Below are 57,365 nucleotides of genomic sequence, written 5' to 3' on the forward strand. Positions count from 1 at the left end.
TTTTTGTTGCTGTTGTGTTTATATTAAGTGGGAAGGTGAGCAAGCGTTACGATCTTTTGGATAAAAAAGTGAAGATGCACGTCTGGCTTCCGAGCCTGATCGGTGCGTTATGTGTAGCGATCTTTTTATACGAAATCGGCATATTGCCAGGAAAGTAAACAGGTGCTTTTATGCGCCTGTTTTTTCTTTTTTGGGAAGAAGTTTTGTGAATTTGTTAGGCTTATTTCTAGTAACAGCTCTGGGGTGAAATTAATCCTATTTTTATTTTTAAATTTCTAATATTGACAAAAAAAAGAATCGATAGTAACATATATTACGTAATTACGTAATTACGTAATAATGTAATTATGTAATTGTGAGGAGGATAATCAGTGATTGACTTGCGAAGCGATACGTTGACGTTACCGACTCAAGAAATGAGAAATGTTATTGCTCATGTGATAGTTGGTGACGATTGTTATGGAGAAGATGGAAGTGTTGTTGAATTAGAGGAATATTGTAAACAATTATTTTGTGTGGAAGATGCCCTATTTGTTGCAACGGGCACAATGGCTAATCAATTAGCTATTAAATCACAAGTAACTGAAGGAAATGAGGTGATTACAGAAACAAATTATCATATAAACTTTTACGAAAGTTCTTCAATTGCTATGTTAAGTAGAGCTGTTTTGCATACATGTAGAACAGAAGATGGCATTTTAAGAGTCGAACATGTTGACGAGTTAATTCATTCTAAGCCTAGAGGTTCTTTTTATGCTTATCCTCAATTAGTTTCTATCGAGAATACGATTAACTATTATCAGGGAAAATATTTCCTCTTAAAGAAATCGAACAATTGTATGAGTTCACGAGAGAGAAGAACATATCTTTACATATGGATGGAGCAAGGTTGTTTCATGCACACGTAGCAACGGATATTCCATTAAGTAACTATGCAAAATTTGTGGATTCACTTAGTATATGTTTTGCAAAAGGACTTGGTGCTCCATTTGGGTCAATGCTTATGGGAAAAAAGGAAGTGATCAGCAAAGCTAGGATTTATAGAAAACAATTTGGAGCAGGATTTCATCAAATAGGTATGTATGCAGCTGCGGCGTCGTATGCTTTAAAACATCATATATCCTATTTGCATACAGATCATCTGCTTGCAAAAAAATTAGCAATGATGCTATCTAAAATAGATGGACTGTATGTTGATCCTCATGCCGTTGAAACAAATATGATCTTTTTCCATGTGAATAACTTTCATATCAATTCATTTGAGTTTGCCGATAGGTGCAAGAAAAAAGGATTACTTTTATTTCCTTGGTTACCTTATGAAGTAAGGATTGTGGTTAGTAGAAATGTTAATGAAGAAGATATATGTGAAGCAGCTAATATTATTGAAGCAGTATGCAAAGAGCTGACGAGAGGGATTATGTATGCTTTCTAAAGTTAATAAAGGAGTTTTAACGTTTAGTATCAGAATTTTCAATTCCATCGGTTTTTTTGTGTATGTTCCGTTATTTTCTTTATGGTTAGTGAAAATGAAAAATCTCGATATTACGGAAATGAGTGTGGTGGTGGCAGCGTTTACGTTTGTATCGAAAGCAGGGAATTTATTGGTTGGGGGAGTTGTTAATAAGCTTGGAATTAAAAATAGCCTTATTGTTGGTTTATGGGGATCGGCTTTGTTGCTCACAATTTTAACGTTCATTCAATCTTATACATTCATATTTGTAATCGTGTTACTATTGGGAATATCGATCTCGCTTTACAATGTGAGTTTGAAAACACATATTTCGTTATTAAAGGAAGACGAGAGGTTGCAGGCGTTTGCATTATTAAACGTCGCTGTCAACGTTGGTGCTTCTGTTGGCCCTTTATTAGGTGGATGGTTATTGGATTGGAATTCTTTTGGTATCATCATTGCTGCGATTGTTTGTTATGTTTTGGCCGGATGTGTTTCGTTACTATTACCTCGCATCATCATTGGAGATGCAGAGAAGGGGATTAATATCGTACAGTTCGTTAAAAGCAGCAAATCGAACCCGCATTTTTTTGTCTTTGTAAGATTTATTGCTTTTTCAGGGTTATTTTGGTTTTTGTACACACAACTATTTACGACTTTTCCTGTCGTAGTTTCTCAATATTTTTCTGGAAAAACGATTGGATTGTTTTTTACGGTAAATGCGATGACGATTATTGCTCTTCAAGGCTTCTATCCAAAAATACAGCCGAAATGGAGGTTGGAGTATTGGTATGCGCTAGCCTTAGTTCTCAACACCATATCTTATTTCTTACTATGGATTTCACATCATTTTTGGATCATCTTTGTCGGTGTGATCTTGTTCAGCATTGCGGAAATTATTTGGGTTCCTACCGTTGATCATCAAATTGTAGAAAAAAAGGGGATGTTAAGCTCTTCATGGGCCTTCGGAATATCAGGGGTGCTTTGGGGAATGTGGGAGTCTATCGGTGGATTCGTTGGTCTGAATCTGTATGAGTATGTTGGACAGAAAACCTTTTTCTATCTAGCTATGATAAGTACCATGATTTTTATTGGCTATATGCTTCATCTATCATATAGAAAAATGTCTTTTTTCACGAATAAAAATCAAGTAGAGAGAAAGGACTGGCGATGATGCACTTGTTATTTGTCGAGACGAATACAACAGGTACTGGTACAAAGGCGATGAAAATCGCTAAACAACTAGGTTATAAAATCCATTTTTGGACGATGGATTTAGAACAATATAAGTCCATGACAGATGACCATCCGCTGAATTTTGCTGATCAAGTCGTTATTATCGATACGTATGATACGGAGCGGATGAAAGAAGAAATGGTACGCTCTGAGGTGAATTTTTCCGGAATCCTTGCTTTCGATGACTACCATTTGATCCCAGTTGCTGAATTAGCGAGTTATTTGGGAGTGAGGGGTCACGATATCGAAGCATTGAAAAGAGCTCGTTATAAACATATAACGAGAACTTATCTAGAAAGCCAATGTTTTAGCGAGTTTTTGCAACCTGCTTTCCATATCATTCATCATCCTGACGAAGTCATAAATTTGGAAATCTCGTTTCCGTGTGTCATTAAACCTGTGGATGATAGCGGGAGTAATGGGGTAACGATTTGTCAAAATCGTTGTGATTTAGAATTGTCCCTGCGCGAAGAATGGCAAAGACAGCGTAATGAACGTGGATATGTACTGGAAAGGAAATGGCTGATTGAGGAATGGATCGAAGGTCAAGAATTTTCAGCTGAAATGTTATATACGATTGATGGATGGAAATTAATATCCGTTACGAAAAAAGAAACGTATGGTTCTCACGCTGTTGAATGTGGACATATAACGGGTCCGAAATTAAATCCTTTTTATGATTTAGAAGAAAGATGCAAAAGGCTACTGAACTTATTGGGATTGAACTATGGAGCAGCACATATAGAATTTTTTGTTCGCGGAAACAACTTATATTTGGTTGAAGTCAACCCTAGACTAGCAGGTGACTGTATCCCTGAATTAGTAGAATTAGCTACAGGGGTGGATATGATTAGGCATGTTGTTTTACAATCCATAGGAAAATATGAAGAAACAGTGAACACTAGACGACGCTATGCCGCTATTAAGTTTATCCTGCCTGTTGAGCAGGGGATATATCAAACGGTTAGGGGGATGGAGGAAGCGCAAAAAGTAGCGGGAGTAAAAAGGATAAGCATAGGGAAGTTGCCTTTTAAGGCGAATGAAATTAAAAGCAGCTACCAAAGATTAGGGTTTGTCATAGCTGAAGGAGATAGTATGGAAAACGCCATCGCTTCGATACAAGAAGCGATGGATTTATTAGAATGGGGGATTGTACATGAATAAATACATCATCATTTTAGGGGCAAGTCGCTACGGAGCGGAAGCAGCGTCTAAATGTGGATTGCATCCGATTATTGTGGCGGATCAGCATTCAAGCATTGACAAGGAAATAGCACAGTGGGCTAAAGCTGTATTTTATGTTCGCGATATTGCGGAGAGGACAGAGGTATTTTGTGTTGTTGAGAAAATCATGAATTTATATCAAACAGTAGAGCTCGTGGTAAGTTTTACAGAATTAGGGCTAGAAACAGCTGCTTATATTAGTGAAAGGCTACAATTGCCGACGAATTCACTCGAAACAGTCGTGAATACGAGGAATAAGGGATTGATGCGCCAGATTTTGTGGAGGGATCCAGAATTACGATTAGACGTTGTGAGTGGAAAAGTATCTGATCTTCCTAAGCAGTTCCCATATTCAAGATCGGCCATCATCAAACCACTTGACGGATTTGGAAGTAAAGAGGTTGATTATATTTCCGATCAACAGGAGTGGGAAAAATGGTTAAAGAGAAATCAAGATCATCCTCACGAGTGGATCTTGGAGCCGTATGTTAAAGGTCCGGAATATAGTGTGGAGACGGTTTCTTGTAGAGGAAAACATTTCATTTTGGGAATAACTGAAAAACAAACAACTGGAAAACCTCACTTTATTGAGACTGGGCATATTGTGCCTGCGAGAATGGAACAACAAAAAGTTAAACAAATTGAACAAGTGGTGACGAAAGCGTTGCATTTGTTAAATGTCCAATATGGACCGGGGCATATCGAGATCAAATGGGATGTAGAAGAAGATAGACCAGTGGTGATTGAAATGCATACGAGACCCGGGGGAGATTTTATTCCTTATTTACATCAATTAGCGTCTGGGTTCAATCAGTATGAGTTAGGAATTTTATCTTATATAGATCAAATGCCATCCGATGTAAAACCGATTTATAAAAAAGCAAGTCTTGTGAAGTTTTTTATGTTTCCAGAAGGTATTTTACAACAAATTTCTCTTGAGAATGTAGTCAATCAACAATCTATTCAAAATTGGGCTATGTATTATCGAGTAGGGGATTATATAAAGAAAGCGGTCGATTCTTATACACGATCCGGACATGTGATTGTTTGTTCCGAGACGGTTGAACAAAGTCAGCGACTATGCGAAAATTTTATTGAACAGTTGAAGTATGAAATTGTTTGTGATTAAAAACAGAAAGTATGGGATGTGCATGCAATGGCTGTATACACAGTAGAAGAAGTGAGTCATCATTGTAAAGTAGAAATTTCTATTTCTCCTTTATTCGAAATGATGGCGTGTTTAAGGAAGTGTTACGTTTCATCGGGAAAAATGGAAGGTGTAACTCATTTACCTGTTGCTTGTTTTGAGGAGTTTTTTCAACAACATGAATCATTATTGAAAAAGTTTTACGGTCGGTATGAATACGGAGCGCAGCTGGCGGAATTTTTAGTTGATTTGCCTGCTCCACATACTTTTTCCAAACTCATGGAATATATCAGTCGTGTGTCCCCACATGAATTTTTGTATTATTTATTCGGTCGTTACTTGTCTGAAAAGGAGATCGAGATTTGTCTAACGAACACCGCTTCTCCCCTTGATGAGATTCGCTCGAAAATCACATCTTTGGGCGGATTTGTGAATGACGAACAGTTGGAATTTGCACAGAACTATGAGCAGTATTTACGGGAGCTGACCTATCTTTGGGAACAATTTTATCGGCAATGTTACGTTCATATTGAGCCAATCTTATCCCCTCTCTGGGGTCAAGCAAATGAGCGATTGAGAGTGGAACTCAACGAGTCGGGAATAGAGAAAATGGTTCGAAAATTGTTGTACGATTACCCAATTCCAGAACAGTTTCCAACGAAAGAGACAAAATTGATCAAATTGTATCCCTCGTATTTTGTGTCGCCGAAATTCATCTTGGTTTGGGGGCTCGGTGAACTTCATATTATTTATGATTTGAGACATTGTATGAATGAAAAGAAGCTCTCTCTCATCGAATATCCGATGGAAATGAAGTATGATGAAAGTCAGCTTCAGTATGTCGTTGATATTTCCAAGGCATTGTCTGAAATCGTTCGTATGAAAATGCTGTCGTTTATTGCAAATAAAGAAAAAATGAAGTCACAAGAGATGGCAAATCAATTAAATATTACGGCTGCTACCGTTTCACGGCATTTAAATCTTTTGAAACAAGCGAATCTCATTACGGAGCAGAAAGAAAATGGCTATCATGTTTACGAGGTTAACGAAAATGAGATACAAAGATATTGTTCTATGCTAAAAGAAACGCTATGTGTAAAAAAAGGGGGGAAAAGATAACTAAGTGTCGTTTGTCATTTGTTCATCCCCTTTATTTAACAAAATTCTTTTGCTGATTAATCACAGGTGCTTTTATGCGCCTGTTTTCTTTTTCTTTAAAAATGATAAAATTTTTCGCACGATTCGTAATTTATGGTAAAATGAATGTAGCTTCGTTGTTGAAAAAGGGGTGTGTCGTTTGTGAAAATTATTTCTTGTCATGGGTATGAATTACAAAAAGCACAGCCGAATACGTCGGAAGATTTTTTTAACCGTTCGGAAGTGACGTTTGTTGACGATGATGGAACGGAGCGGACGTTGCGTGTGTTATATGTTCGATATTTCGATGAGCGTTTTTCACAATGGACGCCGTATGAACAAGATCCGGTATTTCAAGCAGGTGGGAAAGACGTATATTTTAAAGATGTTGTCGCGCTCGTCTGTTTGCTCGTCGATCCATCGCTTCGGATGAGAAAACGTGTATATATAAGTGAGGAAGAAGAGCTTCGTCGCTATTTTTCATCGATCGATTTTGCGAAATTGCCAGAAGTATTTGAGTCGCTTGCGAAACAAAAAGCGTACGATGTGAAATCACCGCTTTTATTTATTGCGCAACCGTAAAGGAGGATGTGTATGGGCAACACGATGGTTTTTAACCAAACGAAGCAAGTTGAGCAGTTGCTAAGTGGCATTGTAGCACAAATTACTCGTTATTTGAACGAAACGACGATTGAACAAATGCAAGCGGAATGTGCGGGCGACCGCCATTATTACGAAGGGGTGCTTGCAGATTTGCGCCGTTTAGCCGTATATGGCGAAGAAGGGATTGACGCATGTCGTATCGTCCTTCAAGAAGAACCGTTTCGGAAAGCTGCTGCAGAACAGGCACTATATAAAATTTATCACTCATGTGTCGCGGAGTTTTTTACACCAAAGCGCGATTTATGGTACGAAGATAGCCGATCGGCGTACACGGGAAGACATTCGATTAAATTGCGGCAACCTGCGCCTCCATCGTTACAACAATTGCTTCATCAGATTGAAGCTGATTTTCAAACGATGCGGGAAGACCTCGAGTTTTACGAAACAGACTACCGAACAAAAATGATTCAATCGCAATAAAGAAGCTGCGTGTGTCAGCTTCTTTTTTTGCTGCATATGATGCCGAAGGAGGTGTGAAGATGAACGAATATATTCATAACGTGCAAATGTGGCTTGAGCGCATAAAGCCGTTTGTCGACGAAGAGGCGGTTGAGCAATTAATGTTAGAGCTAGAACGTGGAGATGTCGCGCGTATTCATGAGCGAGTGACAAACATATATGAACAGTTACAGCAGAAGCGCGTACCGATTGGAGGGCATACGTTACCGAAGCTACCGTATGCGTATAATGCCTTAGAGCCGTATATTGCTGAAGAGATTATGCGTTTGCATCATGAAAAACATCATCAAAGTTATGTAGACGGACTGAACCGCGCGGAGAACATGATGAAACAAGCGCGTGAAAAAAATGATTATGCGTTATTAAAACATTGGGAGCGGGAAGCTGCGTTTCATGGTTCGGGTCATTATTTGCATACAATTTTTTGGAACAATATGAAGCCTCGTGGCGGTGGGCGTCCAACGGGGATGCTACTTCAACAAATCGAGCGCGATTTTGGCAATTTCGAATCATTTCAACGGCATTTTACTGAAGCGGCAAAACAAGTGGAAGGAAGCGGATGGGCGCTTCTCGTTTGGTCACCATTTGCAGGGCGGTTAGAAATTTTACAGACGGAAAAACATCAAAACGGCACACAATGGACGACCGTTCCGCTTCTTGTATTAGATGTATGGGAGCATGCGTATTATTTGCAATATAAAAACGATCGGGCGACGTACGTTCAACAATGGTGGAACGTCGTGAATTGGGATGACGTCGAGCGACGATTTGTAAAAGCGAAAGACCGCGCCATGTAGCGGTCTTTTTTGTCATACATCGTTTACTAGCGCATACACTTGTACAAAACGGACAAAGGGATGAGTGTATTATGCGACGGCAATGGTTCATATGGATGATCGTGCTTTGTTTTTTTTGTTCGCTTTTTCCGAATGAAGCGAAGGCGATGTCGGTGAGTGCCAAAAGCGCGATTTTAATGGAACAAACGACAGGACGGGTGCTGTTTGAAAAAGATGCGCATACGAAGCGACGCATTGCGAGCATTACAAAAATTATGACCGCCATTTTAGCGATTGAATCAGGAAAATGGGAAGAACTTGTGACGGTAAGTGAACGGGCAGTTCGTACAGAAGGATCTTCAGTTTATTTAAAGCCTGGTGAAAAAATTGCGCTCAAACATTTAGTATATGGGCTTATGCTTCGTTCTGGAAACGATGCGGCGGTAGCGATCGCTGAGCACGTTGGTGGTAGCGTTGAAGGCTTCGTTTTTTTAATGAATGAAAAAGCGGCAGAAATCGGTATGACAAATACGGAGTTTGCAAATCCGCACGGGTTAGATGACGCGGAAAATCATTATTCGACTGCGTATGATATGGCGCTATTGATGCGATATGCGATGCAAAACGAGCAATTTCGCGAAGTATCGGGAACGAAATTGTATCGTGCACCAAATCCGACAGAAGATTGGGATCGTGTTTGGCGTAATAAAAATAAGCTGTTGACGCATTTGTATGAATATTGTACAGGTGGAAAAACAGGGTATACGAAGCGGGCGAAGCGTACATTAGTGACAACGGCTTCAAAAGACGGGCTTGACCTCATTGCAGTGACGATTGACGCAGGCGATGATTGGAACGATCATATTGCGATGTATGAACACGGATTTGCGCATTATGAACTTGTAAAAATTAACGCAAATACGATTGTGAAAGATGTGAACGACCCTTTTTATAATCATCATCTGTTTGTTGCACGTGATTTTATATACCCGGTCACAAAAAAAGAAGAGGCGCTGCTTCGTTTAGAACGAAAATTGCTTCGACCACAAAAACGATGGAAAGAGACAGGCGTCCCCTCTGTTGTTGGCAAGGCTGAACTATATATCGGAAACGAAAAAGTCGATGAAACACCGATTTTTTATAAGCAACAAAAGAAAACACGTTCTTTTTTTGACTGGTTGTTAGGGGTGAGTCGAGATGGTTAATCTCATTTGGGTTGCGCTTTTGCTTATCGGGCTTATGTTTGCGGGAATAAACGGGACGATAAAAGACGTCAACGAGGCGATGTTTCAAGGAGCAAAAGAAGCGGTAACGATTAGCATTGGTTTAATTAGCGTACTCGTTTTTTGGCTCGGTTTAATGAAAATTGCTGAACGGTCTGGGCTACTTTCATTTTTTGCTCATTTGTTTCGCCCGATTGCGAAAAAAATTTTTCCGGAAGTGCCGTCCGACCATCCGGCTCTTGGGTATATATTATCAAATATGATCGCAAACATGTTCGGTCTTGGAAATGCGGCGACACCCCTTGGCATTAAAGCGATGGAACAATTAAAGCAGTTAAACGGTCAAAAAGACGAACCGAGCCGTTCGATGATTACGTTTGTCGCTCTCAATACTGCAAGCATTACACTTATTCCTGCGACTGTCATTTCTATTCGCATGACATACCACTCTGCTTCGCCAGGAGAAATTATTGGCACAACGTTTGTTGCCTCGCTCATTGCCACGATATCAGCGATCATGATCGACCGCGCGTTTTACATACGGAGGCGAAAAAAAGGAGGGATGTAATGTACGTCATTCAATTTTTGTCGCTTTGGCTTATTCCGATGGTCATCGCTTGCATTTTGTTGCACGGAACGTACAAGCGTGTGCCGACGTATGAAGCATTTGTCGAAGGAGGAAAAGAGGGAATTCAAATCGCATTTTCCCTTATTCCGTATTTAGTTGGCATGCTTGTAGCTGTCTCCGTTTTTCGCGCTTCCGGTGCTCTTGATTTTTTTATTTCATATATAAAGCCATTGATTATCCCGTTCGGTCTGCCGCCAGAAGTTGTCCCGCTTGCGATTATTCGTCCGATTTCAGGTACCGCATCGCTCGGTATGGTTACCGACTTAATCGCAACGTACGGACCCGATTCATTTATCGGGCGGTTAGCTTCTACCATTCAAGGAAGTACAGAAACGACGTTATATGTACTCACCGTTTACTTCGGTGCGGTCGGCATTCGCAAAATGGGCGATGCTCTAAAAGTCGGCTTGCTTGCCGATCTCGTTAGCTTTATCGTATCATTTATTATTGTATTATGGATGTTTGGGAAATGAAGCGGTCGATGATGATCGCTTTTTCTTATTTTTGAACTCCTGTACCGAATGTGGTAAAACTATATAGTGAGGTGAATGAAATGGAACGATTACAAAAAGTGATTGCTCATGCAGGTGTTGCATCGCGAAGAAAAGCAGAGCAATTGATCGTCGAAGGAAAAGTAAAAGTGAATGGAAAAGTAGTGACCGAACTTGGGGTGAAAGTAAGCCCACAAGATCGCATTGAAGTAGACGGTATTCCGCTTGAGCGTGAAGAGCCCGTATATTATTTGTTGTACAAGCCACGGGGCGTCATTTCGAGCGTAAAAGATGAAAAAGGAAGAAAAGTAGTGACTGACTTTTTTAAACATGTAAACAAACGCATTTATCCAATTGGAAGGCTAGATTACGATACGTCAGGATTGTTGTTGTTAACAAATGATGGAGAGTTTGCAAATTTATTGATGCATCCGCGTTATGAAATTGAAAAAGTGTATATCGCAAAAGTAAAAGGCATTCCAACGCGTGAAAAAATAAAACAGCTAGAAAAAGGTATAGTGTTAGAAGACGGCATGACGGCGCCAGCGAAAGCGAAAGTGTTATCCATTGATAAACGAAAACAAACAGCCATTGTTGAACTTCGTATTCACGAAGGACGAAATCGCCAAGTGCGTCGCATGTTTGAGGCGATCGGTCACCCTGTGTTAAAGCTAAAACGAGAACGTTACGCTTTTTTAGATTTAAAGGGGCTCAATCCTGGAGACTACCGCGAGCTGTCGCCACATGAAGTGAAGCAATTGCGTGCGCTTGCATTAGCTGGTTCGCCGTACGTATCATAATTTTGTCACATTTTGTTCAAATAATTTTCATTATTTATATAGTAATAACTTGTATAATGAGGTTGATGAAAACGGTTTATAGGAGAGTTGGCGATGAAAGAAAAGCGATTTTGGCTTCGAACAGTCATTTTAGCCATCATGCTCGCGGCTATTGGTTATACGATTTATTCGAACGTTTTTGTCGAGAAAAGAGCAATTCAAGTAGGCGATTCGGCGCCAGACTTCGTACTTACCGACTTAAACGGCAACAAAATTCAACTATCCGATTATCGTGGAAAAGGTGTATTTTTAAACTTTTGGGGAACGTGGTGCAAACCGTGTGAAAAAGAAATGCCGTATATCAATAGCCAATACAATGTATACAAAAATGAAGGAGTAGAAGTGATTGCGGTTAACGTAGGGGAAGCGAAAGTAACAGTACAAACGTTCGTTGATCGCTTTCAGCTGACGTTTCCAGTCGTCATCGATCAGCAAGATCAAGTCATGAATGCATACAACATCGGTCCGTTGCCAGCGACATTTTTAATTGACAAAGAAGGCAAAATTGTAGATATCATTACAGGGACGATGACGGAAGAGGATGTAAAAAAATATATGGAACGAATTAAGCCGTAAGGGGTTTTCGACATGGAACAAGTAAAATGTGAATGCGGGCACGTGAATCCGATTGGTACAGTTCTTTGCGAAGCATGTGGTAAGCCGTTAGAAGAAGTGCCAATGTTATTGGACATGCGTTATGAAGGAAGCGCCCGCCGTTCGCAAACGTACAACCAAACGATTGTTGATAAAATATGGAACTTCTTTTCGTCTGTTAAAGTTGGCATTTGGCTTATCGTCATTACGCTAGTTGCTTCGGCCATCGGCACAATTTATCCGCAACAAATGTACATTCCGCCAACAGTATCGCCAGCCGAATATTATGAGCAGCAGTACGGTTGGCTCGGGAAATGGTATTATGCGCTAGGATTTCACGATTTATATAGTTCATGGTGGTATATGTTGCTTATAGCGCTCATTGGTGTATCGCTCGTTATTTGTAGTTTAGACCGTGTCGTGCCGCTATATCGGGCGTTAAACAATCAGCGGGTGACGCGCAATGAACAATTTTTACAGCGGCAACGGCTATTTAGCCGTGCGCAAGCAACAGATTATGAAACGGCGTTGCGACATGTCGTGGACAAGTTAACGAAGCGCGGCTATCGCATTCGTGAAGAAAATGGGAACATTTTAGCGGAAAAAGGACGTTTTTCGCGTTGGGGACCGTATGTCAATCACATTGGTCTCATCATTTTTTTAATCGGTGCGATGCTTCGATTCGTTCCCGGAATGTATGTGGATGAAAACATGTGGATTCGCGAAGGGGAAATAAAAGAAATTCCAGGAACAAAAGGAAAATATTTTTTAGAAAATAAAAAGTTTATTTTTGAAGTATATGAGAAAGAAAAAGAGAAGGAAGCTTTTCAACCAGCGATTGACCGTGTCGGTAGCGGGATGATGGCGAAAAACTATCAAACGGACGTTGTATTATACGAACGTGTTGGTCCCGTCGTTGCTGGCGAAGAGCCGAAGCTCAAAAGAATAAAAAGTTTTTCGATTCGTGTCAACGAACCGTTAAAACACGATCATTATGCATTATATCAAGTAGACTTTAAGTTAGATGAATTAAAAAATATGTCATTTCATTTGACAGATAAACAAACGAACAAATCATTTGGCACGATTACCATTGACTTAATTCAACCTGAAAAAGAGTATGACCTCGGTAACGGCTATAAAGTACAACTATTAAGCTATTTTCCAGATTTTTATTTTGATGAAAATGGAAATCCGAATACGCGCTCGAAAGTGCCAAACAATCCAGCGTTTGTATTTAAAATGTTTGCCCCAGATCGTCCAAAAGGGGAAGTGAGTTTCACCGCCATTCGTCAAACGATTGAGCCACTCGGTGACAATAAATATAAGATGTCGTTTGCCGGTATTGAAACACGAAACGTATCGGCATTAACGGTGCGACGCGATTTTACACTTTGGATTTTAGGGGTTGGTGGCGCGATTTTTATGATCGGTCTTATTCAAGGAATGTATTGGAATCATCGTCGCGTATGGATTCAACGGATCAACGACGAAGTGCTCGTTGCGGCACATACGAATAAAAACTGGTTTGGATTGAAAAAAGAGCTTGAAGGAATATTTAACGATACGCCGTTTGTCATGCCGATCGATCAAGCGGACAAGCGGTCATAGGGGGGAACATTGTGGTTCAACTAAGCAGTACATTACTATATATAGCATTTGTTCTTTATTTAATTGCGACACTTTTCTTTGGTGGCGCGATTCGCATCAAAAAGAAAGAGGGACTTGATCGTTGGGCAACGCTTGGTATTGTGGTTACGATCATCGGATTTATTGCACAACTCGGTTATTTTATTACACGATGGATTGCCGCTGGGCATGCACCTGTCAGTAATTTATTTGAGTTTACGACATTTTTCGGCATGATGCTTGTCGGAGCGTTTATCGTCATTTATTTTATTTACAAAACAAGTTTACTGGGCTTATTTACTTTGCCGATTGCTATTTTAGTGATTGCTTATGCGAGCATGTTTCCACGGGAAATTTCTCCGCTCATTCCAGCGTTACAAAGCGATTGGTTGCATATTCATGTGACGACAGCGGCAGCTGGAGAAGCGATTTTAGCGATTAGTTTTGCCGCGGGACTCATTTATTTAATTCGCGTTGTCGATCAATCGAAATCGAGTAAGCGCACGTTTTGGCTCGAGTTCGTGCTGTTTTTCTTAATTAGTACGCTTGGTTTCGTTATCGTGACAACGTCGTTTCGTGTCGCTGGCTACGAAGCAACGTTTGAATGGATCGATAAAAACGGTAAGCAAGATGAAATGGTATACCATATGCCAGCACTCGTCGGGCCGCACGAAGGTGTGTTAAAAACAGAAGGACGCATGACACCGCTTATTGACATGCCAGCGATCATTAACGCGCGCAAATTAAATACGGTTATTTGGTCTTTACTTTCTGGTTTTGCGTTATACGGTTTGCTGCGCCTCGTTTTACGGAAGCGCATCGCAGCCGCGCTACAGCCACTTGTGAGAAACGTTAATTTAGATTTAGTTGATGAAATCGGCTATCGTTCTGTAGCTATTGGATTTCCAGTATTTACGCTTGGTGCTCTTATTTTTGCGATGATTTGGGCACAAATTGCATGGACACGTTTTTGGGGCTGGGACCCGAAAGAAGTATGGGCGCTTATTACATGGTTGTTTTATGCTGCGTTTTTGCACTTGCGTTTATCGAAAGGATGGCATGGTGAGCGTTCCGCATGGCTTGCGGTCATCGGATTTGCAATCATTATGTTTAACCTAGTAGCTGTTAACTTAGTTATTGCTGGCTTACACTCATATGCTGGATCTTAAAAAACGCCTTCATTGCGAAGGCGCTTTTCTTATGAGAAGTAGAAAAAAGTTTACCGGTTTTGTACAATAGTGAATGAGGAGGTATGACATCATGGAGAAGGAAATTAAAATTTTAGTTGTTGATGATGAAGAACGGATTCGTCGCTTGCTTCGCATGTATTTAGAACGTGAGCAATATGTCATTGATGAGGCGGAAAACGGCGAAGATGCGCTAGCGTTAGCGCTTGAAAATGATTATGATTTAATTTTACTTGACCTCATGTTACCTGGAAAAGATGGCATTGAAGTATGTAAACAGCTACGGGAGAAAAAAGCAACGCCAGTCATTATGTTAACAGCAAAAGGAGAAGAAGCAAACCGCGTGCAAGGATTTGAGGCAGGAACGGACGATTATATTGTGAAACCGTTCAGCCCGCGTGAAGTGGTGCTCCGTGTTAAAGCATTGCTTCGTCGTACCGCCAACTCTCCATATGTACCGACGGATACGACTGCACGAGATGTGCTTGTTTTCCCACATTTAACAATTGATCATGATGCCCATCGTGTCACAGCGGACGGACATGAAGTAAGCTTAACTCCGAAAGAGTATGAGTTGCTTCATTTTTTAGCGAAATCGCCAGATAAAGTATTTGATCGTGAACAGTTGTTAAAAGAAGTATGGCATTACGAATTTTTTGGTGACCTACGCACAGTTGATACGCATGTCAAACGATTGCGCGAAAAACTAAATAAAGTGTCGCCTGCTGCGGCTAAAATGATCGTCACCGTTTGGGGTGTCGGGTATAAATTTGAGGTCGTGAATGAATGATGGCATTATGGCGTAGTGTAGTCGGCAAACTATGGCTGACCATTTTGTTGCTTGTTGCTTTCGTCCTTTTTATTTTAACGGTTTTGTTACTTGGTTTTTTTGAAAAATATTATTTGGAAAAGACAGGGGATCAGCTCACCCAGCAAGCAATGAAAGTGGCGCGTGTTGTGGCGGAACATGATGAACAATTTGCACGGTCGATTGCGTGGACGATGGTTGATGACGTATCGAAGCTTATGATTATCATCGATGATCGTCATTATTGGTACTCACCGAATGAAAAGCTTGCTGATTTGCCACTTTCGTTCATTCAGCAAGATAAGCAGTTATCGCGCGTTTTTAATGGGAAAAAAGTGGTGAAACGAACACTTATGCCAAATCAAACGATGCGAAACAACGAATATAACGAGCTATTTATTGTCGGTGTCCCGCTTCACACATCTAATGGAAACGGTGCTGTTTTCGTGTATCAATCGTTAAAAGCAGTGGAAGAAACGACAAAACAAACGACGAAATTTATTTTTCTTGCCGCATTTATTGCGATTGTACTAACGACGGTGTTCGCTTTTTTCTTGTCTACACGCATTACAGCACCGCTTCGAAAAATGAGGCAAGTGGCATTCGAAATCGCACGTGGAAAATTTGATTCTAAAGTGCCGATCGTCACCCATGACGAAATCGGGGAACTTGCGATGGCATTTAATCAAATGGGTCGGCAACTGCAATTTCACATTAACGCGTTAAACCAAGAAAAAGAGCAATTGGCAAGCATTTTAAGCAGTATGGCGGATGGCGTCATCACGCTCAATCGAAATGGCGAAGTGCTCATTACCAATCCGCCTGCTGATAGATTTTTACAATCATGGTATTACGAACAAGGACAACGCGACGATTTATCACCACTACCTCCACAAGTGAATGAGTTGTTTAAGACGGCGGTAACGGAAGAGAAGGAACAAGCGATAGAAATGGCGTTACAAGGTCGCAATTGGGTCATTGTCATAACGCCGTTATACAACGGCAAGGTCATTCGGGGAGCTGTTGCTGTGCTTCGGGATATGACAGAGGAACGACGGCTTGATAAGTTGCGCAAAGATTTTATTGCAAACGTCTCGCATGAGTTGCGCACACCGATTGCGATGTTACAAGGATATAGCGAAGCAATTGTCGATGATATTGCAGCAACAGATGAAGAAAAAAAAGAATTAGCAAAAGTCATTTATGATGAATCGTTGCGCATGGGACGCCTTGTCAATGATTTGCTTGATTTAGCGCGCATGGAAGCGGGTCATTTAACGCTTCATTATGAACAAGTACCGCTTCGCCCCTATATCGAGCGCATTATTCATAAGTTTCAAGCGTTAGCGAAAGAAAAAGGCGTTCGTTTGCTTGTTGATATGAACGATGAACTCGTTGTTTCGTTTGATCCCGATCGCATTGAACAAGTGATGACGAATTTAATTGATAACGCTCTTCGCCATACAGATGACGGTGGGGAAGTACGTGTCATTGTCGCTGCGGATGAAGAAGTAGTACGCATTTCTGTACAAGATTCTGGTTCAGGCATTCCAGAAGAAGATTTGCCGTTTGTGTTTGAACGTTTTTATAAAGCAGATAAAGCACGTACGCGCGGTCGATCTGGTACGGGATTAGGTCTTGCGATTGCGAAAAACATCGTCGAAGCGCATAAAGGAACAATTACTGTTCATAGCAAACTCGGAGAAGGAACGACATTTACATTTACATTGCCATTAAAATAGAAAAAATTTGTTGCTATTCATCATATTTTTCGTTATGATAGAAACGTAAAAATTGTTCGACAATTACATACATCCGTTGCAAAAAGGTGTCGAACGGGCGACCTAGTAGACTTAATAGGGAATCTGGTGTAAGTCCAGAACTGTCCCCGCAACTGTAAGTGCTGACGAAATGAAATATGCCACTGTACGATTCGTATGGGAAGGCTTCAAAGTAGGATGACGCATAAGTCAGTAGACCTGCCTTTTTGCATCGTCATTCGCGTCTTCGGGGAGTGAGATAGCGAAACGACAAGAGGAGTTATTGTCTTTTGTTGTTTCCAGCTCATTCCGTTTGGGGTGAGCTTTTTTTATTTGATATACATAAAAGGGGGAAAACAGTGAAGGCTAAACTTTCTGTGGGAGTTATTTGTGTGATCCTTTTTGCAACAATTTTTCTAAACGTAAACGTTGGTTATGTTGCAGCACACATGGATTATACAGATTTAACTTCTGTTGATTTTGTGGAGAACACAGATAATTTAATAGTTTATCGGATTGAAGAGAACGAGGAGCTCTATGAGTATGTAGAGGAATCAGAAATTGTAGATGGGGTCATAGAGGTCAATATAAAAAAATACGAAATCAAGGGCAATGAGAAGATTTTGATAGAGGAATCTATACAACAAATAAAAGAGTTAAATGATAGTAGTCTAGTTGTTCGTTCTCTAGTAAATGGAAGTGATGAAGAGATAATTATACATTTAGGCAATGAGGAGTCTGTGGAAATTATAGACTCAGAATATGTTAAATCCGAACGATTCATGCATTTTATTAATGCATTTCATACAAATTCCTACTGGTATATATCGGAAAAAGGAGGATCGTATATCACTGATACGAGATACGAAGTATTTTCGAATGGGCATGCTCGAGCCATAATGGCGGGAAATGATCCTTACTATAAAAACACTAGAAGTAGTAATGGTGATTTCAAGGTCTTCAAAGTGTATGCTGATTCCCTTAGGCAAAAAGAAATTGAACTGACCTTAATTGGAGGAGCCATAGGTATAGCAGATGCAGTAATTGATGCTGTACGATCAGGACAAGTTTTAAACTTTACTTTAATTAAGACAATAGCCAAAAAGATGGGAAAGGGCATACCTATAATTGGTACATTATATGCAATCTATGACTATGCTCAAACGTATATAGATGCGAGAAGTGCGTATAAAAGGATCTAGTTTTCTTTAAAAGGATGGTTCTCCCTATGAAAGCTATAGAAAGTGTTATTTTAGCAATAACATATGTTTTTTTTGCATCAATAGTTGCAAAACTTATTATCTACTATTTTAAGAATAAATATACATCTTATGAACTTGGGCTTTTCTTCTCAGCTATTTACTTAGGAGTATTTTCATTTACTATTCTAAGATGGGATTTTGATTATTTTATGCTCAATAATTTTCTTAAAGCAGGAATTACAATTAGCGCTATTCAGTTAACCTTAATACCAATACTTATTTTTATAAAGAAACGATACAATAGTTTGTACGACAAAATCGTTATGAAAATGAATAAAATGTTGTAGCGGGTGAGACTCGTCACAACATGTTTGAAAAGGTCAAAAAATAATTATTCTCATTTATAGGGGGAAAAACAATGAAAAAATGGAAACAATATGTGTGGCTTCTTGCGTTTTTGTTGACGCTCGGATTAGCAGCGTGCAGCAATAACGCGGAGCCAGCGAAGGAAACGAAGCAAGAGGCGAAAACAGAAGAGGCTGCATTTCCGGTTACGGTAAAAGATGCGGTTGGCGATGTCACGATTGAAAAAGAACCGACAAAAATCGTTTCACTTATTCCGAGCAATACAGAAATTGCATACGCGTTAGGGCTTGGTGACAAAATTGTCGGTGTAAGCGATTTTGATAACTATCCAGAAGATGTGAAAAACAAAGAAAAAATTGGTGGCATGGAGTTTAATGTTGAAAAAATTATTTCACTTCAACCAGACGTTGTGCTTGCGCATGCATCAAGCGCTCACAATTCTGAGGAAGGATTAAAGCAATTAAAAGATGCAGGTATTACAGTCATTGTTGTGCCAAACGCCACATCGTTCAACGATGTATATGCGTCGATTGAACTGATCGGGAAAGCGACAGGAAAAGAGAAAGAGGCAGCCGATGTTGTGCAACAAATGAAGCAAAAAATTGATGCCATTGCGGAAAAAGCAAAAGCAGTAAAAGAAGAAGCAACAGTTTGGGTGGAAGTTTCTCCTGCACCAGAAATTTATACAGCTGGAAAAGGAACATTTATGGATGAAATGTTAACGATCATTCATGCGAAAAATGCAGCAGGTGATCAAGAAGGATGGCCGATGTTTACTGAAGAAGATGCGGTGGCATTAAATCCAGACGTCATTATTACGACGTACGGTTATTATACGCCAAACGCTGTCGAGCAAGTGCTCGCTCGCCCAGCATGGAAGGAAGTTCCTGCGATTAAAAATAAACGAGTATACGATGTCAATTCTGATTTAGTTTCTCGTCCAGGGCCACGTTTAGTTGAAGGGGTCGAAGAAATTGCCAAAGTCGTTTATCCAAACGTTTTTAAATAATTACATTACTGCATCAATTATTGCGATCGTTGCATTATTATTAGGGATATCGATTGGATCACAATCGATTCCCTTTTCTTCTATATGGGAAACGTTGTTGCATCATACGTTTCATACACCTACAAATGTTCCCACGGCCATTTCGCAAATTATTGTTTCTATTCGCTTACCACGAGTTGTGCTCGCTTTTTTAGTTGGCGCCGCACTAGCACTTGCAGGGGTAGCGTTTCAAGGTCTTTTGAAAAACGTTTTAGCTGATCCGTATACGATTGGTGTATCATCTGGTGCAGCTGTCGGAGCGGTCATCGTTTTCTTTTTTCAGCTTCATTTGTCGTTTCTCGGTCGTTTTACGTTACCGATTGTGAGCATTATGTTTGCGCTCGTGACGTTATTGTTTGTTTTATTATTTGCTCGGCTTGCTGAGCGCAATATGGGGATTGAAACGATTGTTTTAATCGGTATTATCATGAATGCGTTTTTCGGTTCGGTTATTTCACTTATGGTTGCTTTTAGCGGTGAGGAATTACGTCAAGTCATTAGCTGGCTCATGGGAAGCGTCGCGATGCGCGGTTGGTCATATGTTTCTTTATTTGTACCGTTTTTTATCGTCGGTTCTCTCGGTTTATTTACACATATTCGCGAGTTAAACGCTTTTTCATTTGGCGAGCGAACAGCAGCAAACATCGGGGTACATGTGTTGCGAAAAAAGTTATGGATTTTACTTAGCGCTTCATTGCTTACAGGCGCAGCAGTAGCTGTATCGGGAACGATCGGCTTTGTTGGGCTTGTCATTCCGCATATGACGCGTTTGATTTGTGGGGCGAATCATCGAAAATTGTTGCCGCTTTCTTTTCTATATGGGGGCGCGTTTTTAGTATTAGCAGATGTCGTGGCGCGAACGATTGTTGCACCGCGGGAATTGCCGATCGGAGTCATTACATCGCTGATCGGTGCACCGTTATTTGCGATGTTGTTATTTAAAAGTTTAAAACGGAAGACGGGATGAACATGATTGATGTGAAGGACGTTTCGTATCAATATGGAGAAAAGCAAGTATTACACCATATTTCATTTACCGTTCACGAAGGGGAGTTTTTTGGTATTTTAGGACCGAACGGAAGCGGAAAAACAACGTTAATGAAACTGTTAAGTCGAGAACTGCCATTACAACAAGGAAATATTGTTGTTTGCGGACAACATATTGAAACGTATAAACCGAAACAATATGCTAAACTCATTGCTACGTTGCCGCAACATATAGACGTTTCATTTGGATATACAGTCAAAGAAATGGTTGAGCTTGGACGCTATCCCTATCAATCTACTTTTTTTCCTAAATGGACGGAGGAAGATGATCAAGTCGTTGATGAAGCACTTCGTTGTGTGACATTAGCGCATAAACAACATGTTTTACTAGAGCAATTAAGTGGCGGAGAACGTCAACGAGCGGCGCTTGCACGCGCGTTAGCACAACAACCGCGCGTATTATTACTAGATGAACCAACAAACCATATGGATGTGGCGCAACAGTTTAAGTTGTTAAATTTATTAAAGCAGTCGAAGCTTACGGTTGTTGCTATTTTTCATGATATAAACATCGCATCGCTATATTGTGACCGTCTTCTTTTTTTACGAGATGGAAAGGTAGTGGCGTGTGGCACACCGAGACAGTTGCTGAACGAGTCGATGATTGAGAGCGTGTTTGATACATGTATGAAACGACATGAACATCCTGTATTACCGAAACCGCTTGTGACGTTTGTTCCGTTTTTGGAACAGCCGATTAAAGATGTGCTATGGCACGTCACACAACATGAAAACATGGTCGTCATTGAAACGATGAAGCCGTTTAAAGTGCTTTCATCTGCGCTTGTTGGGGGCGGTATGCGTTGGGCAACGACTTTTGTGAATCGCCATGTTTCACTTGATTACCGTTGTGACGATGCCGAGCAAGAGATGATTGAATTTTTGCGACAACAAGGTTTTGATGAGCAATGGACCGTTGGGATGATGACAGCGGTGGATATAAGGGATGTTGTGTTTACGTCCGCTTATGAACCTGTTCGCTTTTTTGTTGCGGTAACTGCTGGGGTGGGAAATGCCGTTGATAGTGCGAACGCGTGGCGTCGTGCAGATGCGGTCGCTTCTCCTGGAACGATTAATACGTTTGTTTTCATTGATGGACATTTGTCAGAAGCTGCATTTGTGCAGGCGCTCATGACTGTAACAGAAGCAAAAACAAAGGCGCTGTATGATAAACAAGTCGTCGATACACAAACACATACAATCGCAACAGGAACATCAACAGATTGTACTGTCATTGCTGCATCACAACAAGGTACATATTATGAATATGCAGGAACGATTACAGCGATTGGCAAACAGCTTGCTCGTTTCGTCTATGAAGCTACACAAATGGCAATCGATCGCTATAATGAGCGAAAGGGTGAAAATCGATGACGCACGTATGGGCTATTGTGTTTGCGCTCTTGCTTGATCGCATATTCGCTGATCCTCATCGCTTTCATCCTGTTAGTTGGATCGGACAAGTGATTGCCTATATGGATCGTCGCTTGAATAAAGGAAAAGGGCGAAAAGGAAAAGGGCTACTCACGCTTTTTGTCGTTTGTACACTTACGTTTGTCGTTAGCTATGGTGTCATTACTGTTGCGTATCGGCTTTCTTTTTTAGTGGGCATGTTTATCGAAGCGATAATTATTTTTGTTTCTATTGCTCCAACAAGCTTAGCAAAAGCCGCATATGGTGTGCTTGAGCCACTAAAAAGAGGTGACATTGAGGAAGCAAGAAAAAACGTGGCGATGATTGTCGGGCGTGATACAGAGATGTTACAAGAAGATGGAATCGTGCGTGCATGTGTGGAAACGGTAGCGGAAAATACGAGCGATGGAGTGACGGCGCCCCTTTTTTATGCTTTTCTTGGCGGGGGAGCTTTGGCGATGTTGTATCGCGCCGTGAATACATGTGATTCCATGCTCGGCTATAAAAACGACCGATATGCCCAATTTGGCTGGGCTTCCGCTCGCTTAGATGATGTACTCAATTACCTTCCTGCTAGGCTAACAGCATTTGTTATGCTCTTTGTCCATCGTGCCAACAAGCAAGCATGGAAACTATTATTTCGCGATGCGCGAAATCATCCGAGTCCAAACAGCGGATGGTGCGAGGCGGCGATGGCTGCGTTATTAGGCGTTCAACTTGGGGGAGTGAATACATACAAAGGGGTTGTATCTGTTCGTCCGACAATTGGTGATGCGTCTGTTCCACTTGCGTCCGCGCATATTGAACAAGCTGTGGCGATAATGAAACGAACGACAGTTGCTTTTACGATTGGGGGGAGTTTGTTTGTATTTGCCTGCACATGGAGCTAATCCGCATCGTTTATATGAAGCGATGAAAATGAATATGCCAAGCGAATATATCGATTTTAGTGTAAATGTAAATCCGCTTTCGCTCCCAGACGAATATATGCTAAATGAAAAACAATGGTTTCGATGGATGAGTGAGTATCCAGAAGAGCGAAGTGAGACGCTTCGTACGATCATTGCTGAACGAGAACGTGTTATGCCGTCAAACGTCTTTGTTGGAAATGGTGCTGCCGAGTGCATTTATTTGCTTGCTGAACAATTTGCAGGAAAACATATCGGCATCATCGAGCCAACGTTTTCAGAATATCGTCAGGCATGTGAAGCATACGGCTGTACTGTTCAGTCATTTATGTTGGATGAACATTGGCACCCACCAATTGACCAAGTGATAGAGCGTTTGCCGTCTTTACACGCTCTATTCGTTTGCCATCCGAACAATCCAACAGGCACGATATGGCCGAAAGAAACGATGTATGCTTTATTAAAAGCAGCAAATGATGAGGGGGTACATGTCATTGTCGATGAAGCGTTTTACGATTTTTGGCTCGATGGTTATTCCGTTTCTTCTTTTTTGCACACATTTGATCGTTTAATTGTGCTACGGTCATTAACGAAAATGTACCGATTGGCAGGGGTACGGCTCGGTTATGTGCTCGCACACGAACATGTTGTAAACAAGTTAATGAAGAAACAGCCGCCGTGGAGCGTCAATACGATTGCTCAACAAATAGCGAAACAGCTATTAAAGGACGATGCATTTGTGGAGCGAACGAAAGTGTATATTGCATCGGAACGGAAGCGATTATTTGCGCAATTTACAGAACTCGGCTATATATATACACCGTCTGTCGTCAATTTTTATATGTTGCATAATGAGACGATAACGCTATTCCCGTTTCTTTTACAACATGGCATTGTCGCTCGTCATACGTTTAATTTTCAAGGGCTTGACGGCAAATATGTTCGTTTAGCTATCCGAACGAAAGAAGAAAACGATCGCCTTCTTTCTTGCTTAAGAAGGTGGAAGACATGATCGTGTTTATTAGCGGTGGTGTACGTAGCGGAAAATCTTCATTGGCGGAACAATGTGCGAAAAAGATAGCAGAAGTGGGTGATTCGCTTCATTATATCGCCACAGCGATGCGGACAGATAGAGAAATGGAAGCGCGCATCATTCATCATCAACAACAACGAAAATATGATCATTGGCGAACGTGGGAACAGCCGTATAATCTCGATCAGATCATTCCTATTTTTTCTAACCGCCATATCGTATTGCTTGATTGTTTAACAAATTTGTGGGCTAATGAGCTGTTTCGTGATGATCGATGGAACATAGAGGAAAAAGCACCACGCATCGTGCAACAAATCAAAAAATTAGGCGATCAAGCGAAAGCATGTATAGTTGTAAGTAACGAAATATTTTATGATGGTATACCTCATGAACAAGGAACGTATGCGTATATGCACGGACTCGGTTTATTGCACCAACACATTGTTGCATTTAGTGATGTAGCTATTTTGATGCGTTACGGTTTGCCGATTGTAAAGAAAGGAAGATGGCCATGTGGCGCGGAGTGATCTTAGCGATACAGTTTTTAACTGTGTTTCCCATTCGTATGCAAGTCGAATGGAATGAACGAACAGCGCGCGGAGCTGTCTTTTCATTTCCGTTCGTCGGTGCAATCATTGGCACGTTTCTTGTTGCCCAACATCAGTTATTGTTCGATCATGTTTCTTTGCTCTTTTTATCGTTTTTATTATTATTTTCTTCTATCTTTCTTTCAGGGGGGCTGCATGCAGACGGGTGGATGGATTGTAGCGATGCGTATTTTTCATATCGTGATCGAAAACGCCGCCTTGACATTATGAGCGACTCGCGCGTTGGGGCGTTTGCAGTGTTATCAGTTTTATTTTTGCTTGGCTTTCGCTTCGTTTTCATATTTGAAACGGTCGCACATATGTCATTGTTTTCTCTTTTTTGTATTCCGTTATTTTCCCGCCTTGGAATGACAGTGCTTTTATTGACAACACCGCTTGCGAAACAAACAGGCATGGCGGCTGCATTTCGTCAATATGTCGATCACCAATATGTGCCGATTATTGTCATGTACGGGCTTATTGCTTTATTATCGCGTGAAACGATCGTGTTATTTATAGCATTGGTGTTATTTTATGTTGCCGCACGCGCGTTTGCAGTAAAGCAGTTTGGTGGGATGACAGGCGACGTGCTTGGTGCGTTTATTGAAGGGAGCGAAACCTTTTTATGGCTCATCATTTGGCTATTACATACATTCGTCATTTTGTAACGAAAGAAAATGAAAAGAAGCAATATATCGGTTGGACGAATGTGCCTATTGTAAAGCAACCGAATGTGTCGCATCAGCTTGAGGCAGACATCGTTATAGCAAGCGATTTGCTTCGTTGTCGACAAACGGCACAGCTTTTATTCCGAAACGTTGTTATTGAATGTTCGTATCGTTGGCGTGAACTTCATTTTGGCGATTTTGAAGGAAAAACGTATGAACAATTACAAACGGTTGAAGCGTATCGCCATTGGCTCGGCGATCCGTTTCGCTATCCGCCTCCAAACGGAGAGCCGTTTACCGATTTTGAAGCACGAGTGGAACGAGCAATTGACGATGTTGTTCGTCGGTCGGTGTCGCATGTCGTTGTTGTGACGCATGGCGGAGTGATTCGTTATGTGTTATCACAGTACGCACCAGACGTACGTCCGTTTTGGGCATGGCACGTCCCTTTTGGTGAAGGAGTAACGCTTTATAATACGAGAGAACGATGGAGGGAGAGAAAGCGATGCATTTCGTTAGCGGAGGTGCGTTTCAAGGAAAACGAAAATGGGTAAATGCATATTATTCATTAACGCATACGCCACACGTTTGGCATTGCGCGTATGAAAAAGCACTCCCGCTCCCAAGCGACCAGAAAAACGCATCTGTTGTCGTGCTTGAAGGAATTGAGCAATGGATTCGCGAATATTTCGTTCCTTATACAACACGTGAAAAAGAAGCAATCATGTCGCATGTGTATGCGTGGGAAAGATGGGAAAAAGAGGAGGGGAGAACGGTCGTTTGGATTGGTTGTGATATTAGTCAAGGGATTGTGCCCATTGATGCGCATGAACGAGCGTGGCGAGATGCGGTAGGCTGGACATATCAACAGCTTGCGCGCATATGTAACCGTGTGGATTACGTATGGTGTGGTATGCATGAACAAATAAAATAGGGGGGATTGACTATGAAATTGTACACGAAAACAGGAGATCAAGGGCAAACGAGTTTAGTCGGTGGACGAGTTGATAAAAACCATGTGCGTGTGGAAGCATACGGAACAATTGATGAAGCAAATTCAGTAATCGGTTGGGCGATGACATTATTGCAAGATGAGAAATTTCGCGATATTTATCAAGAACTACAGCGCATTCAACATGAGCTTTTTGATTGTGGTGGCGACTTAGCGATCGTTAGTGAGAAAATGCCGTACAAAGTGAAAGAAGATATGGTGACGTTTTTAGAGGAACGGATTGATGCGTATATTCAACAAGCACCACCGTTAGAACGTTTTATTTTGCCGGGAGGGTCACCGCAAGCAGCTGCGTTACATATGGCACGTACGGTAACGCGGAGGGCGGAACGTTGTGTTGTGGCGTTGATGAAACAAGAACAAATGAACAAAGTCGTTTTGCAATATATTAACCGTTTATCAGACTATTTATTTGCAGTTGCGCGCGTTGTTAACGCTCGCTTGCAAGTGAAAGACGTAGAATATGAACGAAGTGCGATCGTGTTTCGTGATAAAAATGAAAAAAAGGGTGAATCGGAATGAGGCGTTTCACGTTGCTTGTTATGTTTATTAGTCTATCCGTCATTGGTTCACTTATAAAAATCCCGTTTACGATTGGAAGCATTGCATTAGATAGTGCACCGGCAGTTGTTGCTGCGTTTTTGCTCGGTCCAGCAGCTGCTGCGGTCGTTGCAAGTGTTGGGCATATTGTATCTGCGCTGTTTGGTGGATTTCCACTTGGGCCTTTTCATATACTTGTGGCGGTGGAAATGGCAGTTCTTTTATATGTTGTCGGCTTGTTAATGAGAAGAGGATGGTTCACTTCTAGCTATGTATGTTTTTTTATCGGTAATGCCCTGATTGCACCGTTACCTTTTGTATGGATCATGAGCCCAGCATTTGTACTTTCCATCATCCCATCTCTTGCACTAGCTACGGGAGTCAATGTAGTGATTGCGATTGTCGTGTCAAAAGCGTTGCAACGCGTGTGGGGGAAGCAGCATGCGTGATGTATTATGTGTGCCGCTTGATGAAGAAAACGAACTCGTTTTGGCGACAGATTGTTCAGGTGGCATAGGCTTAAAACAAGATGATGTTGTAAATGTACCATACGATGTTGTTGCGTACTACGGTGCACGAGTAGCATGGATGGAATTGATGAGTATAGGAGCCACACCAAAAGCTTTTGTTTTACAAAATTTTGTGAACGATCATGCATGGCATGCACTTGTCGCAGGCGTTCAACAAACGATGGAAGAATTGCAGTTGTCGCTCCCTATAACAGGAAGTAGCGAATCAAATATGCCGCTCATGCAATCAGCTGTCGGTTTTGTAGCTGTCGGCACGGTGCGTAAAACAGAAAAAAGGATAAATTTTACGCCAACGGATGCGTGCTGGGCAGTGATCGGTGAGCCGCTCGTTGGCGAAGCGGTTATACATAAAAAGGACCGCATGCTTCCGCTTTCTTTATTTCGCATGTTGTTGCACGTAGATGGGGTGTATGAAATGATCCCAATCGGTTCAAAAGGAATATGGCATGAGTGGAAACTCATTCATGGGGATAAACCGATTCATTGCGCCCTTCCGCTACATGCTTCTGCTGGTCCAGCGACATGTGTGTTGGTAAGTTATCATCGAAAGCAAGCACCGTTATTACAATCACTGGCGCAAACACTTTTTTATCCGATTGTAAATGAATTGTAAAATGTCATGTTCTATCGTTCTAACCGTTCATTTTTTCGCATACAACATATATGGTCATTAGTGAACGGGAGGGAATAAACGATGGAAGATATGATGAAACGGGTGCTTGTTGTTGTTGGCATGGCAGCATGCATTCATTTATTGTTTTTTGTTGGCTTAAACAACTAGAAAAAGAGAGACATGTGCTATATAATGAAAAACAATATGAAAGGGGGAGAAAAAGATGTTAACAGATTACCATAATCATTTAGAGCGCGGGACGTTAACGCTCGACTATTTGAAGCAATTTACGGACGAAGCCGCGCGAAAAGGCATTGAACATTTTGGTATTTCCGAACATGCGTATCATTTTTATCAAACGAAAAATATTTTATCGAATCCATGGATTGAAGAACGTCGTTATTATGACATGGCTGACTACGTTCGTTTATTTCACGAAGCGTGGGATGCTGGAATTGATGTAAAGATGTCGATCGAAATGGACTATACGCCAGGCAAACATGAAGAAATGGCGCAATTTATTCGCGCCTACGATTTTGATTATGTCATCGGTTCGATTCATTGGGTTGATGATTTTGGCATTGATTTAGCCGAGTTTCGGAAAGAGTGGGATCGTCGTGATCTATACGATACATACCGAAAATATTTCGATCAAGTCGTGACGTTAGCTGAATCGAACTTATTCGATATCATCGGTCATTTAGATTTAGTAAAAATTTTTAAATACGTGCCAGAAGACGAAGAGTTTTTGCTTGAACAGTACGATCGTGCAACAACAGCGTTAGCGAATTCTAAAACGTGCGTTGAAATTAGTACCGCAGGTTTGCGTAAACCGGTCGGTGAACTATATCCCGATCCTCGTCTATTACAAATGTGCTACAACAAAGGTATTCCGATCGTGCTATCGTCCGATGCACACGTACCGCAAGATGTCGGTGCCGATTATGACAAAGCGATCGCTCTTGCGAAAACAGTCGGTTACGAAGAAATTATGACGTTTTGTAAAGGGGAACGAAAAGCCGTTCCGCTTGGATAAAAAAGGTTCAGCCATGCGGCTGAACCTTTTATACTTCTAATCTTTTTACAACATCAATATCGCTAATTTGTTCGAGCGTTTCAACGAGCGTATCATCAAGCGGTTTATCGAGCGAAAGCATCATAATCGCTTTTCCGCCAGCTTCTTGGCGACCGACTTGCATCGTTGCGATATTTACTTGATGGTCACCTAAAATATTTCCGACTTTTCCGATCATTCCTGGTTTATCATGATGTTGAATGTATAGCAAATGTCCTTCTGGAGCAAAGTCGATCGCAAAACCGTTAAAATGAACGATACGATCACCATAGTGAGCGATATGCGTTCCTTTCATCGTAAACGTTTTGTTTTCACCATATACTGTTAATGTAATGCTGTTATTGTAGTCGTTTCCGTTTGCTGAAAATTTTTCGCTAAAGGCGATGCCGCGTTCTTTGGCGATCATCGCTGCGTTCACTTCGTTGACGGTTGAAGCGACGCGAGGTTTTAAAAATCCAGCGAGCAAACTACGTGTAATAAATGTTGTTTCTAAATCAGCAACAGAACCTGAATACGTAATCGCAATTTCTTGAACAGGTTCGCTCATATATTGCGAAGCGAGAATACCCATTTTTCGAGCTAATGTATAAAACGCTTGAATTTTCTCGTATACATCTTTTGAAAGTGTCGGCAAGTTAATGGACGATGTGACAGGTTTTCCTTGTAAAAATGTTAATACTTCTTGAGCTACTTGTGTCGCTACATTCACTTGCGCTTCGACTGTTGATGCCCCGAGATGTGGAGTGACGATGACGTTATCAAACGAAAGAAGCGGATGATCTCCTGGAGGCTCTTGTTCAAATACATCGAGTGCGACACCTGCCACGTGCCCGTTCTCTAAAAACGAAATGAGCGCTTGTTCGTCGATAATTCCACCGCGGGCGCAGTTAATTAAATACACACCTTTTTTCGTTTTTGCTAAATTTTTTGGACCGAGAAGTCCTTTCGTCTCTTTTGTTAACGGTGTATGTACGGTAATGATATCCGCTTGTGCAAGCAACTCATCAAGCGTGCAAACGTCGACACCAATTTTTTCTGCTCGTGCTTTCGTTAAAAATGGATCGTACACATGAACATGCATACCGAATGCTCGCGCTCGTTTTGCTACTTCAGAACCGATGCGACCAAAGCCGATAATACCTAAATGTTTTCCAAATAACTCGACACCGACGAAAGCGGAACGATTCCATTCACGTGATTTGACGGAGATGTGCGCTTGTGGAATACGACGCACTAATGAAGCCATCATCGCAAATGTATGTTCCGCTGTCGAAATCGTATTGCCGTTTGGGGCGTTAATGACGACGACACCGTATCGTGTAGCTGCATCAACATCAATATTGTCCACACCAACCCCAGCTCGCCCAACAATTTTTAAATTTTTCATTTTTTGTAGTAACTGTTCTGTTACTTTTGTTGCGCTACGAACGAGTAACGCATCAAATTGATCAAGCTCATCTTCTACATCACCTACTTTTTTTTGTACGACTTCAATCGTTGGATCAGCAAGAAGTGGGGCAAGACCTTCTTCACTCATCGCATCAGCTACTAAAATGCGAACCACAAATATCCGCTCCTTTCAAGCTATTAGTTTTTAAATTTCTGATAATTTAACATAATCGTATATGCGTGTCAATAACTTTCGGAAAGGTCATACAAATGAAAGCGTTTTTATATATAAATGTTCGGAAAAAAGACGAAAAGCTGGCTCAAAGCCAGCTTAAAACATGGAATGTATTTATTTTTGCTCATTGTAACGCGCGATGCATTCGTCAATAAGTTTCGCAGCTGCTTCTGGGCCTTCCCACGTACCGATTTCTGTTTTCTTTCCTTCTAAGTCTTTATAACGCTCAAAGAAATGAGCAATCTCTTTTAGTTTATGTTGTGGAAGATCTTCAAGCGTACGCACATCAGCAAAGCGAGGATCATCGACAGGAACACCGATTAACTTCGCATCTTCTTCGCCACCGTCTACCATGTTTAAGTAGCCGAGTACACGTGTTTCGATGACGCAACCAGGGAATGTTGGATTTGTCACGATAACTAAAATATCAAGTGGGTCGCCATCTAATGCGAGTGTATTTTCTAAATAGCCATATTCTGCAGGATAAAACATTGGTGAATATAAGACGCGATCGAGTTTAAATACGCCACGCTCTTTGTCATATTCATATTTGTTTTGGCTACCTGTTGGAATTTCAATAAACGCTTCAACAACTTTGTTTTCAAACGCCATGCCAAATTCCTCCTTTTTGTTATGTATACTTTTTTATTATAGTCGATTGGACAAGTGGTGACAATGACTGAACGAAAGAAAAGGGCAAGCTTCATATGAAGTTTGCCCTTAGATGTTTCTTATTCGAATTTGTTTGGATCGCCGTCAAATGGCTCGTCCGCTACTTTGATCGAGTCTGTTGGACAGCCTTCAAATGCATCCATCATATCATCAATGAGTACGTCTGGCACTTCGACAATGCCTTGGTTGTCGTCTAGTGTAACGTAAGCGATACCTTCATCATCGTAATCGTAAATGTCTGGTGCAGCCGCTCCGCATGCACCGCAAGCAATACATGTTTCTTTGTCAACAATCGTGTACTTTGGCATACAATGACCCTCCTTAATTATATGCAACCAATCGCTTCGTATGAAACGTTGGAAACGTATTCCTCACACTTTTATAATAAAGGTGTTGCGGTAACTTTTCAATAAAAAACTCCAATGAAAATGCTTATCAGTACGTAGTTTTCCCTCACATCCCCTTGCTTAATCTGATAAAATGAAAGGGAAAATGGAGTGAATGTCGCATGTTACAACATATCGTTTTATTTTGTATCGATCGGTTTCGTGGAGAACGCTCACTAGCTGCGATCGATCATTTGCTCAATGGAAAAAAAACAGCCCAAACGTTACAAGATAGTAAATGGTATGACGTTAGCCGTTTATTTGGAATGGTACCGATTGATCGTTCTCGTTTATTTGATGTTGCACGAGCATTAGAGGCGGATGGATTCATTTCTCAAGTCGATGAACATATATATTGCACAACTGCAAGTGGAAAAGAGAAACTTCGACGCTTTATACTTCCTCCTTACATTGATGGATGGAAATATATGAATGAATCTTCTTTGTTTTGGAAAAGGCTCTCTTTACTCATTCAAACGATCGCAAACATCATTCATCGTACGTCATTTGAGCCTATACATCGCGATGAACACATTCAATCGTTCGTGAAACGGTGGCTGTTTCAACATACACATATAAAAACGCTCGCTCGTTCATTATATGAAGAAATGTATGAGCTACTTAGTTATGTAGAAGAAAAAGATGCTAACATTTTCGTTTGGCGGCTAACAAGCCATGAGCGCATCGGATGGACGAACGAACAGATTGCTTATGCCATAAATGAGGAAGATGTGGCGGTTTTGTTATCGTTTCAAAACGTCCTTCATTTTATGCTTGAAATGACAGAGAAAGAAGCGGAAAAATTTCCGCTTTTATATTCGTTACGTGAACGAAAACGTTCACAATTGACAAGTTCAGCTCAAAAAACATGGGAATTGCTAAAGGAAGGTTATTCACTTGAACAAATTGCACAGCTGCGCGGGTTGAGAAAAGGAACAATTGAAGATCATATTGTAGAAATCGCGACGTATATTCCAACGTTTGTGCTGACACCATTTTTGGAGGAAAGTAAACGCAAGCGCATTATTCAACAAGCACGTCAATTAAAGACGAAAAAATTGCGGGCGATAAAAGAATTGTTACCAGACGTTTCTTATTTCGAAATTCGGCTCGCGCTGGCAAGGTGGGAGAGAGAAGATGTTTGACATATTAAAGGAACGATTTGGTTACGATTCGTTTCGCATAGGACAAAGGGAAATTATTGAAGATGTGCTGAATGGACAAAATTGTGTTGCTATGCTTCCGACCGGTGGAGGAAAGTCACTTTGTTATCAGCTCCCGGGTTATATATTAAACGGCAGTGTGTTAATTATTTCCCCACTCGTTTCGCTTATGGAAGATCAAGTACAGCAGCTTAGAAATCGTGGTGAAAAACGTGTTGTAGCGCTCAATCGTTTTCTGTCTTATCGCGAAAAACGAGATGTGTTGCGTGAGTTAGCATCGTATCGTTTTATTTATGCTTCGCCTGAAATTTTACAATCCCCTTTACTTATCGAAGCGTTAACACGCATAAACATTTCGTTGTTTGTCGTAGATGAAGCACATTGTATTTCACAATGGGGACATGATTTTCGCCCTGACTTTTTAAAGCTCGGTCTTCTTCGCCAAACGCTTGGCAATCCGCCATGTTTAGCGTTAACGGCTACAGCTACACGTCAAGTTATCGCTGATATTGTAACGACGCTTAAACTCGACGACGTTAAACAACATATATACCCGCTCGATCGCCCAAATATTTGTTTATACGTGCAATATGTTCAAACGGTAGAAGAAAAAATCACGACGTTAAAACATCTCGTTGCGATATTGCCGAAACCTGGAATTGTGTACGTCGCTAGTCGGCAATGGGCAGAAACATTATCCGAGGTGCTTCGTGAGGATCATCGTGTAAGCTACTATCATGGAGGCATGGATGGTGAACAGCGGCTACTTATTCAACAACAGTTCGTTTATGATCAGTTAGACGTCATTTGTTGTACAAATGCGTTTGGAATGGGGATCGATAAACCGAACGTTCGCTTTGTCATCCATTTTCATTTGCCGACACAACCAGAAGCATATTGGCAAGAAGTTGGGCGGGTCGGACGTGATGGAAACGAAAGCATCGCGATATTATTGTATGCACCAGGAGATGAACAAGTGGGACAAACGATAATCGACATGGAATTTCCGACAATGGAACAAATCGTTTATGCGCTAAACGCTTTACGTCATGGGCAGAAAGAAACAGGGCTGACAGATGTACAACAACGTCTACTTTTATATTGGCTTGAACAAATGGACAAACAGGAGCATATCCACACATTAGCGAAGCAACTATATGCCCGCATGGAACAAAGAAAAAAAGAAAAACTGACAAAATGGATATTTATGCAACGATGGGTAACCGGGCACACATGTCGTCGACGTTCGCTTCTTTCGTATTTTGAACAACAACCGCTTAAAAATGAACGTTGTTGCGACCAATGTGGCGCTCATATACATGCAAATGCCACTATCGAACGTATTCAACAAATACAGCTTCGGCCTTGGCATGAAGAGCTTCGTTCAATGTTTGCCATAAAGGTGGGGAACAAATGATTAAAAAACAAATGGAAATAGCAAGTCAAATGAACGATCGAGAAATTGTATATCATCTGTATATAACACAAGCGCTTATTTTTCTTGTTGCTGTCATATTCAGTCTATTTTTATTTACGCCTGTGACATTTTTTTCGATGTGGCAGTGGGATATAAGGGAAATACTATTGTACGGTAGCGGTTGTGCGGCGCTTGTTCTTTTTGTCGATTTTTTACTTATTCAGTATGCACCTGAACAATGGTATGATGATGGTGGAATCAATGAAAAATTATTTCGTTCACGTTCGGTACCGCACATTTTTATCATGACTATGGTCATTGCATTTTGTGAAGAGCTATTGTTTCGTGGTGTCATTCAGACGCATGTCGGCCTATTTTTCGCAAGCATCATTTTCGCTTTATTGCATATTCGTTATTGGCGAAAATGGCTCCTTCTTTTGGCTGTCGTTAGTTTAAGCTTTTGGATTGGACTTATCTATGAATGGACAAGCAATTTATGGGTCACGATTTTTGCCCACTTTCTCATTGATTTTATTTTAGCGTTACACATCCGGTATCGTACAAAAGAGGTGACAAACGATGCGTAAAGACCAAGCGGAAAATTTGCGTGAAAAAATGGAGAATATTAGTAAGCAACAAGAAGACGATGAACTTCAGTTGCCACCCCGTAGCGAAGTGCATAAAAAGAAAAAAACGAAATGGAAAATCAAACATCCGCTCATTCGCATTCTTGCGCTCTTTTTTGCTTTATTACCTATTTCCATTTATAGCATATACCACTTGGTTGAAAAACGACCGATCCAAGTCGTGACGATTGATAATGAAAGCTATGAGACTGTTGATGTCGATCAACAAAAAGAACATAAGCCACAACAGCCGCTTGAAAACGAAGCAAAAGAAGTGGAACAGGAGTCGAATGAGACAGAGTCATCCTTTACGTATCATACGGTACAAGAAAATGAAACATTATATAGTATTGCGATGAAATATTATGGAAATGAAAAAGGAATGGATCTCATTAAAGAATGGAATCATTTAACGAGCATGAAGCTACAAAAAGGCCAAGTATTAAAAATCCCGAATATGAATGGAAAATAAGGTATACTGCCTCACCGATGGACATACAATCGTAGTAAAACATGATCGGTAGGGGTGGTTATGATTTTTCCGATTGAATTAGACGAAGTAACAGAAGTGATTTTAAAGCGAGTCATGATGCATAAAAAAGAATGGAATGACATGAAAAAAAGAATGCAACTATCATTCATTTTGTTTTTGCTTTCACTTGCTTTATTTGGATTATATATGTATCAGACGATCGTTATTCCGCATCGTCCATCCATAGAACGAATGATGATGGCACTCATTGATGATGAACATACCTTTTGGTTCGCTGTATTCGTTGGATCGCTCGCCTGGCTCGTCTTTTTTTATAAAAAGAAAAGCGAAAAAGCGGAGCAAGACTTCCATGCACTCCGCTGTGAATTCATTCAGAAAAGTAACGAATTGCTTCAAGAGCGGGCGTGGGAGAAAAGGCACGTTCTTTATGAATGGATGAAAAAAACGTACGATATTTCGCTTTACCATGAAAATAAGTGACCACAAACTCTCTCGCTTCATATGTTGAAAAAGGGAGGGAGCAACATGTGGTTTCTTTTTATTGTTGGATTGTTATGTGGATATTTTATGATCGCTTGGACGCCAACGGTAGAGCCGTTCGTATTGGAAGTGTTTTTGACGGATATCATTTTCGATCCACTGAAAACATTTTTTGCGCTTGTTAGTTTTTTTATTGGTTTTATTTCCAATGCTATCTTAATTCGCTCAGCGACTTGGCATACGTTACAAGCGTGGCGAAAGGAAACAACGAACCGAAAAGAGCAATTTCTTTCGTATAGCGTATTGCTCACATTTTTTATATTGTCGATGATTGATGTCAAAAAAACGATAATTTTTTTTCTCTTTTCTTTTGCATATGGTATGATGTCAATGAACGTATACAAAGAGAGGGAAAGTTAATATGGTGTATATTATCGTAGCTTTTGTTGCATTTATGATATACATGTGGATCGAAGCGCATCGTCATCGAGTAGTTTTTCATTCATTATCATTTCCAACGTTTCCAGAAAGCTTTTCTCGCTTTCGTCTTTTTTTTATTTCAGATATTCATCGTCGACGTATATCTGAAACGTTTATTGATTCATTAAAAGGAAAAGTCGATCTTGTCATCATCGGCGGCGATTTAACTGAAAAAGGGGTCCCATTTTCACGTGTCAAACGAAATATTGAATTGTTAAAACAGCTCGGTCCTGTTTATTTTGTTTGGGGAAATAATGACTATGAAGTAGATTACCATGAGTTAGACGCACTACTACTTGAAAGCGGTGTGAAAATATTAGATAATACAGCGGTTACATTTGAAAGTGAGCGAGGTGATTGCATCGCTTTGCTCGGTGTTGATGATATGAATAAAAGGCGAGATCGGCTCGATCTTGCGTTAAGCGATGCAGAGCATACAACGTTTCGCATTCTCGTTAGTCATGATCCACGCATTATTGAAAAGATCATGCCACAACATCAAATTGCTCTCGTCTTAAGTGGACATACGCATGGTGGACAAATTCGTCTCGGACCGTTTGGCTTATATGAGAAAGGATGTTTGCAAAATATAAATGGAACGATGTTGCTTGTTAGCAACGGATATGGGACGACGACGCTCCCACTTCGTTTAGGTGCACGCGCAGAGACGCATCTCATTGAATTAAAACATGAAAAAAGTTAAGCAAAACCTATACAAATTTTACACACTTCCTTCACATCCGCTATAATGTTGACAGAATGACGCGAGATATGGAGGATTTTGTATGTCAACACAAGAAGGAAAATATAATGTGAAGGCGGTCTCAAACATGCTAGGGATTCAACCCGGGACGTTGCGAGCGTGGGAGCGCCGTTATCAAATTATTGCCCCACCGCGCAATGAAGCGGGACATCGCCTATATACAGAGGAACAAGTACAAATATTAAAATGGCTCATTGATAAGGTGAATCAAGGGTTTACAATTAGTCAAGCTATTTCGCTGTTAGAACAGCAACCGTCAGAAGTGCATACACAAGCAGAAGATCATGTCACTACACTACGCGAACGGTTATTGCAAGCCCTTTTATCATTTGAAGAGTGGACAGCACATGAATTGCTAAATGAGGCGTTCAGTTTATATACGGTTGAGAAGGTTGCGCTTGACATATTAAGTCCGCTTCTTGTAAAGATCGGGGACTTATGGGAAAATGAAAAAATTACGAGCGCGCATGAACATTTCGCTTCCGCCTTTTTACGCTCACGACTCGGTATGGCATTCTCTATGATTCCAGTGAATCGCTTGCTTCCAAAAACGATTTCCGTTTGTGGACCAAATGAATGGCATGAACTTGGATTACTTATTTTTACTTTATATTTGCGCAGAAGAGGTTATGAAACCATTTATTTAGGGGCAAGCATTCAACAACAAGATTTACCGATTGTTATTCATGAAGTGAAACCCTCATACCTCTTTTTATCTTGCACGTTACAACAAAATGTACGAGCGACACTACAACTTGTCGATCAATTGAAACAAACATATCCACATATTCGTATTGGAATTGGGGGACGGGCGTTTGATGAGATGGACGAACCAATGAAAAATAAGTATCGCGATCATCTTCTCGGACAGTCAAAAGAGCAATGGGATGAATGGTTAAAATCGAATGAAAAATACTTGTCTAAAAGGGAGAAAACGATGTAAACTCATTAGTAATATGACGAACATTTTTACACGTTCGTCATATGCTAACAGTAAAGTCTGTGTAGGTAAGGAGGGATGTTTATGCGGCTTGAACGCTTAAACTACAATAAAATTAAAATATTCCTCACATTTGATGATCTAGTCGAGCGCGGTTTGACGAAAGAAGATTTATGGAAAGACACGTTTAAAGTGCATGAACTATTTCGTGATATGATTGAGGAAGCAAGTGAGGAGCTCGGCTTTGAAATTAACGGGTCGGTCGCTGTTGAAGTGTACTCTTTACCGGCACAGGGCATGGTCGTGATCGTAACGAGCGAAGGTGAGATGACAGATGAGGAAGACGAGTTTAGCGATGATTATATTGAAATGCAAGTAACGCTAGATGAAAGCGATGATATATTTTTCGAATTTCAAACGTTTGAAGATGTCATTCAATTAGCAACGCGTCTTTATTCGCTCGGTTGTCATGGCGGCTCGCTTTACAGTTATGAAGGACGCTTTTATTTACATTTTGCTGAATCCGTTATCCCGACAGATGACTTTGTTGCTATTTTGGCTGAATATGGAAGTCCGTCCACATTGACGATTTATCGTGTCGAAGAGTACGGCAAAAAATTGATCGCCAACGAAGCGATCGCCCAACTATATAAATACTTTGTACAAAAATAACCTTCGCTCATGCGCGAAGGTTATTTTTTAAAATGGATAAGGTGGCTCACTTTCTTTGGACCATGCACGTATAAAGTATTCACGGTTTTGAAACTTATGAAACGAGTCATGATGAACAGTTGGGAACACGCGCTCGACAGATAAATGTTGCGTGCGGTGCGCAAGTAAAGCTTCGCGCACTTTTTTTGCTTCTTCATCTGTAAACGTAAAGACGATATCAATGTTTTCGATTGGATCGCCGTAGCGGTCAGGTCGCCCAACGACAGTTACATAATACAACTGTTCGACAATATGATCCATTGATGTTACTGCTTGATAGGTGGCGCGCTGAATCGCTTTGTGATCCTGGTGTCCAGAAATACCGTGTGGCGGAAAGGTCACGACAACGGTCGGTTTATATTGTTCAATCATAAGACGAATTGAATCAACAAGTTGTGTTTCGTATTCGAGTAGTTTTCCATCGGGATATGTACCGGTAACAACGTGATCAACACCTAAAATAGCTGCTGCCTGTTCTAATTCTTTTTTACGCACGTGAGGGAGCTGTTCCTTTGTACAAACTGGCGGATTTCCGCATTTCCCTGCATCGCCAAGTGTCGCGCTATATACGATCGTTTCGACATCCTCACGTTTGGCTAATGAGGCAAGCAATCCTCCAACCGTAAACGTTTCATCATCAGGATGTGCAAAACAAAATAAAATTCGTTTTTTCATCTTTCTCGCCCCTTTCTATTGTATGTTCATTATATCGCTTTCATATTGTGATGTGAATGATCGTTTTTTTTGAAAACGATTACAAAAAATCGATAAAAACTTCTTTGCATATGCGCATAGAAGGTGTATACTATGACATGAAAGGCGGACAATATTTTACAAAAGGTTATGGGAGGTTTACAAATGGTAGCCGAAAAGCATACCAACGAAGAAAAACATGATGTCCTACGAGCAACGCAAATCGTCATACATAGAGCACTTGAAAAGCTCGGATATCCTGAAGAGGTGTATGAGCTGTTGAAAGAGCCGTTGCGCATGTTAACGGTGAAAATTCCGGTGCGCATGGATGATGGCTCAGTAAAGGTGTTTACTGGCTACCGTGCACAGCATAACGATGCGGTCGGTCCAACTAAAGGGGGTATTCGCTTTCACCCGAATGTGACAGAACGAGAAGTGAAAGCACTTTCTATTTGGATGAGTTTAAAATGTGGGATTGTTGATTTACCGTATGGCGGTGGAAAAGGTGGAATCGTATGCGATCCACGTACAATGTCATTCCGTGAATTAGAGCGACTAAGTCGTGGTTACGTTCGCGCCATTAGCCAAATTGTCGGCCCAACGAAAGATATTCCTGCGCCTGATGTGTTTACAAATTCACAAATTATGGCGTGGATGATGGATGAATATAGCCGAATTGACGAATTTAACTCACCGGGATTCATTACAGGAAAACCGCTTGTACTCGGTGGTTCACACGGTCGTGAAACGGCAACAGCTAAAGGAGTTACAATTTGTATTCGTGAAGCGGCCAAAAAGCGCGGCATCGACTTAAAAGGCGCGCGTGTTGTTGTGCAAGGATTCGGTAACGCGGGAAGTTATTTAGCGAAGTTTATGCATGATGCTGGGGCGAAAGTGATCGGCATTTCTGATGCATACGGCGGTTTGTACGATCCAAATGGTCTTGATATTGATTACTTATTAGATCGTCGCGACAGCTTTGGTACAGTGACGAAGCTGTTTAAAAATACAATAACGAACAAAGAGTTGCTTGAATTAGAGTGCGACATTTTAGTGCCAGCTGCAATTGAAAACCAAATTACAGAAGAAAATGCGCACAACATTAAAGCGAAAATCGTTGTCGAAGCGGCAAACGGCCCAACGACATTAGAAGCGACAGAAATTTTAACGGAGCGTGGCATTTTAATCGTTCCTGACGTTCTAGCAAGCGCTGGTGGGGTAACGGTGTCTTACTTCGAATGGGTGCAAAATAATCAAGGATATTACTGGACAGAAGAAGAAGTGGAAGAAAAACTTGAAAAAGTGATGGTAAAAGCGTTTAATAACGTATATGAAACCGCACAAACACGTCGCGTTGATATGCGCTTGGCTGCATATATGGTCGGTGTGCGGAAAATGGCGGAAGCGTGCCGTTTCCGCGGTTGGATTTAATGTTTGCATGAATGCACGAAATCTCCTATCATTGTATGATAGGAGATTTTTTGAATTGGAGTGAGCGTCAAGTGAAAAAAGAACAAGTCATTATTGTCGGTGGAGGACCGTGTGGATTAGCAGCTGCGATTGCATTGCAAAACGCAAACTTTTCACCGCTTGTTATAGAAAAGGGTAATATTGTAAATTCAATATACCATTACCCGACACATCAAACATTTTTCAGCTCGAGTGATCGTTTAGAAATTGGCGGGGTACCGTTTATTACCGAAAATCGAAAGCCGAAACGCAATCAAGCGCTCGCTTATTACCGGGAAGTTGTGACGCGGAAAAATATTCGTGTTCATTCGTTTGAAAAAGTAGAGCGCGTGACGAAAAAAGCGGATGGAACGTTCATTGTGGAGACAAGTAAAGATATGTACGAAGCAACGTACGTCATTATTGCAACGGGGTATTATGACAATCCAAACTATATGAATGTACCTGGCGAACATTTGCCAAAAGTGACTCATTACTTTAAAGAAGCCCATCCGTACTACAATACAGACTGTGTCGTCATTGGCGGAAAAAACTCAAGTGTTGATGCAGCGCTAGAACTAGTAAAAGCGGGGGCGCGCGTCACCGTTTTATACCGCGGTTCACAATATTCTTCAAGCATTAAACCTTGGATTTTACCTGAGTTTGACTCGCTTGTGCGTCAAGGTGTCATTACGATGGAATTCAATGCCCATGTGAAAGAAATTACAGAAGATGCCGTCATTTATATAGTAAATGGTGAAGAAAAGAAAATAAAAAACGATTTTGTTTTTGCGATGACGGGATATCATCCTGATCACGATTTCTTAAAGAAAATGGGCGTTCATATTGATGCAGAAACAGGGCGACCAATGTACAACCCGGAAACGATGGAAACAAATGTAGAAGGTATTTTTATTGCCGGGGTTATTGCTGCTGGAAATAATGCCAATGAAATTTTTATCGAAAACGGTCGTTTCCATGGTGACTTCATTGCCACATGTATTGCCAAAAGAGAGAAAAAAGTGTCCGAGTAACGCTCGGGCATTTTTTTGTTGTTTTATATTGTTAACTATAATAAAATAAAAGTTAACAAATGGAGAGGGAGAGGAAGATCATGAAAGGTTTTTTTATTACAGGAACAGATACAGATGTCGGAAAAACATTTGTTACCGCTTGCATGTTGCGTACTCTTACCGATAAACGTATACGTGCAACGGCTTATAAGCCTGTGCAAAGCGGAGCGCAATGGCGAGATGGAAAATGGGTTGCGCCTGATGTGGACATGTATCGAAAAGTGATCAATGTGGCTGATGAAGATGGATGTACATATTTACTAAAAACTCCTTGCTCGCCACATCTCGCTGCAAAAATTGATGGGGTCACAATAGAACCAGATCGTATTTTGTTACATATGAGAAGGCTACAACAAACGCATGATTTCGTACTTGTCGAAGGTGCAGGAGGAATTGCCGTTCCGCTCGTTGACGAATCGTTTCTTGTTGCTCATTTAGCTCAGTTGTTATCTCTTCCGCTCATTATTGTTGCTCGAGCGAGTGTCGGAACGATTAACCATACGGTGTTAACCGTACAATATGCAAAATCATTTGGTTTACAAATAGCTGGCATTATCATGAACGGCTTTTCTACACCAAAAAATGAAATTGAACAAGAGAACATACGAATGATTGAAGCGATGACAAATATTCCAGTGATTGGTGAAATTCCGCATATGACGAACTTTTTACGATGTGAAATTGTATGGAGAAAGGAATGGTGGCAATGAACGAGTGGATTGAAAAAAGTAAAACATATTTATGGTTACCATTTACACAAATGAAAGATTATGAGCAACATCCACTCGTCATTGAAAGCGGTGAAGGTATTTTTTTGACAGATGTGAACGGAAAAACATATTATGACGGATATTCATCCCTTTGGTTAAACGTTCATGGTCATCGAAAAAAAGAAATTGACGATGCGATTCGGACTCAACTTGAACGAATTGCTCATTCGACGCTTTTAGGTGCAGCGAATGTTCCTGCTATTGCATTAGCTGAAAAATTAATCGAATGGACGCCAAGTCATTTAACGCGCGTGTTTTATTCGGATAGTGGAGCAGAAGCGGTAGAAATTGCGCTAAAAATCGCTTTTCAATATTGGCGGAATATCGGGGAAGATAAAAAACAAAAATTTGTCACGTTGACAAACGGCTATCACGGAGACACAGTTGGTGCCATTAGCGTCGGAGCCATCGACATTTTTCATACCGTATATGAACCGCTTATGTTTACGAGCTATAAAGCCCCATTTCCGCTTGTCTATCGTCATCCAAGCAACGATCCGAACATTGTGCGCGATGAAGCGTTAGAGGCATTACAAAAAATATTTGCCGAACATCATGAAGAAATTGCAGCGATGATTGTTGAAGGGATGATTCAAGGAGCAGGTGGCATGCATGTAATGCCACCAGGGTATTTAAAAGGAGTAGAGCAATTATGTCGGAAATATAACATTTTATTGATTGTCGATGAAGTAGCTACGGGCTTTGGACGAACAGGGAAGCGATTTGCGATTGAGCATGAAGGTGTGAAACCTGATATATTGACGGTTGCAAAAGGTATTACGGGCGGTTATTTGCCAATTGCTGCTACATTGACAACTGAAACGATTTATGAAGCGTTTTATGGCGATTATACAGAGTTTAAAACGTTTTTCCATGGACATTCTTATACAGGGAACCAGCTCGGTTGTGCGGCTGCTTTAGCTAACATAGAAATTTTTGAGCGTGAGCGACTGATGGAACAAATAGAGAAAAAGGCGGTGTTTGTTGCTGAACAACTTGCATCGTTTACTGAGCTCGATCATGTTGGTGATGTGCGCCAGCTTGGACTCATGTGTGGCATCGAACTTGTGCGTGATCGTCATACACACGAACCATATCCATGGGCGGAACGGATGGGATATAAAACTACGCTAACGATGAGGGAAAAAGGGATGTTAACACGTCCGCTCGGGGATGTCATCGTCTTTATGCCGCCGTTAGCTAGTACGTTTGAACAATTAGAAGCTATGATCACGATCATGCGCGATGCCATCATCGAAACGACAGAAAAAAGGGGCTAATTGCTAGCCCCTTATATTTCGCCATATATAGGTTCAGGATTTTGAAGTTTTTCTACTTTTTCTTCGATTCCATTTTGTGCATTAATGAAAATGCGGTACGTGTCGTCCCCGAGCGTTCCTAAAAATTCATAGCAAAGTACTTCTTGATTTACATTGTTCATAATAATCGCTTTTCTTTCTTCCATGATGGTGACATTCGGATTTATTTTTTGTCGTGCTTGTTCAATCGAAATGGCTGGTTTTGGAATGGTTCGTTCACGCTTTGACGATAAGTAGTCGCGAGCGGAAAAGCCAATAATGTTTCCATCGTCTAGTGCGATTTTCATTTTAATTGATTCAGGATAAATACGAACACCGTCTTGTGCTGTGACGAACGTGAGCACAGCGACATGGTCATACTGGGTGCTTTCGTACAGTTCGAAGTTGTTGAATTTATGTTGCTTTAAAAAGCGAAGCCCGCGCATCGTTGCGTCATTTAAACTAATGTTTTGTTTGTTGACAGGACGATTTTCAATAACCCAAATCGGATATCCTCCTTTTTCTGTAATATCCATATACGTTTCACTCTTTGTTTTTGGATTTTTAATCGTCACACTATAAAACGCATCACTCGCTCCTTCGCCGCTATGAACAACTTGTATTTCCTCATTTCCTTTTAGACCGAGAAATGTTTTGGCAATTTGTTTTGCTTGTTCTTTAGTAATCTTCTTTCCAGAAATATGTTCAAACCCTTTCGCTCGCTTTTCAACGCTTGTGAACGAAGGGCCGAAATCGGTTTCGTTATAAGATTGAACGTTTTTTTCTACTGTTTTAAATCCATCAATAATCGTGTTGTCATTTGGACGGTTGTTTGTCGCGAGTGCCAGCTCAACATCCATCCACCGCAAGTTGTTTTCTAATACGAGATGTTGCACGTTTCGCAACTCTTGTTGAATATCAGCAGATTTTTTATATAGTTGTTGTAATGTTTTATATTCTTCACTATTTAACGGTTGTTTATCCAAATCCCGAATCGCCGCGCGGTAGCTAAATGAACCAATATTAGACAAAAACTCTTCTGTTTTATTAAAAGGTAAAAGAGAAAGAGGGAGCTGTCCAACAGTTGCGTGCGCTTCCGAGGCAAGACGCCATACTTCCGCAAGCGCTGGTGACAAAGATTGACGGGAGTTCATCGCAAGCGTTGTTCCAATTTGATCGTGAAGCAAGTCAATTTGATACGTTAAATCGTGAAATGCACGTTGATAGTTGTTTTCCGCATGAATCAAAATCGCATTTTTTTGTTGGTGTTCTCGATAACCCCAATATGCTGTGCCAGCAATGCCAATCGATAGGGCGGCAATGAGTAAAATTCGTAGCAAAAAACTCCCCTCCTATTTGCAAAAAATATGTTTTCCAATTTGTTTAATTTGCGGACGACTCCAAATCCATCCGTTTGTCGCTGTGTTTGGATTGAAATAATATAGCGCTCCACTAGATGGATCCCATCCGTTTAACGCATCAAGTACCGCCTTGCGAGACGTTTCATTTGGGGTGAGCCAAATTTGTCCGTCCGCGACAGCTGTAAACGCTCCTGGTTCAAAAATGACGCCAGCGACTGTGTTTGGAAACGAAGGGCTATTGATGCGATTTAAAATGACTGCTGCAACAGCTACTTGGCCGATATATGGTTCACCGCGTGCTTCACCATGCACAGCGTTCGCCATCAGTTGTATATCATTTTGTGAAAAGCCGTTTGGGACGTTTACTGCAGCCGTTTTTACACGTTTTACAGCTGTTTGCTGAGGACTTGCCGTTTTGTTTGCTTGTTTATTTGTTGTTCTCGTTGCAGTTGCTTGATTTTTGGCTTTCGTTTGACGTACCTTGACTTGTTTGCTTAATGGGATGCCACCGTAATGAGTAAACGTGTTTCCTTTTCGTAAATTGCTATGAACAAACGATTTGTAATATTTTGAGGCCTGCACTAATTTTTGTTTTGTCGTTTCTCCGACTAAACCGTCTATAGGCAACTTAAATTTGTATTGAAAGTTGCGTAACGCCCAATACGTTCGCCAACCAAATACCCCATCAATTTTCCCTCTATAAAAGCCGAGGTATTGCAATCTTGCCTGTAGCTCAATGACATCATCACCGACAGCTCCGCGTTGAATGACTTGTTTAGAAAATGCATGCGCCTGCGATGTATAACTAAACGAAAAAATCAAAAATAAACAAATGAACCATTTGCGCATTGTGACTCCTCCCTTGATGTGTAAACAATACCTTTTAACGCTATTTTTTGTCACAATGACGTTTTTATACATGAGAAAAATGAAAGGAATGAAATGACATAATAAAAAGCCAAGCGTTATGCCCGGCTTGATGATTGTGCGATTTCTATCGTCATCCCTCTCGCAAGTTTGACTTTTCGTAAAGCGAGCCACCATAAAAAAATCATAAATGGAAGCATGTAGTATATCCAACGTTCTTGTGTTAATAAAATATAGTCATATATGCCATGAAATAAAAATGGGAAAAGGAAAGAAAACCATATATAATTTCTTTGTTTTTTAGGCAAACCAAATTTCGCTTTTCCTAAGTAAAAACCCATGATGACACCAAACAATGCATGGCTTGACACAGGTAAAAGCGCACGAGTAACGGCAAATTCCACCCCATTTGCAAACAAATATAAAATGTTTTCAAGCGTAGCGAACCCGAGCGATACGCTTACTCCATAAACAATGCCATCATAAGGTTCGTTGAATTCCCGATGATCATAAATGGCATAGTAAAATACAAACCATTTGAAAAACTCTTCCAATAAACTTGTTGATAAAAATGCTTCAACAAAAGGATTTGGTAACATATGTTCAATTTTCAATACGTGCTGGATAAACATAAGGGGGAAGACTAGAAATGCACCATATAAAAACATGCGCAAAACGAGTGATAACGGTTCCGTTTCGTATTCATCTTTCAAATAAAAATAACTGAGCAACGCTAGTCCGGGAGCAATGCCCGCAGAAATAATAGCCCACATAAATTCTTCCTCGTTCCCAATTCTTTTCTTTTCATTTTGATGGTATCATGTTATTGTCAAATTGAAAATGCTATAAGGTGTATTTTTCATATACCAAATAGAAAGATGGAAATGTTTTTAGCGAGGGGGATCTACACATTGATTAAAATAGGGGTGCCGTTAACGCTTGAGCCAAAATATAGCGAACAAATGGAGAAATATAAGTGTAAAGTAGCTGAAATGGAGGAAGGGAAAATTTATATTGATTATCCAATTGATATGAGCACAAATCGCACAGCATTTCTGTTAGACGGAACGCAACTAAAAGTCAGTTTTGTCGGGGAAGATGAAGCCGTTTATGCGTTTGAAGCGGAAGTGTTAGGTCGCACAAAACGAAACATTCCGTTGCTCATTTTATCATATCCCGGGGACAATCACCTTCTACGCATTCAACGTCGTCAGTTCGTACGTGTGGAAGCGATTGTTGACGTTGCTGTTCATCCTCTCAATGATGAGTTTGTTCCATTTACGACAGTGACAAGCGACATAAGTGCTGGGGGAGCAGCAATTGTATTGCCGCATCACGAAACAGGGCTAAAGCATGGGATGACCATTGAAATTTGGCTCGTGCTACATATGCGATCAGGGGATTATCATTATTTACGTTTTCCTGCACGTGTTGTTCGTATATTTGAAGAAAACGTTGCAAAAGCATCTTTGCAGTTTTTAGAAGTGAGCGATGTCGATCGCCTCACATTAATTCGTTACAGCTTTGAAAAACAGCTTGAGTTAAGAAAAAAGGAGCAGTTTGACGCATAAATCGATACGTTCTCTCCCATAATAAATAAAAAAGACAGAGAGGGAGAAACGAGTGAAGACAGTTGAACGCATGTTATGGAAGCTAGCAATCATTCAATTTATTTTTTTACTTATTGCCCAATTTGTCGTCTCTCATTCGTCGTTGGCTCCTTATATTGTGAAAGTCGTTCATTACGAAGGTGTCATGAAAAATTCCGTATTAAAAACGATTGAAACATTCGACCGACGATAAGTGGTATGGTACAATATAAGAAGCAGGGGCGTTCCTGCTTTTTTGTTGAAAACAAAAAGATTGACAGGAGGCATTATGGAGAAGAAACTTTCGATCGCGATTGATGGACCGGCAGCTGCTGGAAAAAGCACGGTCGCGAAACGATTAGCAGAAGCATTGTCTTACGTTTATATTGATACAGGAGCGATGTATCGCGCCTTAACATATTGTGCCCTTCAACGCGGCGTAGATGTTCATAACGAAAAACAATTAATGAATGTACTTCATGATACATATATTGAATTAAAGCCGTCGCCAAGTGGACAGCTTGTGTTTGCAAACGGTGAAGATGTGACCGAAGTTATTCGAACGAATGATGTCACAAACAACGTATCGTATGTAGCAAAACATTCGGCTGTGCGCGAAGAAATGGTCAAACGTCAGCGTGAGTTAGGTCGACATGGCGGCGTGGTCATGGACGGTCGCGATATCGGCACGCATGTGCTGCCACATGCTGAAGTGAAAATTTTTTTGCTTGCTTCTGTTGAAGAGCGAGCTAAACGGCGCCATGAAGAAAATGTAAAAAGGGGTATTCCGTCTGATTTCGAGCAACTAAAAGAAGAAATTGCTCGGCGTGACCAAATTGATTCTGAACGTGCGGTTGCTCCATTAAAAAAAGCAGAGGACGCAATTGAAATTGATACGACATCGTTATCGATTGATGAGGTTGTCGATCGTATTATGCGCATCGTTCAAGAAAGGGTGGAGGGGTAGTGAGTTTTTACACGTTTGCCCGTACAGTTGTAAAACAAGTGCTTACTCCGCTTTACCGTATTGAAGTAAGTGGGGTAGAGCATATCCCAAAGGAAGGTGCTGTCATTATTTGTGCCAATCATATTAGCAACTTAGATCCGCCTGTCGTCGGCATTACATGTCCGCGCCCAGTTCATTTTATGGCAAAAGAAGAATTGTTTCGCACACCTATTGTTAAACAACTTGTCTCCCGCTTACATGCGTTTCCCGTTCGTCGTGGAATGGGCGACCGTGAGGCATTGAGAACAGGTTTAGCTTTATTGAAAGAAAAAAAAGTACTCGGATTATTTCCAGAAGGAACGCGAAGTAAAGATGGAAAATTGAAAAAAGGGCTGGCAGGAGCAGGATTTTTTGCGTTGCGTAGCGAAGCGGTTGTTGTGCCGTGTGCTATTATCGGTCCTTATCGTGTTGGGAAAAAGTTAAAAGTCGTATACGGTGCTCCAATTGATTTTGCGCCGTGGCGAGAAAGAAGAGCAAGTGCTGATGAAGTAACAGCAGTCATTATGGAACACATTCAACAACTTTTGCATAAACATCAATAGTTATGACTTGACAAAATGGATGTTTTAATACAGATTAGTAAAAAAGGAATTTTTTTCTTTGTGTCAAATGGACGAGCACATCGTTGTTCGCCCATTGAACATATATTTCTGTCGTCGAGCAGGTGTGGAGTGTAAGGAGGTATTCACTATGGAAGAGATGAATCAAGTTGATGTGCGTGTCTATGAAGTAGGCGACACAGTGAAAGGCCAAGTAACGAAAGTAGAAGACAAGCAAGTGCTTGTAGATGTCGAGGGAAGCAAGCTAGTTGGTATTATCCCAATTAGTGAGCTATCAAGCCTTCATATCGAGAAAGCAAGCGATGTACTTTCAGTCGGAGATGCAGTTATTGCACAAGTGAAAAAAGTAGAAGATGAAGCCCTTATTTTATCGAAAAAGGCTGCAGATGCAGAAAAGGCATGGGCAGATCTCGAGCGAAAACACGCAAACGGTGAAACGTTTGATGTGGTTGTAAAAGATATTGTAAAAGGTGGACTTGTGGCGGATGTTGGTGTCCGTGCATTCATTCCGGCTTCGCTTGTTGAGAAAGATTTTGTCGAGGATTTCACAGACTATAAAGGACGTACATTAACTGTAAAAGTTGTAGAGCTTGATCGTGAAAAAAATCGCGTTGTTTTATCACATCGGGCGGTTGTAGAAGAAGAAGAATCATCGAAAAAGAAAGCCGTATTACAGTCGCTTCAAGTCGGTCAAGTGCTTGAAGGAACGGTGGTACGTATGGCCAACTTCGGCGTGTTTGTCAATATTGGCGACATTGATGGTCTTGTACATATTTCTCAACTTGCTCATACACGTGTAGATCATCCATCAGACGTCGTAAAAGAAGGCGATGTTGTAAAAGTGAAAGTGCTTGCGATTGATGAGGAAAACGGACGCGTTTCTTTATCAATGAAAGCGGCGCTTCCAGCTCCTTGGGACGGCATTGAACAAAAAATAAAAGAAGGCGACGTACTAGAAGGCACAGTCAAACGTTTAGCCCCATTTGGAGCGTTTGTCGAAGTGTTTCCAGGCGTCGAAGGCCTTGTTCATATTTCTCAAATTTCAACGAAACATATTGGCACGCCGCATGAAGTGTTAAAAGAAGGCGATGTCGTAAAAGTAAAAGTGCTTGCCGTAAGCGAACAAGAGAAACGCTTATCATTAAGCATTCGTGAGTTGCTTGAAGATGATGTGCAAGAAGACTATCGTGAATATACAACTTCAACAGAAACGACGACAGGATTTCAAATTGGTGAAGTGATTGGAGAGCAGTTAAAAAAATTAAAATAAAATGGTGATCGCAGTGGAACGTGCAAAACGAAAATTACAACATATTGAATACGCCCTTGCAACAGGACAGCGTCGCTTGCACGGATTTGAAGATATTACATTTGTGCATAATAGCTTGCCGAATATTTCCACTGCTCATATCGACTTACAAACAAACATCGGCGAACTTTCATTACGTTCGCCGATTTTCATTAATGCGATGACAGGTGGCGGAGGCGACGAAACAGTCAAAATCAACGAGCAGCTCGCCTATATCGCTAAGCAGTGTGGTATAGCTATGGCGGTTGGCTCACAAATGGCTGCCTTAAAAGATGAACGAGAGCGACAGTCGTTTACAATTATTCGAAAAGTCAATACACATGGCATTGTGTTCGCTAACTTAGGCAGCGAAGCAACGGTTGACGAAGCAAAACGTGCCGTTGATATGATCGAGGCGAACGCCCTTCAAATTCATTTAAACGTCGTTCAAGAGCTCGTCATGCCTGAAGGAGATCGTAATTTTTGTGGGGCGCTTTCACGCATTGAGCAAATTGCCTCTGCTGTCGATGTGCCTGTGATCGTCAAAGAAGTCGGGTTTGGAATGAGCAAAGAGACGGCACGAAAGTTAGAAAATGTAGGTGTATGTGCCGTTGACGTCGGAGGCTTCGGAGGAACAAACTTTGCACAAATTGAAAATAAACGGCGTGAAAATCAACTTTCGTATTTTAATGAATGGGGAATAACGACGACAGCATCGATTGCGGAAGTGGCGTCCGAAATTCAACGTATAAGCATTATTGGGAGCGGAGGAGTGCAACATGCACTCGATGTGGCCAAATGTATTGCGCTCGGTGCTTCTGCGGTAGGCATGGCGGGTTATATGTTGCGCTTCTTAATCGAGCAAGGCATAGAGGCGTTAATCGCAGAAATTCATCGCCTGCATGAAGACTTAACGCTCATCATGACCGCACTTGGTACAGAAACGATTGCAGACTTACAAAAAGCACCTCTCGTTATTACGGGAAAAACGCATCATTGGTTGCGCGAACGCGGCGTCGACACGACGCGTTATAGTCAACGCTCATAAAAAGGTGTCCCGAAAAAAGCCGGGGCACCTTTTTGTGTAGATCGTTATTTTTCTATTTTTGTGCTGCCTTTAAAATTTTTCGCTGGATCACGATCCGATTCAACGCGATGTGATTGCTTTAACTTCTTCTCTTGGCGATCTTTCCCCATCTATATCCCTCCTCGTTTTTTATTTTGTCCGTCCTCTTTTTTTACATGCAAAGATTAAATTTTTAAAAATAAGACATAATGGAAAGTGGAGGTGTGACGGTGGAAGGAGGTTATTTTTATTGGGTTTCCTGGTTTTTATGGATTGTTTACACATTTTTTGCCCCAAAAAATCGTATCCGCCTGCTTATTTGCCTATATATTTTATTACTAATTACGTTGTCTGCGTATGATGTAACTATTTATTCGTTCCACATGTCGCTTGCATACATCTTGATGTTGATCGTTAGTTACTCTTTTGTCATGAAAAAAACAGGGAGATCATTTATTTATTTTGCATTCGCAAGCGCAAGTTTGACCATGTTGTATGCCGCATTTCATTTTTTATTATTGTTCGATCCGGTTTGGGTGTTTATTGAAGCGACATGGTTGTTAGTTTTCGCACTTTTGTTTGCATCGTTTGCCTTGTATCGCTCATTTTATGATCGCTTACTTGTGTTGACGGTCGGATGTTGTCAAGGTGATTTCTTATATGCATTTGTGTTAAAGCAATTTTCTTTTCCTTATTTGATCGGTTCCCTTTCTTTTTTGGATGGCTGGGCGTTAGCAACAGCGTGTTTATTTTTATGGAAATGGATTGAGCAATTACCAATGTATGTTGATGGTCGATTTCAAAAGCGGGCAAAGGAGGTTAAGACGTGAACGAATATACGTATCCGATTTTATTTGGCGTAACCATTGGTGTATTAACGAGACTGTATTTATTAAAAACAGACTATCGTCAATATCCGACGTATTTACACGGGAAAATTATTCATATTGCTTTAGGGTTTATTGCAGCTGGGCTTGGAACGATTGCGGTGCCAGCCATTATGGAAAAAGAGTTTGCAGCCATCACATTTTTAGCATTAGCTGCCTCTCAATTTCGCGATGTGCGCAACATGGAACGAAATACGTTAAATGAGCTTGATCAATATGAGCTCGTCCCGCGTGGTAAGACGTATATTGAAGGAATTGCGATTGTTTTTGAAGGGAGAAACTATTTAGTTATTTTTGCATCATTTTTAAGCACGTTCGCCTATTTAGTTTGGAACATATGGCTTGGGCTTGTTGGGGCTGTCATTTCATTTATCGTTGCACGCAAACTAATGTCTGGTAGCCGACTCGGTGACATTGTCGAAGTGGAATACGTGAAGCCGCATTTTAAAGGAGCCGGATTGTATGTGGACAATATTTATATTATGAATATCGGTTTAGAAGCACGGCGCGAAGAAATTTTACGATATGGCATGGGATTTATTTTAAAACCGAAAAACTTTAACGCTCGCTCAACTATCGCAAATCTCGGGCAACGCCAAGCGATTTTACATGATATTTCAACGGCATTAGGTGTGTATCGCGATTCCGGCACACCAGCGCTTGTGCCACTTGCTAAGCGCGATTTGGATGATGGTCGAGTTGGCATTTTCATTTTACCGCAAGAAAAAGATGTGGAAAAAGCTAAAGCGATCATTCGTAACGTACCGACGTTAGAAAATGCGATTCGTATGCCAACGAAATCCGAAACGAATCAGGCAGGGAAGGTGTTAAGATGACTGTAGAAAAAATGATTTTAGCTGTCATTACGACGTCACCGCATAAAGTGGTTGGCGGGATGACGTTCGTTTGTGAAAGTGATGAAGAAATGCAGCGCATTGCAGCCAATTTAGAGGCGATTTTAGATGGCATTGCTCACGCATTAAGCGACGATTTGCTCATTATTGTGAAACATTGATTTTTTTGATAAAATGGGAAAGCTAGCCCCTTCAGTGGAAGGGCTTCTTTTTTGTTCGGGTTTCGAATTTTAGTGAAGGAGTGTGAGAATATGTCGAAACCAGTTGTAGCGATCGTTGGTCGCCCAAATGTCGGGAAATCGACGATTTTTAATCGTATTGTTGGGGAACGTATTTCGATTGTAGAAGATGTGCCGGGAGTGACACGTGACCGGATTTATAGTAGCGCAGAATGGTTAAACACAACGTTTAACATTATTGATACCGGTGGAATTGACATTGGTGATGAACCTTTATTAACGCAAATTCGTCAACAAGCTGAAATTGCAATTGATGAGGCGGACGTCATTATTTTTATGACGAATGGTCGTGACGGTGTCACAGCAGCGGACGAAGAAGTAGCGAAAATTTTATACCGTTCTAATAAACCAGTTGTCTTAGCTGTAAACAAAATTGACAATCCAGATATGCGTGAAAACATTTACGATTTTTATACGCTCGGATTCGGAGAGCCGATTCCGATCTCTGGTACGCATGGATTAGGAATCGGGGATTTGTTAGATGCAGTCGTTTCACATTTTCCTAAACGTGAAACGAAAGAATACGATGCGGATGTCATTAAGTTTTGTTTAATCGGTCGCCCGAATGTTGGGAAATCATCCCTTGTTAACGCGATTTTAGGAGAAGAACGGGTCATTGTTAGCGATATAGCAGGAACGACACGCGATGCAATTGACACGACGTTTAAGCGAGACGGACAAGAATATGTCATTATTGATACAGCAGGAATGCGCAAAAGAGGAAAAGTGTATGAAAGTACCGAAAAATATAGTGTACTACGAGCGCTAAAAGCGATTGAGCGTTCTGATGTTGTGCTTGTCGTCATTAACGCAGAAGAAGGCATTATTGAACAAGATAAGAAAATCGCTGGATATGCACATGAAGCCGGCCGTGGTGTCGTTATCGTTGTAAACAAATGGGATGCGATCGAAAAAGATGAAAAGACGATGAATGAGTTTGAGAAAAAAATTCGTGATCATTTTCAATTTCTTGATTATGCTCCAATTGTATTCGTTTCTGCAAAAACGAAACAGCGATTGCACAAGTTGCTACCAGTTATTCAAATGGTCAGCGAAAATCATGCGATGCGCGTCCAAACAAACGTATTAAATGAAGTACTTATGGATGCGATTGCGATGAATCCGACACCGACACATAATGGACAACGATTAAAAATTTATTACATGACACAAGTCGCAGTAAAACCACCGACGTTTGTTGTATTTGTTAACGATCCTGAACTCATGCATTTTTCGTATGAGCGCTTTCTAGAAAACCGTATTCGTGATACGTTCGGATTTGAAGGAACGCCAATAAAAATCATTGCACGTCCGCGAAATTAAGGGGGGGATCAGATGATTGCAGTATTAGGTGCAGGTAGTTGGGGCACGGCTTTGGCGATCGTTCTTGCTGATAATGGACACGACGTTCGACTTTGGGGACAGCGACAAGAACAAATGGATGAAATTAACGAAAAACATACGAACGAGAAATATTTGCCGAATATTCATCTTCCTGAAGCGATTGTTGGCTATGTAGATCTTGTCAAAGCGCTTGAAGGGATTGAAACGGTTGTATTAGCTGTTCCGACAAAAGCGATTCGTGATGTGTTGCAACGTGTTCGCACGTGTATAGAACGGCCGATTACGATCGTCTCAGTCAGTAAAGGCATTGAACCGGATACACATAAACGTATTTCAGAAATTATTGAAGAAGAAATGGGAGAACGGTTGCAAGATGTTGTCGTTTTATCAGGTCCAAGTCACGCCGAGGAAGTGAGTTTGCGTCATCCAACAACAGTGGCGGTATCGTCAAAAAATATGGATGCAGCGGAGCGCATTCAAGATTTATTTATGAATCACCAATATTTTCGCGTATATACAAATCCGGATTTAATCGGAGTAGAAATTGGTGGGGCTTTAAAAAACATTATTGCACTAGCAGCAGGAATTACCGATGGACTTGGTTACGGGGATAATGCAAAAGCTGCATTAATGACGCGCGGGCTTGCGGAAATGGCTCGCCTCGGTAGTCGACTTGGTGCCAACCCGCTTACGTTTGCAGGATTGACAGGAATCGGTGATTTGATTGTGACATGTACAAGCGTCCATTCGCGCAACTGGCGCGCGGGAAATATGCTTGGGAAAGGATATGCGCTTGATGATGTGCTAGCAAATATGGGAATGGTTGTCGAAGGTGTGCGAACGACAAAAGCTGCCTATCAGTTAGCGAAAAAAATGAATGTCGATATGCCGATTACAAATGCACTTTATGATGTATTGTTTAACGGAAAAGATGTGAAAAGTGCGGTAGATTCGTTGATGGCGCGTGGAAAAACATCAGAACTTGAAGATTTAGCAAACATTTCGCTATAATTTTCTTTGAAATAGGCATGTGAAGAGCGCTTTGTTATTTATGTTGCATACAATGCTATGAAAACATTCTCAGACTTGAATGGATGGTGCATGTTTAGTCATCGTCTGAAGTAAAGAAGCCCCGCTTTACTTCAGCTTTTTTATGTAGTCATTAACAGAAAGTGAGGGAGAGAGATGACGCCGGGTCTTTTAAAAATGTGGATTTCATTAACAGGAATCGGACTAATGTTTGTCTCTGTATTTTCGATTTATTTTAGCCGATATAAAGTGAAAAATAAGGTCATCAAAATCGTTTTAGCGACAATTGCATACATAAGTATGATTATCGCTGGTCTCATTATTGTATTCGTCGTATTTAGCGGACCAGTGCAAGAATAAAAGGATGGATGAATGATGAAAAAGTGGCTATTTTCTGCAATGGTCGTTGTCGTATCGATCATGTTATCTGGATGTTTGTATCCGCAAGAGCGATTAGCACAAAACCAAATTCCGTATAAAGAGCAAGTTGAGCGTGTGCAACAAGCAGTAAATGAATATCGACAAGCGACAGGTGGATTACTACCAATTAAAACACGTGAAATGTCTACGCCAATTTATCAAAAATATCCGATCGACTTCAACATGCTTGTGCCACGATATATGGCGGAACCGCCAGGAAATGCGTTTGAAAGCGGCGGTGTATATCAATATGTTCTCGTTGATGTCGAGACAAATCCGACAGTGAAATTGCTCGATTTACGTGCTGCAGAGGCGATTCGTGATTTAAAATTACGTATTCGTATGTATCAAGACGCTCATGGTTACCCACCGTTTAAAGATGTGTTGGCAAAAGGTGTATTTACGCTCGATTACAAGAAGCTTCATTTAGATGCACCTCCCCATGTCGTTAGTCCATACTCAGGGAAGAATCTCCCGCTCATCATTGACGGTCAAGGGGAAATTTATATTGATTACCGTATAGA

General features: G+C 41.0%; 65 protein-coding genes, 1 pseudogene and 1 riboswitch (1 of these 67 running past the window's edge). Of the genes and pseudogenes, 58 read left to right on the forward strand and 8 right to left on the reverse strand.

Translation table 11 applies throughout. The features are described from left to right. Positions 1-416 precede the first annotated feature (416 nt). From HNR43_RS08380 to HNR43_RS08535, 32 genes and pseudogenes are all read left to right on the forward strand, one after another. A pseudogene (locus tag HNR43_RS08380) lies at positions 417-1,432 on the forward strand (threonine aldolase family protein). Beyond that, complete coding sequence (locus tag HNR43_RS08385) at positions 1,422-2,624, forward strand: MFS transporter (protein ID WP_183242965.1); 1,203 nt, start codon at positions 1,422-1,424, stop codon at positions 2,622-2,624. The pseudogene HNR43_RS08380 and the gene HNR43_RS08385 overlap by 11 nt, the downstream one beginning before the upstream one ends. Next, complete coding sequence (locus tag HNR43_RS08390; RefSeq protein WP_183242967.1) at positions 2,621-3,850, forward strand: ATP-grasp domain-containing protein; 1,230 nt, start codon at positions 2,621-2,623, stop codon at positions 3,848-3,850. The genes HNR43_RS08385 and HNR43_RS08390 overlap by 4 nt, the downstream gene beginning before the upstream one ends. Beyond that, on the forward strand, positions 3,843-5,039 hold the full coding sequence (locus HNR43_RS08395; RefSeq protein ID WP_183242969.1) for an ATP-grasp domain-containing protein: 1,197 nt from the start codon (positions 3,843-3,845) through the stop codon (positions 5,037-5,039). The genes HNR43_RS08390 and HNR43_RS08395 overlap by 8 nt, the downstream gene beginning before the upstream one ends. Positions 5,040-5,066: 27 nt before the next feature. After that, a complete protein-coding gene (locus tag HNR43_RS08400; protein ID WP_183242971.1) occupies positions 5,067-6,176 on the forward strand; it encodes an ArsR/SmtB family transcription factor in 1,110 nt (369 codons plus the stop codon). A gap of 180 nt (positions 6,177-6,356) precedes the next feature. Then, entirely contained in the window at positions 6,357-6,776 is a 420-nt protein-coding gene (locus HNR43_RS08405; protein ID WP_183242973.1) for a hypothetical protein, read from the forward strand. Between the two features lie 12 nt (positions 6,777-6,788). Further along, a complete protein-coding gene (locus HNR43_RS08410) occupies positions 6,789-7,277 on the forward strand; it encodes a YpuI family protein (protein ID WP_183242975.1) in 489 nt (162 codons plus the stop codon). Between the two features lie 59 nt (positions 7,278-7,336). Further along, a complete protein-coding gene (locus HNR43_RS08415; RefSeq protein WP_183242977.1) occupies positions 7,337-8,113 on the forward strand; it encodes a superoxide dismutase in 777 nt (258 codons plus the stop codon). Between the two features lie 71 nt (positions 8,114-8,184). Beyond that, the gene (locus tag HNR43_RS08420; protein ID WP_183242979.1) at positions 8,185-9,297 is read left to right on the forward strand and encodes a D-alanyl-D-alanine carboxypeptidase family protein; all 1,113 of its coding nucleotides are present in this window, start codon (positions 8,185-8,187) and stop codon (positions 9,295-9,297) included. After that, the gene (locus HNR43_RS08425; RefSeq protein WP_183242981.1) at positions 9,290-9,883 is read left to right on the forward strand and encodes a nucleoside recognition domain-containing protein; all 594 of its coding nucleotides are present in this window, start codon (positions 9,290-9,292) and stop codon (positions 9,881-9,883) included. Before HNR43_RS08420 ends, HNR43_RS08425 begins: the two co-directional genes overlap by 8 nt. Next, on the forward strand, positions 9,883-10,416 hold the full coding sequence (locus HNR43_RS08430; RefSeq protein ID WP_183242983.1) for a spore maturation protein: 534 nt from the start codon (positions 9,883-9,885) through the stop codon (positions 10,414-10,416). The genes HNR43_RS08425 and HNR43_RS08430 overlap by 1 nt, the downstream gene beginning before the upstream one ends. Positions 10,417-10,496: 80 nt before the next feature. After that, a complete protein-coding gene (gene rluB / locus HNR43_RS08435; RefSeq protein WP_183242985.1) occupies positions 10,497-11,234 on the forward strand; it encodes a 23S rRNA pseudouridine(2605) synthase RluB in 738 nt (245 codons plus the stop codon). Positions 11,235-11,327: 93 nt separating this feature from the next. Next, positions 11,328-11,849, forward strand: a complete 522-nt coding sequence (gene resA / locus HNR43_RS08440; RefSeq protein WP_003394419.1) for a thiol-disulfide oxidoreductase ResA — start codon at positions 11,328-11,330, stop codon at positions 11,847-11,849. Between the two features lie 12 nt (positions 11,850-11,861). Further along, the gene (gene resB, locus HNR43_RS08445) at positions 11,862-13,478 is read left to right on the forward strand and encodes a cytochrome c biogenesis protein ResB (protein WP_183242987.1); all 1,617 of its coding nucleotides are present in this window, start codon (positions 11,862-11,864) and stop codon (positions 13,476-13,478) included. 11 nt (positions 13,479-13,489) lie between these two features. Then, complete coding sequence (ccsB, locus tag HNR43_RS08450; RefSeq protein WP_183242989.1) at positions 13,490-14,665, forward strand: c-type cytochrome biogenesis protein CcsB; 1,176 nt, start codon at positions 13,490-13,492, stop codon at positions 14,663-14,665. A gap of 91 nt (positions 14,666-14,756) precedes the next feature. After that, positions 14,757-15,473 (forward strand): response regulator transcription factor, encoded by a 717-nt coding sequence (locus tag HNR43_RS08455; RefSeq protein WP_055440689.1) that lies wholly within the window; start codon positions 14,757-14,759, stop codon positions 15,471-15,473. After that, positions 15,470-17,233 (forward strand): ATP-binding protein, encoded by a 1,764-nt coding sequence (locus HNR43_RS08460; RefSeq protein WP_281380384.1) that lies wholly within the window; start codon positions 15,470-15,472, stop codon positions 17,231-17,233. Before HNR43_RS08455 ends, HNR43_RS08460 begins: the two co-directional genes overlap by 4 nt. A gap of 67 nt (positions 17,234-17,300) precedes the next feature. Beyond that, a riboswitch (cobalamin riboswitch) is annotated at positions 17,301-17,492 on the forward strand. A 118-nt stretch (positions 17,493-17,610) separates the two neighbouring features. Then, positions 17,611-18,453, forward strand: coding sequence for a hypothetical protein (locus HNR43_RS08465; protein WP_183242991.1), 843 nt, complete (start codon positions 17,611-17,613; stop codon positions 18,451-18,453). 26 nt (positions 18,454-18,479) lie between these two features. Further along, a complete protein-coding gene (locus tag HNR43_RS08470; protein ID WP_035019783.1) occupies positions 18,480-18,800 on the forward strand; it encodes a hypothetical protein in 321 nt (106 codons plus the stop codon). A gap of 71 nt (positions 18,801-18,871) precedes the next feature. Next, positions 18,872-19,828, forward strand: coding sequence for an ABC transporter substrate-binding protein (locus HNR43_RS08475; RefSeq protein WP_183242993.1), 957 nt, complete (start codon positions 18,872-18,874; stop codon positions 19,826-19,828). Continuing rightward, on the forward strand, positions 19,794-20,834 hold the full coding sequence (locus HNR43_RS08480) for a FecCD family ABC transporter permease (RefSeq protein ID WP_183242995.1): 1,041 nt from the start codon (positions 19,794-19,796) through the stop codon (positions 20,832-20,834). The genes HNR43_RS08475 and HNR43_RS08480 overlap by 35 nt, the downstream gene beginning before the upstream one ends. A gap of 2 nt (positions 20,835-20,836) precedes the next feature. Beyond that, the gene (locus tag HNR43_RS08485; protein ID WP_183242997.1) at positions 20,837-22,288 is read left to right on the forward strand and encodes an adenosylcobinamide amidohydrolase; all 1,452 of its coding nucleotides are present in this window, start codon (positions 20,837-20,839) and stop codon (positions 22,286-22,288) included. After that, positions 22,285-23,217 (forward strand): adenosylcobinamide-phosphate synthase CbiB, encoded by a 933-nt coding sequence (gene cbiB / locus HNR43_RS08490; protein ID WP_183242999.1) that lies wholly within the window; start codon positions 22,285-22,287, stop codon positions 23,215-23,217. Before HNR43_RS08485 ends, cbiB begins: the two co-directional genes overlap by 4 nt. Further along, a complete protein-coding gene (gene cobD, locus HNR43_RS08495; RefSeq protein WP_183243001.1) occupies positions 23,192-24,247 on the forward strand; it encodes a threonine-phosphate decarboxylase CobD in 1,056 nt (351 codons plus the stop codon). The genes cbiB and cobD overlap by 26 nt, the downstream gene beginning before the upstream one ends. Then, positions 24,244-24,795: a bifunctional adenosylcobinamide kinase/adenosylcobinamide-phosphate guanylyltransferase gene (locus HNR43_RS08500; RefSeq protein ID WP_183243003.1), complete on the forward strand. Its 552-nt coding sequence runs from the start codon at positions 24,244-24,246 to the stop codon at positions 24,793-24,795. Before cobD ends, HNR43_RS08500 begins: the two co-directional genes overlap by 4 nt. Continuing rightward, on the forward strand, positions 24,774-25,523 hold the full coding sequence (locus HNR43_RS08505; RefSeq protein ID WP_183243005.1) for an adenosylcobinamide-GDP ribazoletransferase: 750 nt from the start codon (positions 24,774-24,776) through the stop codon (positions 25,521-25,523). The genes HNR43_RS08500 and HNR43_RS08505 overlap by 22 nt, the downstream gene beginning before the upstream one ends. Beyond that, the gene (locus HNR43_RS08510) at positions 25,481-26,077 is read left to right on the forward strand and encodes a histidine phosphatase family protein (protein WP_183243007.1); all 597 of its coding nucleotides are present in this window, start codon (positions 25,481-25,483) and stop codon (positions 26,075-26,077) included. The genes HNR43_RS08505 and HNR43_RS08510 overlap by 43 nt, the downstream gene beginning before the upstream one ends. Then, positions 26,029-26,457 carry a bifunctional adenosylcobinamide kinase/adenosylcobinamide-phosphate guanylyltransferase gene (locus HNR43_RS08515; RefSeq protein WP_183243010.1) on the forward strand — a complete coding sequence of 143 codons (429 nt, stop codon included), beginning with the start codon at positions 26,029-26,031 and terminating at the stop codon, positions 26,455-26,457. Before HNR43_RS08510 ends, HNR43_RS08515 begins: the two co-directional genes overlap by 49 nt. 12 nt (positions 26,458-26,469) lie before the next feature. Further along, entirely contained in the window at positions 26,470-27,057 is a 588-nt protein-coding gene (locus HNR43_RS08520) for a cob(I)yrinic acid a,c-diamide adenosyltransferase (protein WP_183243012.1), read from the forward strand. After that, complete coding sequence (locus HNR43_RS08525) at positions 27,054-27,524, forward strand: ECF transporter S component (protein ID WP_183243014.1); 471 nt, start codon at positions 27,054-27,056, stop codon at positions 27,522-27,524. The genes HNR43_RS08520 and HNR43_RS08525 overlap by 4 nt, the downstream gene beginning before the upstream one ends. Further along, positions 27,517-28,218 (forward strand): ATPase, encoded by a 702-nt coding sequence (locus tag HNR43_RS08530; RefSeq protein WP_183243016.1) that lies wholly within the window; start codon positions 27,517-27,519, stop codon positions 28,216-28,218. The genes HNR43_RS08525 and HNR43_RS08530 overlap by 8 nt, the downstream gene beginning before the upstream one ends. A 223-nt stretch (positions 28,219-28,441) precedes the next feature. Then, complete coding sequence (locus HNR43_RS08535; RefSeq protein WP_183243018.1) at positions 28,442-29,254, forward strand: histidinol-phosphatase; 813 nt, start codon at positions 28,442-28,444, stop codon at positions 29,252-29,254. Positions 29,255-29,282: 28 nt separating this feature from the next. On the opposite strand, the gene serA is transcribed toward HNR43_RS08535, so the two are convergent. From serA to HNR43_RS08550, 3 genes are all read right to left on the reverse strand, one after another. Then, entirely contained in the window at positions 29,283-30,857 is a 1,575-nt protein-coding gene (gene serA / locus HNR43_RS08540; RefSeq protein ID WP_183243020.1) for a phosphoglycerate dehydrogenase, read from the reverse strand. 174 nt (positions 30,858-31,031) lie between these two features. Beyond that, positions 31,032-31,529 (reverse strand): inorganic diphosphatase, encoded by a 498-nt coding sequence (locus tag HNR43_RS08545; protein WP_032099918.1) that lies wholly within the window; start codon positions 31,527-31,529, stop codon positions 31,032-31,034. 119 nt (positions 31,530-31,648) lie between these two features. Next, complete coding sequence (locus HNR43_RS08550) at positions 31,649-31,897, reverse strand: ferredoxin (protein WP_003394452.1); 249 nt, start codon at positions 31,895-31,897, stop codon at positions 31,649-31,651. Positions 31,898-32,097: 200 nt separating this feature from the next. Here HNR43_RS08550 and HNR43_RS08555 point away from each other — a divergent pair, with 200 nt between their 5' ends. The 9 genes from HNR43_RS08555 to HNR43_RS08595 all read left to right on the forward strand — a co-directional run bounded on the left by HNR43_RS08555 (position 32,098) and on the right by HNR43_RS08595 (position 39,009). Beyond that, a complete protein-coding gene (locus tag HNR43_RS08555; RefSeq protein ID WP_183243022.1) occupies positions 32,098-33,120 on the forward strand; it encodes a YpbB family protein in 1,023 nt (340 codons plus the stop codon). Then, positions 33,113-34,555, forward strand: a complete 1,443-nt coding sequence (locus HNR43_RS08560) for a RecQ family ATP-dependent DNA helicase (RefSeq protein ID WP_183243024.1) — start codon at positions 33,113-33,115, stop codon at positions 34,553-34,555. Before HNR43_RS08555 ends, HNR43_RS08560 begins: the two co-directional genes overlap by 8 nt. Then, complete coding sequence (locus HNR43_RS08565; protein ID WP_183243026.1) at positions 34,552-35,142, forward strand: CPBP family intramembrane glutamic endopeptidase; 591 nt, start codon at positions 34,552-34,554, stop codon at positions 35,140-35,142. Before HNR43_RS08560 ends, HNR43_RS08565 begins: the two co-directional genes overlap by 4 nt. Continuing rightward, positions 35,135-35,653, forward strand: a complete 519-nt coding sequence (locus tag HNR43_RS08570; RefSeq protein ID WP_183243028.1) for a LysM peptidoglycan-binding domain-containing protein — start codon at positions 35,135-35,137, stop codon at positions 35,651-35,653. Before HNR43_RS08565 ends, HNR43_RS08570 begins: the two co-directional genes overlap by 8 nt. A gap of 60 nt (positions 35,654-35,713) precedes the next feature. Next, a complete protein-coding gene (locus HNR43_RS08575; protein WP_183243030.1) occupies positions 35,714-36,154 on the forward strand; it encodes a YpbF family protein in 441 nt (146 codons plus the stop codon). A 45-nt stretch (positions 36,155-36,199) separates the two neighbouring features. Next, positions 36,200-36,574 (forward strand): hypothetical protein, encoded by a 375-nt coding sequence (locus tag HNR43_RS08580; RefSeq protein WP_183243032.1) that lies wholly within the window; start codon positions 36,200-36,202, stop codon positions 36,572-36,574. 1 nt (position 36,575) lies between these two features. Beyond that, complete coding sequence (locus HNR43_RS08585) at positions 36,576-37,337, forward strand: metallophosphoesterase (protein WP_183243034.1); 762 nt, start codon at positions 36,576-36,578, stop codon at positions 37,335-37,337. Between the two features lie 82 nt (positions 37,338-37,419). After that, entirely contained in the window at positions 37,420-38,340 is a 921-nt protein-coding gene (locus HNR43_RS08590) for a MerR family transcriptional regulator (protein ID WP_183243036.1), read from the forward strand. A gap of 81 nt (positions 38,341-38,421) precedes the next feature. After that, positions 38,422-39,009 carry a genetic competence negative regulator gene (locus tag HNR43_RS08595; protein WP_032099910.1) on the forward strand — a complete coding sequence of 196 codons (588 nt, stop codon included), beginning with the start codon at positions 38,422-38,424 and terminating at the stop codon, positions 39,007-39,009. Between the two features lie 27 nt (positions 39,010-39,036). Here HNR43_RS08595 and HNR43_RS08600 read toward each other — a convergent pair whose 3' ends face one another. Next, complete coding sequence (locus HNR43_RS08600) at positions 39,037-39,723, reverse strand: PIG-L deacetylase family protein (protein ID WP_183243038.1); 687 nt, start codon at positions 39,721-39,723, stop codon at positions 39,037-39,039. Between the two features lie 183 nt (positions 39,724-39,906). On the opposite strand from HNR43_RS08600, the gene HNR43_RS08605 reads away from it, so the two are divergent. From HNR43_RS08605 to bioA, 4 genes are all read left to right on the forward strand, one after another. Next, complete coding sequence (locus tag HNR43_RS08605; protein ID WP_035046061.1) at positions 39,907-41,172, forward strand: Glu/Leu/Phe/Val family dehydrogenase; 1,266 nt, start codon at positions 39,907-39,909, stop codon at positions 41,170-41,172. Between the two features lie 71 nt (positions 41,173-41,243). Beyond that, positions 41,244-42,224, forward strand: coding sequence for a YpdA family putative bacillithiol disulfide reductase (locus HNR43_RS08610; protein WP_183243203.1), 981 nt, complete (start codon positions 41,244-41,246; stop codon positions 42,222-42,224). Between the two features lie 80 nt (positions 42,225-42,304). Beyond that, positions 42,305-42,973, forward strand: coding sequence for a dethiobiotin synthase (gene bioD, locus HNR43_RS08615; RefSeq protein ID WP_183243040.1), 669 nt, complete (start codon positions 42,305-42,307; stop codon positions 42,971-42,973). Next, entirely contained in the window at positions 42,949-44,313 is a 1,365-nt protein-coding gene (gene bioA / locus HNR43_RS08620) for an adenosylmethionine--8-amino-7-oxononanoate transaminase (protein WP_183243043.1), read from the forward strand. The genes bioD and bioA overlap by 25 nt, the downstream gene beginning before the upstream one ends. 11 nt (positions 44,314-44,324) lie before the next feature. Here bioA and ypeB read toward each other — a convergent pair whose 3' ends face one another. The 3 genes from ypeB to prsW all read right to left on the reverse strand — a co-directional run bounded on the left by ypeB (position 44,325) and on the right by prsW (position 47,332). Beyond that, the gene (ypeB, locus tag HNR43_RS08625) at positions 44,325-45,671 is read right to left on the reverse strand and encodes a germination protein YpeB (RefSeq protein ID WP_183243045.1); all 1,347 of its coding nucleotides are present in this window, start codon (positions 45,669-45,671) and stop codon (positions 44,325-44,327) included. Between the two features lie 12 nt (positions 45,672-45,683). Then, positions 45,684-46,541: a spore cortex-lytic enzyme gene (gene sleB, locus HNR43_RS08630; RefSeq protein ID WP_425486530.1), complete on the reverse strand. Its 858-nt coding sequence runs from the start codon at positions 46,539-46,541 to the stop codon at positions 45,684-45,686. 116 nt (positions 46,542-46,657) lie between these two features. Continuing rightward, entirely contained in the window at positions 46,658-47,332 is a 675-nt protein-coding gene (gene prsW, locus HNR43_RS08635) for a glutamic-type intramembrane protease PrsW (protein WP_183243049.1), read from the reverse strand. 138 nt (positions 47,333-47,470) lie between these two features. Between prsW and HNR43_RS08640 the strand changes: the two genes are divergently transcribed. The 6 genes from HNR43_RS08640 (at position 47,471) to fni (ending at position 52,050) form a co-directional block, all read left to right on the forward strand. After that, a complete protein-coding gene (locus tag HNR43_RS08640; RefSeq protein WP_183243051.1) occupies positions 47,471-48,130 on the forward strand; it encodes a flagellar brake protein in 660 nt (219 codons plus the stop codon). A gap of 52 nt (positions 48,131-48,182) precedes the next feature. Beyond that, positions 48,183-48,362, forward strand: a complete 180-nt coding sequence (locus tag HNR43_RS08645) for a DUF5359 family protein (RefSeq protein WP_183243053.1) — start codon at positions 48,183-48,185, stop codon at positions 48,360-48,362. A gap of 75 nt (positions 48,363-48,437) precedes the next feature. Beyond that, positions 48,438-49,115, forward strand: a complete 678-nt coding sequence (gene cmk, locus HNR43_RS08650; protein WP_183243055.1) for a (d)CMP kinase — start codon at positions 48,438-48,440, stop codon at positions 49,113-49,115. Beyond that, complete coding sequence (locus HNR43_RS08655; protein ID WP_183243057.1) at positions 49,115-49,696, forward strand: 1-acyl-sn-glycerol-3-phosphate acyltransferase; 582 nt, start codon at positions 49,115-49,117, stop codon at positions 49,694-49,696. Before cmk ends, HNR43_RS08655 begins: the two co-directional genes overlap by 1 nt. Positions 49,697-49,844: 148 nt before the next feature. After that, positions 49,845-50,984, forward strand: coding sequence for a 30S ribosomal protein S1 (gene rpsA, locus HNR43_RS08660; RefSeq protein ID WP_183243059.1), 1,140 nt, complete (start codon positions 49,845-49,847; stop codon positions 50,982-50,984). 13 nt (positions 50,985-50,997) lie between these two features. Beyond that, positions 50,998-52,050: a type 2 isopentenyl-diphosphate Delta-isomerase gene (gene fni / locus HNR43_RS08665; protein ID WP_183243061.1), complete on the forward strand. Its 1,053-nt coding sequence runs from the start codon at positions 50,998-51,000 to the stop codon at positions 52,048-52,050. A 44-nt stretch (positions 52,051-52,094) separates the two neighbouring features. Here fni and HNR43_RS08670 read toward each other — a convergent pair whose 3' ends face one another. Continuing rightward, positions 52,095-52,199, reverse strand: a complete 105-nt coding sequence (locus tag HNR43_RS08670) for a YpzI family protein (RefSeq protein WP_080730242.1) — start codon at positions 52,197-52,199, stop codon at positions 52,095-52,097. Positions 52,200-52,298: 99 nt separating this feature from the next. On the opposite strand from HNR43_RS08670, the gene HNR43_RS08675 reads away from it, so the two are divergent. The 7 genes from HNR43_RS08675 to HNR43_RS08705 form a co-directional block, all read left to right on the forward strand. Continuing rightward, positions 52,299-52,898, forward strand: coding sequence for a YphA family membrane protein (locus HNR43_RS08675; protein WP_183243063.1), 600 nt, complete (start codon positions 52,299-52,301; stop codon positions 52,896-52,898). After that, complete coding sequence (locus HNR43_RS08680; protein ID WP_183243065.1) at positions 52,895-53,791, forward strand: YIEGIA domain-containing protein; 897 nt, start codon at positions 52,895-52,897, stop codon at positions 53,789-53,791. The genes HNR43_RS08675 and HNR43_RS08680 overlap by 4 nt, the downstream gene beginning before the upstream one ends. Beyond that, positions 53,788-53,970, forward strand: coding sequence for a capping complex subunit for YIEGIA (locus HNR43_RS08685; RefSeq protein WP_183243067.1), 183 nt, complete (start codon positions 53,788-53,790; stop codon positions 53,968-53,970). Before HNR43_RS08680 ends, HNR43_RS08685 begins: the two co-directional genes overlap by 4 nt. A 90-nt stretch (positions 53,971-54,060) precedes the next feature. Beyond that, positions 54,061-55,371 (forward strand): ribosome biogenesis GTPase Der, encoded by a 1,311-nt coding sequence (der, locus tag HNR43_RS08690; protein ID WP_183243069.1) that lies wholly within the window; start codon positions 54,061-54,063, stop codon positions 55,369-55,371. Between the two features lie 12 nt (positions 55,372-55,383). After that, a complete protein-coding gene (locus HNR43_RS08695) occupies positions 55,384-56,403 on the forward strand; it encodes an NAD(P)H-dependent glycerol-3-phosphate dehydrogenase (protein ID WP_183243071.1) in 1,020 nt (339 codons plus the stop codon). 174 nt (positions 56,404-56,577) lie between these two features. Continuing rightward, the gene (locus tag HNR43_RS08700; RefSeq protein ID WP_183243074.1) at positions 56,578-56,781 is read left to right on the forward strand and encodes a DUF2768 domain-containing protein; all 204 of its coding nucleotides are present in this window, start codon (positions 56,578-56,580) and stop codon (positions 56,779-56,781) included. A 15-nt stretch (positions 56,782-56,796) separates the two neighbouring features. Then, positions 56,797-57,365, forward strand: partial view of a hypothetical protein gene (locus HNR43_RS08705; protein WP_183243076.1) — the 5' portion only. 154 nt of this gene lie beyond the right edge of the window; only the first 569 of its 723 coding nucleotides appear in the window; its start codon is at positions 56,797-56,799; the stop codon falls past the right edge of the window.

It is taken from the genome of Anoxybacillus mongoliensis (assembly GCF_014201515.1).
In the GTDB taxonomy this organism is placed as follows: domain Bacteria; phylum Bacillota; class Bacilli; order Bacillales; family Anoxybacillaceae; genus Anoxybacillus; species Anoxybacillus mongoliensis.

What these genes read in the sequence shown, in the direction of transcription:
- HNR43_RS08385 (WP_183242965.1), top strand. Translation starts at nt 1,422, where the DNA reads ATGCTTTCTAAAGTTAATAAAGGAGTTTTAACGTTTAGTATCAGAATT.
- HNR43_RS08390 (WP_183242967.1), top strand. Translation starts at nt 2,621, where the DNA reads ATGATGCACTTGTTATTTGTCGAGACGAATACAACAGGTACTGGTACA.
- HNR43_RS08395 (WP_183242969.1), top strand. Translation starts at nt 3,843, where the DNA reads ATGAATAAATACATCATCATTTTAGGGGCAAGTCGCTACGGAGCGGAA.
- HNR43_RS08400 (WP_183242971.1), top strand. Translation starts at nt 5,067, where the DNA reads ATGGCTGTATACACAGTAGAAGAAGTGAGTCATCATTGTAAAGTAGAA.
- HNR43_RS08410 (WP_183242975.1), top strand. Translation starts at nt 6,789, where the DNA reads ATGGGCAACACGATGGTTTTTAACCAAACGAAGCAAGTTGAGCAGTTG.
- HNR43_RS08415 (WP_183242977.1), top strand. Translation starts at nt 7,337, where the DNA reads ATGAACGAATATATTCATAACGTGCAAATGTGGCTTGAGCGCATAAAG.
- HNR43_RS08420 (WP_183242979.1), top strand. Translation starts at nt 8,185, where the DNA reads ATGCGACGGCAATGGTTCATATGGATGATCGTGCTTTGTTTTTTTTGT.
- HNR43_RS08425 (WP_183242981.1), top strand. Translation starts at nt 9,290, where the DNA reads ATGGTTAATCTCATTTGGGTTGCGCTTTTGCTTATCGGGCTTATGTTT.
- HNR43_RS08430 (WP_183242983.1), top strand. Translation starts at nt 9,883, where the DNA reads ATGTACGTCATTCAATTTTTGTCGCTTTGGCTTATTCCGATGGTCATC.
- rluB (WP_183242985.1), top strand. Translation starts at nt 10,497, where the DNA reads ATGGAACGATTACAAAAAGTGATTGCTCATGCAGGTGTTGCATCGCGA.
- resA (WP_003394419.1), top strand. Translation starts at nt 11,328, where the DNA reads ATGAAAGAAAAGCGATTTTGGCTTCGAACAGTCATTTTAGCCATCATG.
- resB (WP_183242987.1), top strand. Translation starts at nt 11,862, where the DNA reads ATGGAACAAGTAAAATGTGAATGCGGGCACGTGAATCCGATTGGTACA.
- HNR43_RS08455 (WP_055440689.1), top strand. Translation starts at nt 14,757, where the DNA reads ATGGAGAAGGAAATTAAAATTTTAGTTGTTGATGATGAAGAACGGATT.
- HNR43_RS08460 (WP_281380384.1), top strand. Translation starts at nt 15,470, where the DNA reads ATGATGGCATTATGGCGTAGTGTAGTCGGCAAACTATGGCTGACCATT.
- HNR43_RS08470 (WP_035019783.1), top strand. Translation starts at nt 18,480, where the DNA reads ATGAAAGCTATAGAAAGTGTTATTTTAGCAATAACATATGTTTTTTTT.
- HNR43_RS08475 (WP_183242993.1), top strand. Translation starts at nt 18,872, where the DNA reads ATGAAAAAATGGAAACAATATGTGTGGCTTCTTGCGTTTTTGTTGACG.
- HNR43_RS08485 (WP_183242997.1), top strand. Translation starts at nt 20,837, where the DNA reads ATGATTGATGTGAAGGACGTTTCGTATCAATATGGAGAAAAGCAAGTA.
- cbiB (WP_183242999.1), top strand. Translation starts at nt 22,285, where the DNA reads ATGACGCACGTATGGGCTATTGTGTTTGCGCTCTTGCTTGATCGCATA.
- HNR43_RS08500 (WP_183243003.1), top strand. Translation starts at nt 24,244, where the DNA reads ATGATCGTGTTTATTAGCGGTGGTGTACGTAGCGGAAAATCTTCATTG.
- HNR43_RS08505 (WP_183243005.1), top strand. Translation starts at nt 24,774, where the DNA reads ATGGCCATGTGGCGCGGAGTGATCTTAGCGATACAGTTTTTAACTGTG.
- HNR43_RS08510 (WP_183243007.1), top strand. Translation starts at nt 25,481, where the DNA reads ATGGCTCATCATTTGGCTATTACATACATTCGTCATTTTGTAACGAAA.
- HNR43_RS08515 (WP_183243010.1), top strand. Translation starts at nt 26,029, where the DNA reads ATGCATTTCGTTAGCGGAGGTGCGTTTCAAGGAAAACGAAAATGGGTA.
- HNR43_RS08520 (WP_183243012.1), top strand. Translation starts at nt 26,470, where the DNA reads ATGAAATTGTACACGAAAACAGGAGATCAAGGGCAAACGAGTTTAGTC.
- HNR43_RS08525 (WP_183243014.1), top strand. Translation starts at nt 27,054, where the DNA reads ATGAGGCGTTTCACGTTGCTTGTTATGTTTATTAGTCTATCCGTCATT.
- HNR43_RS08530 (WP_183243016.1), top strand. Translation starts at nt 27,517, where the DNA reads ATGCGTGATGTATTATGTGTGCCGCTTGATGAAGAAAACGAACTCGTT.
- HNR43_RS08535 (WP_183243018.1), top strand. Translation starts at nt 28,442, where the DNA reads ATGTTAACAGATTACCATAATCATTTAGAGCGCGGGACGTTAACGCTC.
- HNR43_RS08545 (WP_032099918.1), bottom strand. Translation starts at nt 31,529, where the DNA reads ATGGCGTTTGAAAACAAAGTTGTTGAAGCGTTTATTGAAATTCCAACA.
- HNR43_RS08550 (WP_003394452.1), bottom strand. Translation starts at nt 31,897, where the DNA reads ATGCCAAAGTACACGATTGTTGACAAAGAAACATGTATTGCTTGCGGT.
- HNR43_RS08555 (WP_183243022.1), top strand. Translation starts at nt 32,098, where the DNA reads ATGTTACAACATATCGTTTTATTTTGTATCGATCGGTTTCGTGGAGAA.
- HNR43_RS08560 (WP_183243024.1), top strand. Translation starts at nt 33,113, where the DNA reads ATGTTTGACATATTAAAGGAACGATTTGGTTACGATTCGTTTCGCATA.
- HNR43_RS08565 (WP_183243026.1), top strand. Translation starts at nt 34,552, where the DNA reads ATGATTAAAAAACAAATGGAAATAGCAAGTCAAATGAACGATCGAGAA.
- HNR43_RS08570 (WP_183243028.1), top strand. Translation starts at nt 35,135, where the DNA reads ATGCGTAAAGACCAAGCGGAAAATTTGCGTGAAAAAATGGAGAATATT.
- HNR43_RS08575 (WP_183243030.1), top strand. Translation starts at nt 35,714, where the DNA reads ATGATTTTTCCGATTGAATTAGACGAAGTAACAGAAGTGATTTTAAAG.
- HNR43_RS08580 (WP_183243032.1), top strand. Translation starts at nt 36,200, where the DNA reads ATGTGGTTTCTTTTTATTGTTGGATTGTTATGTGGATATTTTATGATC.
- HNR43_RS08585 (WP_183243034.1), top strand. Translation starts at nt 36,576, where the DNA reads ATGGTGTATATTATCGTAGCTTTTGTTGCATTTATGATATACATGTGG.
- HNR43_RS08590 (WP_183243036.1), top strand. Translation starts at nt 37,420, where the DNA reads ATGTCAACACAAGAAGGAAAATATAATGTGAAGGCGGTCTCAAACATG.
- HNR43_RS08595 (WP_032099910.1), top strand. Translation starts at nt 38,422, where the DNA reads ATGCGGCTTGAACGCTTAAACTACAATAAAATTAAAATATTCCTCACA.
- HNR43_RS08600 (WP_183243038.1), bottom strand. Translation starts at nt 39,723, where the DNA reads ATGAAAAAACGAATTTTATTTTGTTTTGCACATCCTGATGATGAAACG.
- HNR43_RS08605 (WP_035046061.1), top strand. Translation starts at nt 39,907, where the DNA reads ATGGTAGCCGAAAAGCATACCAACGAAGAAAAACATGATGTCCTACGA.
- bioD (WP_183243040.1), top strand. Translation starts at nt 42,305, where the DNA reads ATGAAAGGTTTTTTTATTACAGGAACAGATACAGATGTCGGAAAAACA.
- bioA (WP_183243043.1), top strand. Translation starts at nt 42,949, where the DNA reads ATGGAGAAAGGAATGGTGGCAATGAACGAGTGGATTGAAAAAAGTAAA.
- sleB (WP_425486530.1), bottom strand. Translation starts at nt 46,541, where the DNA reads ATGCGCAAATGGTTCATTTGTTTATTTTTGATTTTTTCGTTTAGTTAT.
- prsW (WP_183243049.1), bottom strand. Translation starts at nt 47,332, where the DNA reads ATGTGGGCTATTATTTCTGCGGGCATTGCTCCCGGACTAGCGTTGCTC.
- cmk (WP_183243055.1), top strand. Translation starts at nt 48,438, where the DNA reads ATGGAGAAGAAACTTTCGATCGCGATTGATGGACCGGCAGCTGCTGGA.
- rpsA (WP_183243059.1), top strand. Translation starts at nt 49,845, where the DNA reads ATGGAAGAGATGAATCAAGTTGATGTGCGTGTCTATGAAGTAGGCGAC.
- HNR43_RS08670 (WP_080730242.1), bottom strand. Translation starts at nt 52,199, where the DNA reads ATGGGGAAAGATCGCCAAGAGAAGAAGTTAAAGCAATCACATCGCGTT.
- HNR43_RS08685 (WP_183243067.1), top strand. Translation starts at nt 53,788, where the DNA reads ATGACTGTAGAAAAAATGATTTTAGCTGTCATTACGACGTCACCGCAT.
- der (WP_183243069.1), top strand. Translation starts at nt 54,061, where the DNA reads ATGTCGAAACCAGTTGTAGCGATCGTTGGTCGCCCAAATGTCGGGAAA.
- HNR43_RS08695 (WP_183243071.1), top strand. Translation starts at nt 55,384, where the DNA reads ATGATTGCAGTATTAGGTGCAGGTAGTTGGGGCACGGCTTTGGCGATC.
- HNR43_RS08700 (WP_183243074.1), top strand. Translation starts at nt 56,578, where the DNA reads ATGACGCCGGGTCTTTTAAAAATGTGGATTTCATTAACAGGAATCGGA.